The following is a 57,671-nucleotide window of genomic DNA, read 5'->3' on the forward strand; positions in this document are numbered from 1 at the left end:
GAAAGGTGTCGTTGAGCAGCGCCTCGGCTGCCGCAGACGGGGCGTTGGTCGCCTCGAACCTGTTCAGGGACAGTGCATTCATCGCACCGGCAGCGACTGCTGCGAGCACGAGGAAGAGGACGCCGGCCACTACGAGGGTGAGGCCGGGTCGAGTTGTGGCGAATCGGGTGGGCATCGCGGGTCCCCCTGCTACCGTGGATACGAGCGATTGCTCGTGATTTGCGAGAATACGAGCGAAAGCTCGTCTTGTCTACCGGAAAGCCTGGAGTTCACATGCCGAATACCTCGACGCCAACTACCTCTCCTGCACCCAAGCGTCAGGATCGCGGACTCAAGCGCATCGCTGCGATCCTCGACGGTGCGGAGGAGTTGTTCGGAGAAGTCGGGTTCGACGCAGCGACCACGAACGCTATCGCCAGCAAATCGGGCATGTCACCGGGTTCGCTGTACCAGTTCTTCAGAAACAAGGAAGACATCGCCGCAGCATTGGCGGAACGCTACGTCGTGGAGTTGACCGACGCCCAATCGGCCGCGGTCGATCCGCGACCGGACGGCTTCGTGGAATCTCTACCGCAGTTCATCGACCGGGCCGTCGACAATATGGTCGCCTTCAATGCGGCCAATCCGGCTTTCCTGCAACTGTTCTCGCGAGCAGATACCCAGCCTGCCCTGTATACCGCAGTCGTACCATTGCAGAGCGAACTCTCCCAGAGGGTCGCCCAGACCTTGGCCGCACTCGCACCGACCCTGTCCAGCGAACGCATCGACCTCCACGCGCTGGTGGCCTTGCAGATCACCCGCGGAATGATGCCCGTCATCGCCGCAGAAAAAACTAACAAGAAGGACCAGCTCGTGACCGAGCTCAAGGCGGCACTGATTCGTTACCTGTCCGAGGCACTCGCCTCACCCTGACGGAACAGAGACCCGCGCCGCCGCAGGCCGTGCGTACTCCCAGTCTGAAAAAAGCTGCAGCAGTAGCTGTTTTGACGTTTTTCAGTTGTGCTGCCAGCAATCACTGCTTTTCGTACACTATGGGATCCGCGCCGATCGATACTTCGATGCGTGGTGGAGCATTCGGTCGAGGCTCAACGCCCCGCGTCGTATGCTCGGTCAGCGATCGGCGACCTTAGGCGCGCACCCGGCGGCGGACCATGCGACCGGCGTGCATCGCCGCAACTTTGGTCCAATCAGGGTGTGCAATTAGCCGTCACAGCTGGACCGATGACCGCCGGACTCACGCAGGTTCCGGTGTTGCCGCGCCGGTCACCGCATGACCTGGGGGACGGTTCGCTGTTTTTCGTTCTTTGGGTGTGTCGATCAATGCGTTATGTGCAGCATCGCGTACCCAGCCTGTGATTCTGTCGAGGGTTTCGGATGGCAGGTGCCATCGTTGCCAATACAGGGGAATGGTGACGTTGTGGTCGGGGTCGAGGTGAACGAGTGTCCCGTCGGCGAGGTCGCGTGCGATTTGTCCTTCCGGTAGCACGCCCCACCCGAGTCCGAGTCGAGCTGCAGTCAGGAATTCGCGGTTCGATGGGAGGTAGTGGATCGGGGGCTCACGGTGCGCCTTGATCTTGCGTAGATAGGCGTGTTGCAGGTCGTCCTTTTTGTCGAATCGCAGCATCGGGAGGCGGCTGGGATCGCAACCGTCGGAGTCGGCGTCGCGAATGAGTGAGGGTGCGCACGCGGGCCAATAGACCATGGCTCCGAGCGGTTCGACCGTACAGCCAGGTGCTGCGGTGCGTGAGGTCGTCACGGCGGCCATGACCGCGCCTTGACGCAGTAGAGCGTCTGTATGGTCCTGATCTTCGATGTGGAGGTCCAGTAGTATCCGTCGGTCGACGGCTATCGCTTTCATCACCGGTTGGAACCACGTCGAGACCGAATCGGCATTGATAGCAAGTGAAAAGCGCAGCGGTGCAGCAGTATTCGTTGTCGTTGAGCCGCCGCGTAGCTCAGCGTCGGCGTCGACGGTGAGGACTTCGATCTGCCGCGCGAGTCGGAGCAGGGCTTGCCCGTTTCTGGTGGGTAGTACCGGCCTGGTTCGCTGTAGCAGCGCGGCCCCCGACGCTCGTTCGAGCGCGGTAATGCGTTGGCTGACTGCAGAAGACGAGATGTGCAACGCCGTTGCAGCTCCCTCGAACGACCCTGAATCGCAGATCGCGGCAAGTGTGGCGAGCTGATCGTGGTTGTACATCCACAAATACTAAACCTAGATCAGCGATACTTAGGAAACGTGCATCGATGCTGGAGCGGTCGTACCGTTCTTGCCGTGAACAACCCCGTTCTGGCCTATCTCCCCGTCGCTATCGTCTTCGGAATAATCCCAGGTCCTGACGTCATGTTGGCGGTCAAGCACTCGCTTACCGGCGGTGTGCGTCACGGCATCGCCGTAGCTTTGGGTGCGGCGACGGGGTCGATGGCCTGGGGCATCGCTGCGGCCGTGGGGTTGGCGTCCTTGCTCACCAGCGTCCCCGGGGCATTCGACGCGGTACGTATCGCAGGTGCCGCCTACCTGGTGTTTCTAGGAATTCAGAGTATCTGGCAGCGCAAGGGCAGCTTCACCGACGTCGATGCCGCGACTTACAACGCGCACCAGCCGAAGTGGTCGCGAGCGTTCATGACCGGTTTCGTCGCGGACCTGTTGAATCCGAAAATGGGTGCGTTCTACCTGGCGGTGCTGCCGCAGTTCATTCCGCGCGACGGGAACGTTTTCGTTTGGTCCATGCTGCTCATGTCGATCGAGTTCGTGGTGGCGCTGATATGTCTGTCCTCGTACGCACTTCTTGCCTCGTCCGCTCGCCGGTTCTTGGAGAAGGGCCGCTTGGGGGCGTGGCTCGAGCGTGGACTGGGTGTTGTTCTGGTGGGATTCGGCGTCCGGCTGGCCTTCGAGTAAACACCCCCGCCGTCCGAGCCCTTCTCCCTTCGCTCTTTCAACTACTCGACCCGAGCCCGACCTGACTTGATTGTGTAACGACGCCTTGGCCCGGGTCCGCGCCCCGGGCCGTCCAATCCCGCCAGGTCTTGGCTTTGCCGTGCCCTAACCCGAACTTTCCTGTACCGAAACCGAACCATCACGCACACAGAGGGGTACCGATCAATGAGCGAAAAGCTCTGGGGTGGAAGATTCTCCACCGATATCACCGACGATGTACTTCGCTACACAGAGACAGCATCGGTAGACAGCAGAATGCTCGAACACGACCTGTGGCAGAACATCGCTCATGTTCTGATGCTCGGTCGCGCGGGAATCAACACCGAACCCGACACCAAAGCGCTTCTCGCTGGGCTGCTCGACATGGAGAGCAGCCGAGCCGACGGTGGATTGCAGCTCGACGTCCGACAAGAAGATGTGCACCTCAACACCGAATTCATGCTCATCGAACGGATCGGACCCGTCGGCGGCCGCATGCACACCGCACGGTCCCGAAACGATCAGGTGCAGACCGACGCACGCATGGTCACCCGCGAGTGGCTGCTCGATGCCAGCGAAGAACTGCTCATGTTCGTGCAGGATCTGCTCGGGTGCCCCGAGTCGGAACGAGAAGCAGTTCTACCCGGCTACACGCATTCGCAGGCAGCGCAACCGATTTCGGTAGCATTTTGGAAGGCTGCGCACGCACAGGCCTTGCTGCGTGATGCCTCCCGACTGATGGATGCCTGGAAGCGCATCAACATCAATCCGCTCGGCGCGTGTGCGCTCGCCGGAACTACATTCGCCCTGGACCGCGATTACACCTCCCGGCTTCTCGGGTTCGATGCACCGATGGTCAATGCGCTCGATGCGACGTCGACGAGGGACTGGACAGTCGAAGTAGCGGGCGCAGCTGCCAGCGGTGCTGTGAATCTATCTCGCATGCAGGAAGAGATCGTCACCTGGAGCTCGAACGAATACGCTCTCGCCGAAGTGCACGATTCGTTCGCGACCGGTAGCTCGATCATGCCGCAGAAGAAGAATCCGGTGGTTGCAGAACTGGCGCGAGGGAAGTCCGGTCGCGCGGTGGGTGCGCTGGTGCAACTGCTGGTGATGGAGAAGTCGGTCGGTCTCGGGTACAGCTGCGACCTGCAGGAGGACAAACCGGTTTACTGGGGCGCCCTCGATACGTACCTCGACACCATTCGCCTGTGCCGACGCCAGAACCTGCACACCGCGTTCGACGGTGCTCGCGGCAGAGCCCTGTGCTGGGACAACTTCTCGACCGCGACAGAGATCGCCAACATCTTGGTCTCTCGGTTCGACGTTCCTTTCCGCACAGCCCACCGCATCACCGGTGACCTCGTCAACGCCGCCCTCGCAGCCGGTCACACCCTGCGCAACGTCGCGTTCACCACCACTTTCCTCCGCGAGGAACACGACATCGACATCAGTGAGGTCGACATGAAGCAGATATGCGATCCGCTCCACACACTGCGCAGCTACATCTCTGCCGGATCCACCGGACCGACGCGGGTCTCCGAACAGCAGGAGCAAGGCCTGGCCGACGTGACCGACAGACTCGCCGAAATCCGGCAAGCCAGAACCCGCCTCTGGGAGGCGAAGGCGGAATGCCTACGAGCAGCGCGATCCGTCGTCGGCGGCGTGAGCGTGCCCGAACTCGCGATGGAGGTCGGGGTATGAGCATCGTCCTGGCATATTCCGGCGGATTGGACACATCCGTTGCCGTGCACTGGCTCAAAGAGCGCTATCAGACCGAGGTCATCGCGTACTGCGCGAACCTCGGCCAAATCGAGGACCTCGAGGCCGTCTCGAAGCGCGCAACCGCGGCCGGCGCGTCGGAAGTTATCGTCGAAGACGTCCGAGACCTGTTCCTCCACGACTATGCAATCCCGGCTCTCGCCGCCGGCGCTGCATACGAGGGAAAATATCTTCTGGCTGCACCGTTGTCTCGACCGTTGATCGCCGAGCGGCTGGTCAGCATCGCTCGCGAACGCGGTGCATCCGCAGTCGCTCACGGTGCCACGGGCAAGGGAAACGATCAGGTCCGGTTCTACACCTCCGTGCGGGCGTTGGCTCCCGAGCTCGACATCCTCGCACCTGTCATCGATTGGGAAATGACCTCCCGCGGTAGCGAAATTGCCTACGCCGATCGTCACGGTATCGATGTGGGTGTCAGCAAGACGACGCCGTACAGCATCGACACCAATATCTGGGGCACCAGCATCGAGTGCGGGGATCTCGACCTCATCGACCACGCTCCACCGCCCGATGCATGGCAGATCACGACCGCGCCGGTGCAGGCACCGGATCGTCCAACAACGATCACGATCGAGTTCGAAGCAGGCATCCCCGTCGCTCTCGACGGCCGCAAGCTCGACCTGATCGACCTGGTCAGCGAACTCGGGGACACAGCGGCCGCGAACGGTATCGGGCGTACCGAAATTCTCGAGAGCCGCATCGTCGGATTCAAGAGCCGCGGAATCTACGAAGCACCCGCTGCAACAGTTCTTCTCGCTGCACGAACCGATCTCGAAGCACTCGTACTGGACCGAGAGACGCTCCACCACAAGCGGTCCATCGCCGACCAGTACGCAGAGTTGGTCTACTACGGCTACTGGTTCACCGATCTGCGTGCAGCACTCGATGCTTACTGCGCCCGTCTGGCTCACCGCGTGACGGGCACAGTGACCGTCGAGCTGTACAAGGGCTCCGCTCGATGCATCGGCCGGACGTCCCCGAAATACGGCCGATACAGCTCGGCTCTGGCCGATTACGAAGAGGCAGACACCTTTCTACACGAAGCAGGTGCCGGATTCGCGTACTGCTGGGCTCTCCCACTCACCGAAGGAGTTGTCACTCGATGAAAGACACCCGCTCTGTTCTGCTCATCTCCGACGGATCACGGTGGGGCGAACTCGCCCACGACTTTCTCCGCCGCAGATTCGCCGACGTCGACTGGTTTGCCTGGGACTACGGCGATCCAGTAACTCGATCGTTCGATCAGTGGCACGGGTGCGACCTGCTTCTGTCCTTCAAATCGGACTTCATCCTGTCCGAGGCCACACTCGATCGAGTGCGGGAACTGGCCGTGAACTTCCACCCGGCGACCCCGAACTACCGAGGGATCGGCGGATATCGCTACGCGATCGACGACAACCAGACGCAATTCGGGGCCACCTGCCACATCATCACCCCGAAGGTAGATGGCGGTCCGATCATCGCAGTCGACCGATTCGACATCGTCCCAGGCGAATCCGAGACGAGCTTGAGCGAACGCACCGCCGCCGCCGCACTGGCTCAATTCCATCGAATCGTCACCACAATATGCAACGGCACCGCTATCAGCGCCGATCACAGCGAACAATGGGGACAACGTCTCTACACACGCCGCGCCCTCGACGCAGACCGCCGAAAGCGTGGGGAGCTGGTCGAAGCGTGAGAACACTGCACTCACCCTCCGCCACCCACGAGCCCCACGATCGGCCCAGGTCGCCCGAAGCCCATGGCGGTACTGCAGTTCGCAACGGCCCCTTGGCGATCATCGAATTCGACGGTGAAGGACACAACACGTTCTCCACAGACAAGATGCGCGGCATCACCGAGTTGGTCTGGCAGCTAGGGGACACCCCGGATGTCGAGGGGCTGGTTCTGTACGGGGGAGACGGTCGATCCTTCGGTGTCGGCGGTGACTTCAACGAAGTCAAGGACTTCACGGGAGGCTCCGAGGTCAACCGATGGATCGACGCCTGCGTGGACATGTATCGAGCAGTTCTGTCGATCTCGAAACCGACCGTGGCAGTCATCGACAAATACTGCATCGGCATCGGTCTTCAGTTGGCACTGTGCGCCGACTGGCGCATCGGAACGTCGACGTCGGACCTCCGTATGCCCGAGCTCAAGTTGGGTATCTCCTGCATACTCGGAGCTCCGCTCCTGCAACGCCGAGTAGGGCCTGCCGTGGCGAATCGAATGATCATCGGGTGCGATCGATGGCTCGGTACCACCGCACTCTCCGACGGCCTCCTCGATGAACTCGTTGCAGCCCATAGTGACCCGCTCGCTGCAGGATGCACCCGAGCACAGGCACTGGCCGAGTACCAATCGGTGCCGTTTGCCCGCACCAAGGCGTTCGTCAACCACGATCTGCTGCTCGACATGGAACGAGCCCGTATTGCAGCAATAGCCGGCCACCGAGCGGGGTTCGCTGCAGGCGATGCGGCCCAACAGAAGATGCGCACAATTGTCGGAGACAACCCATGACCCCAACCGATCATGGGTGGGTCGTCTTTTCGCACAGCGGCCGCATCCGCCGTGTTGGCGGACATACCGGCCCCGTTCTGAACCGCAACGACGGAACAGTCATGATCACGACGCCGCTGCACGGCGAATGCCGAGTCTTTCTCTCCCGCACCGATGATGCACGGACATGGGCGGTGGGAGCGCAATTCGCGGCGACCGCCGCGAGTGTCGGTCACCGCGCAGGAACCACCACGGCACTTCGCCCCGGGACGACTCTGGTCTGCTCCGCCGACGGAGAGTTGTCGGTGCACCGCGCTGTCCCCCGATCGTCGCCGTCGGGCGGTGTCCCAGGGTGTTCGCTCGAACAGGCCATGGGGTGGCTCGACCATGGATTACGCACTGCAGCAACGGAAATCGCATCGTCGGGTCGTCCCATTCGCTTACTGCTCTCCGGTGGTGTCGACTCCGGACTCCTCGCCTCCTACTTGTGGAGGGCCGGTGCCGACGTCCGTGCACTGACCCTCCGCACACCCTGGGGTGACGAAATCGACGGTGCCTCTCGAACAGCGCGCCACGTCGGTCTGCCGCTCGACGTCATCGACGTCACCGCACAGGAATCGACAGCGGCGATCTACCCGTGCATGCAGCACACTCAATCCGATGATGCAGAAGTCATCACCGTGCATCTGCTGGTGACAGTGGCCTTCGAGTTGGCGCGAGCATGTGGTGCCGACCTCGTGACCGGACTCGGCAGCGATCTGCTCAACGCCGGAAGCGATTTCGGTATGGGCGCAGTCGCCGGCGATCTGAACGAACGTATCGACGACGCCAGCGCATCAGGAATGATGGTGACCGGCCAATTCACCCCAGGGCCGCGCATGTACCACCCGTACTGGAGTCCTGCTCTACTGCACCTTCAACAGAGTGTCCCCGCTCAGCTGAAGACCGTCGACGGCATCGAAAAGTACTACCTCCGCGAGCTCGCGGCCTACCAACTGCCCCGTGAGACTGCGTTCGGGAGAAAAGTCGCAATCCACCAAGGGGCGGGTTTGTCAGCAGGGTTGGACGGCGCGCTCGGAGAACAACTGGCTGCCGTCTGTGCCCAAATCCGGGCACAGACCCTCGATGAGGTCCCTCTGGGAAACCACGATGTTGCGGTCGGCGGTGAGCAGCGGTGACGGCCACCGATCCCGGAGATCTCGCGGCAGTGGCCACCCGGGATGGATTCGCTCTGGTCGGCGACGTCGACTTCGGCAGAAGCGACTTCGAGGTCTTCGTGCAGGGGCTCGGGACTCTCGCCACACATCGGTTCGGCACCGGAAGCGCAGGTCTGCTCGATCTCGACGCAAGCCCGCTACCGGACCGCGTCGTCACCGGGCGCAGTGCCCTGCCTCTGCACACCGACGGCACACTTGTCGGGACCTGTCCCAAATACATTGCGCTGTATTGCAATGCAGTCGATCAGCCCACAGGATCCGGACGCACAGAACTCTGTCTGCAATCGGATCTACTCGATGCAACACTCCCACCGGACCTGAGCACGGTGACCGACGTGGATTGGGAGTACTACGTCACCGACCAATCCCACTTTCCCGACGTCGCGCACCGCTGGCTGTCGATTCCACCTGCAGTGCGATCAGCAACGGGGACAACGCGGTTGAACGTGGCACTCCCGTTCACCGAGGAACGGACCACCCCCGCAGGATGGTCGGTCCGTCTGGCGGGCTCGACCGAAGAAGACAGCCGGGCCGTCTTCGCACGGCTCGACTCCTACCTGCGGGGCAGTACCAGCTTCTACTCGCACGACTGGGCCCCGGGTGATCTTCTCGTCCTCGACAACGAACAGGTTCTGCACTGGCGGACAACGATCGAACCGGGCAGCGTCAGACACTTGTTCCGAGGACAGATCAATGTCTGACGCGCGAGGGTTCCTCGCCGCACTGAACAGCATGCCCCAACAGGATCAGGACGCACTTCACCAGGGACGACGCCATACGACGTTCGGGGAGCTGTCGGCCGCGGCGATGGCATGGCGTGATGCACTGGCACCGGTGATCGACGAAGGCGACGTGGTCGTCGTCGATCATCACCCCGGGGCCGCAGACTTCGTTGCAGCACTACTGGGAACGATGGCCGCCGGCGGCGTGCACCTGGCGAGCCGGACGCGGCATCCAGCATGGGACCGACTGAGCGCACTGGGCCGCCGCTGGCACGCCATTACCGACCACGACATCGACCCCGACCTGCCCGAACTGGCCTCCGTGTTCGATGCAGCAACCCGAAAGCTCCGATACTGCAACCCAACGCGTCAATGCGACGTGACCGAGCACGACACCGTGCGAGGAAGAATCCTCGAAACATCCGGATCGAGTGGTGAGCCGAAATGGGTGTACTGGACCGAGGAATCGCTGTTCGCCGACCGCACCGACTGGTGCCAGCAGCTCGGTCTGACAGCCGACGATGTGATCATCAACATCCACCCCCTCGATTTCGCGCACGGGATGGACGTTCACGTTCTCGCGGGCTTGCTCTCGGGAGCACCCACGGTGCACCTCGACGCCGGTCTCCCGGCCTCTGCCCACGCGAGAGCGATTTGCGACTGGAACGGTACCTATATGAGCGCCCTTCCCTCGCACTACGACGCGATCGCAGCGTCACCGGCGGCATCGGAGCGAATGGGTGAACACCTGACCACCGCACTGACGGGCGGGGCTCTCCTGACGCCGACCACTGCGCGACTGATCCACCAGCGGTGCGGGGTCCACCTACGCAGGCTCTACGGGGCCACCGAGTGCGGCATCATGTGCGCAGATCTGCGGCCACAGTTGCAGAGCGCGGCCGAACTGCGGCCCCTACCCGGGGTGGAGATGCGAGTGCGCCCCATCCACGGAATCGACGCAGATACCTATCGAGTGGGCGAGCCCGAATTCCGCCGAGCGCACCGAGCCGAAGGCTACTGGGGACACCCGGACCGTACACAGAGCGCATTCACGGACGGCTGGTATCGAAGCGGGGACGCGGTGATGGTCCACGACAACGGTGCCATCAACGTCCTGGGCCGCATCGATGACGTATGGACAAACAACCACGGTCAACTCTGTTCGGCAGGCGTCCTGGTCGACGAGATCACCGCACTCGACGAGGTCGACGAGGTCGTCGTCTTCGCCCCAACGGCCACAGGAGCAGACACACCGACGACAGTACTGTGCCGCCTGGCACCCACCGGGGCAGACCTCGGACGAATCCACCTTCGCGTCACCGAAGTGATGAACAGCTGCGGTCTCATCGGAAAGATCACTCTGATGTCCGACTGGCCGAAAACGTCTGTCGGCAAGCCCGACCGGCGCGCATTGCTGGCATGGTGCAGAGCGTCCTGAGTTCGACATCACACGGATCAGAAAGGGCAGACATGAGCGCCGCGTCCCCACAAGGGTTTCACTGCTGGACAACCCATTTAGGACTGGCAGACGAAGGTAAAGACGACTTCTCCATGGTCATCTCCGACAGGCCGTGCACCTCGTCGGTCGTTTTCACGAAGTCACTGTTCGCGGGCCCCTGCGTCACCTTGAGCAAGACCTCGATCGAGCAGACCAGTCCGCGCGGGGTCCTCGTGTTGGCGAAGAACGCCAACGTCGCGACCGGCGCGGAAGGGCTCCGCAACGCCAGCGAGATACGCGCATCCGTCGCACGAACCGTAGGAATCGAACCCGATGCCCTGATAATGGCCTCCACCGGAGTCATCGGAGTGCAATATCCGATGGACACCATCCGCGCCGGACTCGACGGGCTCGGCCAGGGAACACCACTCGACGCGCACGCGGTGGCCCGAGCGATCATGACCACCGACACCCGCGCCAAGGTCTCCGAACGAGCCGTCGGCACCAGCACCATCGTTGGAATCGCGAAGGGCGTCGGGATGATAGAACCGGACATGGCGACCATGCTGTCGTTTGTCTTCACCGACGCCGACGTCCCCCAGGACACGCTCAACCGAATCTTTCGTGACGTTGTCGACCGCACCTACAACTCGGTCTCGATCGACACCGACACCTCCACCAGCGACACAGCGGCGGTCTTCGCCAATGGTGCCGCCGGCCCGGTACCCGATACCGAGTTCGAGCAGGCTCTCGAGGAAGTGTGCACGGATCTGGTGAAAATGATTGCCAGCGACGGCGAAGGTGCGACCAAGCTGATCGTCACTACGGTCTCGGGTGCATCGAGCGAGCGCCAAGCGCGCGTGGTCGGGAAGTCGATCATCAACTCTCCCTTGGTCAAGACGATGATCCACGGTGAAGACCCCAACTGGGGTCGAGTTCTCATGGCTATCGGAAAATGTAGCAACGAGGTGGACATAGAACCCGACAGAATCCGAGTCGCATTCGCGGACATCGATGTGTATCCGAGCTCGTCACTCGACCAGCACGACACCGTCGAGGTGGTTCGTGAACACCTTGCAACTGCCACCGTCGAGATCAACGTAGACCTCGGAATCGGCACCGACACCTGGAGAGTGTTCGGTTGCGACCTCACCGATGAATACATTCGAATAAACGCGGACTACACCACATAGAGATCACTCCAATCACTTCACCAACAGGCCGCAGTAACGTGGAGTGGGCATCCGGCCTCGACGCCTCGACCTGTCGAAGCCGTTACAGCACGTCGCCTGTGGCCGTTGATGTTGCCGGTTCTGCCGGACTCTGGACATGAGCAAATTAAAGACCGAACACGATTCGCGCCGGGGGGCGAAAATGGCTGCAACCGATAGAGAACCTTCAAAAAGGTTCCGAGACAATGCCCATAACGACCGCAATGCCACAACTCTGATCAAAACTTCCGACCACGCATCTAGCGAAGAGCGTAGTCACGAGCTGTACACCGTGTACGGAACCGCGTGTCACGCGCCTGAACGACAGTGTATGACACGACTCACTGCGCGAATAGTCGATGGGGACAGCTTAGCGTCGATTCGGTGCGGACCAGGAGAAATTACTCGTCGACAGGTTGATCTCGAAGCCGATCCACGATTCTCCGTGAGGATTCAATACGTCTTATCGGGCGAAGTAATTCTGTCGCAGAACGGCGTCCAAATATCGCTGAAGAGTGGAGGCATTGGCCTATACTATAGCGATTACAGTTATACAATGACTGTAACCCGTGCCAGCTGTTTAGCGGTAGTCACGTTACGGCAGAGGGTGGGCTCAAGAGAAGACTTCGACGCCGCCTCGGGTCGAGGTCTTCGCGTTGTGCCAAACGCTGAAGGTACGGGGAAAATACTCTCAGATACTTTACATTCTACTTCGAGAGAAATTGGAATGCTGAACACGTTCACGGCTCATAATGTCATCTCAGCCGTTCGATTACTGGCGTGGGAAGGAATGCACCCGCCCCATGGCCACGCACCGCCTGACCAGCAATCCGGCCTCGTAGCGACGGCGCGCTTGATGATCGAGAAGAATCTTTCTGATCCCACGCTCAATCCCGACCTACTCGCGCGCAAACTACATGTATCGGTTCGTCAGCTGCATCGCGCTTTCGAGCGAGAGGAGCGAACTCTGTCCGCTTATATAGCATATGAGCGCATTGAAAGGTGCGCTGCCGATTTGATCGACCCAAGCTTACAACAGATACCGATAGGCGACATCAGTGCGCGGTGGGGGCTTAGTGACCAGTCGAGACTTTCTCGGCTATTTCGCGAGTTGAAGGGTTGCTCGCCTTCGGAATTCAGAAGGTTTTACGCGGAACCCAGCTAATTCGAGAACACATCCACCGATCAATTCCGAGTGGTCAAGACCGGAACGAAGGTTCTCGTACCGGCGCGCCGCGTCGACGTGATCGAACTCGCTGGGCAACAAGTACACGACCGGGTGACGGATTCATCAAGACAAAATTCTTGACCTTGCTCGAGGTAGTGACGGTCCGGCTATCCGTCCACGGTAGCTACCACGCAACTCCGTCACGTCCGCGCGCACTCGCGCCGATCGGGGCATCGCCTTCACGGCATAAGACGATTGATCTGCGGGTTCTCGCGGTAGACGTGGCTGTAGTCGTTGTCGACTTTGGAGGGCCCGACTCCGAGGACTTGATCGTTGGCCGGTTGCGGCTTCCATGGTCTCCTCACGGCCGGCGCAGATGGGTGCCTACCTGCACTGGACCCCGTAGGGGACTTCGACCCCACTTGTCGCACGGTGCCAAAGTTTTGTCGCTTCGCGACGAAGAGCTGTGGAGGTATTTCCGCAATTAATTTCGATAAGTAGCGTCGAAGACATCATCAAGTCGCCGACCTTGCAGGTCGCAATGGTTCATTCGACATGTCGACTTGAGATACAGAAATGATGGGGAGAACCGAAGAAGGAGACTGTGATGATCTCGGCAGATCAATATGCGCGCGATAGCTATGAACGTGAGTTGAAAGCTCACTGGGACGCTAAAACAACCGATGACATCAATCTCCTACTGGGCGCTGATGATGATCTTTACCACCATCACTACGCGATTGGCGATTTCGACCGCTCTATTCTGGATTCCGTAGGTGAGGAGCGAGAGAACGCGATTTTGCGAGAGTTGCATCGAATGGAGAATGATCAAGTCGGACTGATCCTCGACGCCCTCGGTCCTTTGCCGCCCAACTCTCGCGGCATGGATGCCGGGTCAGGTCGCGGGGGAACATCTTTTCGTCTCGCTGGAGCGACGGAGAGCCGAATCGACGGCGTCAATTTTTGCGAACATCACGTCGCGTTCGCCGAGCAGATCGCACGCAAACGCGGTTGGGATAGCCGCGTTCAATTCCACCTCGGGAACATGCTGCAGGCACCATTTCCTGATCACACTTTCGATTTCGTGGTCTCAAACGAGACGACGATGTACGCCGACGCGTACGAAGCAATGGCCGAGTTCTCCCGCCTACTGCGACGGGGCGGTCGCTACGTAATGACCACCTGGTGCCGCAACGACGCAGTCGACCCACGCTCGGACGCGACAAGGCAGATCGATGAACATTACGTATGCCGAATGCACCGCCGAAGCACTTACTTCAAGGCCTTCGCGGCAAACGGCCTGATTCCGTACCGCGTGGCTCAGTACACACACGAAGCTATGCCGTACTGGGAGCTACGCAACAACAGCAAACTCCGCACCGGCGTTGAGGATGCGTTCCTCAGCGGCTACAGCGACGGTTCACTGAACTACCTAGTGATTGCGGCCGAACGCATCTGAGACATCCACCCGGAAACCACAAACTTGAAGGAGCCTGAAATGCCGAACCTCGACGTGGCAGTCCTCGGCCAGCATGACGTACAGCAGCGCCGCTACTGGGATGCCAAAAAATCCGACGATATCAACCTGCTGCTGGGCACTGAAGACGGCTTGTACCACCACCACTACGGAATCGGTGACTACGATCACTCTGTACTCGCTGCACCTGCGGAGCTGCGGGAGTCACTGATCCTGCGCGAACTTCACCGGATGGAGTCGCTGGAAATCAACCTTATCGTCGATGCATTAGGGGAGGTCTCACCGAGCTCTCGTGTCATGGACGCGGGATCGGGGCGAGGCGGAACGACCTTCACAATCGCTGATCGATTCGGCTGCCGGGTAGACGGGGTGAACTACTGCGCTCACCATGTCGAGTTCGCAGAGAAGTTGGCCCGTGAACGCGGGAGCTCGGACCGTGTGCAATTCCACTTCGCAAACATGGTTCAGGCCCCCTTCGAGGACAACACCTTCGATTACATCGTCTCCAACGAAACCACGATGTGTGTCGACCTAGGGGAGGCGTTCACCGAGTTCGCCCGGTTGCTGCGCCCCGGCGGCCGCTATGTCGCAGTCACCTGGTGCCGCAACGACGTAGTTGCTGAGCGTTCCGAGGCATCACGGTTGATCGACGAAGAATATCAGTGCGCTATGCACACCCGCAGTACTTATTTCCAAACTCTGGCAGCAAATGGTCTGGTGCCGTATCACGTTCAGCGATACACCGACGAAGCCATCCCGTACTGGGACCTGCGCAACCAGGCAGCGTTGCGCACAGGTGTCGAGGAACCATTCCTCCAGGGCTTCCGCGAACGCAGCATCGACTACTTGGTTATCGCGTGCGAGCGTCTGTAGCGGTGGCCTGAGATATCCGAGTTATCCACGCGCCAGCGATCCTCGGCATCGGCGCGCCACTTCGTCCTTCTACAAACAATCGAAGGGATTCCGGTATGGCCGGAACGGCTGATTTACCTTTAGAAATGCGACGCAACGGCCTGAACCCGACCGAAGAGCTCGCCCAGGTCCGTGACCGCGACGGTGTTATCCCAGTAGGAGAACTCTACGGGGCCCCGGCTTTTCTCGTCTGCCGTTACGAAGACGTCCGGCGAATCTTCGCAGACTCAAACCGGTTCAGCAACGCCCACACGCCAATGTTCGCAATACCCAGCGGCGGCGATGTGATTGAAGATGAACTAGCCGCCATGCGCGCCGGTAACCTCATCGGACTCGATCCCCCCGACCACACCCGCTTGCGTCATATCCTTGCTGCGGAGTTCTCAGTGCACCGGCTCAGTCGCCTGCAGCCGCGCATCGCAGAGATAGTGGACAGTGCATTGGATGGTCTCGAGCAAGCCGGGCAACCCGCCGACCTTATGGACCGTTACGCGCTACCAGTCTCTTTGCTCGTACTGTGTGAGCTGTTGGGAGTGCCCTATGCCGATCGCGACGAATTGCGAGATCGAACAGCACGCCTCCTGGATCTGTCGGCATCTGCAGAACAACGAGCGGTTGCCCAGCGAGAAGACCGTCGATACATGGCCACCCTGGTTACCCGTGCGCAGGAACAACCCGGTGACGACTTGTTGGGAATTCTGGCGCGCAAGATTGGCGACAACCTCAGCACCGACGAACTTATCAGCATCATCAGTCTGATCATGCTCGGTGGACACGAGACCACAGCAAGCATGATCGGCCTCAGTGTACTGGCCCTTTTGCATCACCCGGAACAAGCCGCCATGATGATCGAGGACCCGAACTGCGTCAATTCCGGAATTGAGGAATTATTGCGGTGGTTGTCGGTCGCCCATTCGCAGCCACCGCGCATGGCAGTAACCGAGGTGCAAATCGCCGGGGTGACCATTCCGGCAGGATCTTTCGTCATCCCGTCCCTATTGGCCGCTAATCGCGACAGCAATCTGACGGACAGACCCGACGACCTCGATATCACCAGGGGAGTAGCCGGTCACCTCGCCTTCGGGCATGGCGTCCATTTCTGTCTTGGGCATTCACTCGCTCGGATGACCCTGCGCACGGCCGTGCCGGCGGTACTGAGGCGCTTTCCCGACCTAGCCCTCTCACCCTCGCACGACGTTCGGCTCCGCTCCGCCAGCATTGTTCTCGGCCTCGAAGAACTACAGCTGACGTGGTGAGAAGCGAGCGGTCATGAAAGTCGTCGTGAACGAGCGGAGGTGTTTCGGCTCCGGTCAGTGCGTGCTCGTCGCGCCCGAGGTCTTCGAGCAGAGTAACGACGGCACAGTCACATTGCTCGTGGACAAACCTTCCCCAGACAACCATTCGCTGGTACGCGCGGCTGCACGTTCCTGCCCAGCTACTGCTATCCGCTTCGAAGAGAATGCGATGCGACAAGAGCCAACCGAATTCAGCTATGACGATCTGCCTGCTCTGATCTCCCGTATGCGGGGAGACGAAAGGCACTCGTTCTCATCCTCATCGACGATGGACGTGCTGTGGGTACTCTACGACGAAATCCTCAACGTATCCCCCGAGAGCCCCGACGACGACGACAGGGACCGCTTCTTGCTGTCCAAAGGTCACGGCCCGATGGCCTACTACGCGGTACTTGCGGCCAAAGGGTTCCTCCGACCAGAGCTCCTCGATACCTGGGCGACAAAGAACTCACCACTCGGCTTCGCGCCGGATCGAACCAAAATCTCGGGTGTAGAAATGTCGGGTGGCTCGCTCGGCCATGGCTTGCCGCTCGCAGTGGGCGTCGCGATGGGACTCCGTATACAAAATCGTCACGCACCGAGAGTCTTCGTGCTCATCGGCGATGGAGAGTTCGATGAGGGCAGCAACCACGAGGCGATGGCTTTTGCAGGACGCGCGCGCTTGAACCAACTGACGGTCATCGTCCTGGACAACGGCACGGCAAGTATGGGTTGGCCGCATGGAATCGATAAACGGTTCGACGGTGAGGGTTGGGACACAATCAACATCAACGGTGCTGACCATGAGGAGATCGCTGCGGCACTGAATCGAGATCACAACGACAGACCGCTCGCGGTGGTCGCCACCGTGACTCGGCAATCGGCCCGTTCGTCCATTCAGCAGAGATGAATCGCCATGAATTCCGCAGACACGCAAGAACCAAAGTCCTTCAACCACACTGACATGTGGACCGCATTCGGAACGACCATGTCTGGTGCATTGGAAACAGACCCCCGCGCCGTAGTTGTGCTGGCCGACATCGGAGCCCACCTCTTCAAAGCGGCCGCGATCGCAGATCCCAACCGCGTGATCAACGTAGGGATCAGGGAACAGCTGATGATGGGGGTAGCCGGCGGGCTCGCCATGTGTGGCATGCGACCCGTGGTACACACAGTCGCCGCCTTTCTCGTCGAGCGGCCTCTTGAACAAATAAAGCTGAACTTCGCCCAGCAAGATGTCGGCGCAGTCCTGGTCAGTTGGGGAGCCTCCTACGACTTGTCGGAGTTCGCCTTCTCCCATTTCACCCCGGGCGATATCACCGTCATCGATTCGATGCCCAACTGGACAGTTCACGTGCCAGGCCATCCACAGGAGGCCGCCGATCTTCTCCTCGAATCGCTACCAGGCGATGGACGGGTCTACCTACGGCTGTCGAGTCAGGTCAACCGTTACCCCCATGCGGTCCGAGGGACATCGTTCACACCTATCAAGTACGGCACCCGCGGAGTCGTCCTCGCAGTCGGGCCCTGTTTAGATGCGGTGCTGTCGGCAACCTCCATGCTCGACGTAACCATCCTCTACGCGGCGACGATTCGCCCCTTCGACGCCACGGGCCTGTGTGCCGCGGTGCAAGCCGTGAACCGTCCGAACGTCGTGTTGGTCGAGCCCTATCTGGCAGGCACCTCGGCGCACCAAGTCTCGTCCAGTCTCGTCAGCCATCCCCATCGGCTGCTCTCCCTGGGCGTTCGACGTGAGATGGAAGATCGCCACTACGGAACCCCCGACGACCACGACCACATTCACGGACTTGACGCCCGTTCCCTGAGTAATTCGATCAATTCCTTCCTCGGCTGAGCACGACCCGCGAGAGAAAGGAATCGGGATGAAGGAATCAACCATGGCACAGACGCAAGCAAGGTTTGATCGGGTGCGATGGGAACCCGGCGTATACGCAATCGTCGGTGCCACCGGAATTGGAAAGAGCGCCGAAGCGAGCAAGTTGGCATTGAGTCACTCGGCTCCGATTGTTGTTGCCGACCGTATCCAGTGTTACTCCGATCTCCTGGTCACCAGTGGTCGAGCGTTCGACGCGAAAGTGGAAGGGCTCAACCGCGTTTGGCTCGACAACCGGACCATACATCAGGGCAACTTCGATCCGGACGAGGCCTTTGACCGGCTGATAAAAGTACTGACCTCGTACGTTGATCGCGGCGAAGCGGTGGTAATGGAGGGCGGTTCGATATCGCTCATTCTTCGATTCGCGCAAACGATATCCAACCTACCGTTCCCAGCTGTCGTGAATGTTATGCCTATTCCTGATAGGCAACACTACTTTGCCCAGCAGTGCGCAAGGGCACGACAAATGTTACGGGGAGATTCAACGGGCAGGAATTTACTCACCGAACTGGCGGAAGCGTGGGTTCTAGGCGATCAGCACAACTTCATAGCCTCGGTTGCGGGTCTGGACTGTGTACTCGACTGGTGCGCCACGCATTCCGTAACACCAGAGGAGTTGGCCAACCGAGACCTCACCACGGAGGTGCTCGACGAACTGGCGGCATCAATGGGTGGCCGGTATGTCGAGCACGGCGTCCTTCAGCAGGAAATATTTTTAAGAACCTTCGGTGCCCCAGGTGTGACCGCCAGATGAGCGGGATCTGGCACACCGACGACGTGCACCTGACATCCGCCGGGGCTGATTTCGGAAACTGCATCCATGCGAAACCGTCCGTCGTTGTCGTGCCACGGACCGTGGCCGACGTGCAGGAAGCCCTGCGCTACACCGCGGCGCGGAACCTATCGCTCGCGGTGCGCGGATCCGGACACTCGACTTACGGGCAATGCCAGGCAGATGGCGGAGTCGTGCTGGACATGAAAAGGTTCAACACCGTCCACGACGTTCGATCGGGGCAGGCCACGATCGATGCGGGTGTGCGATGGAGCGACGTGGTCGCTGCCACGCTCAGCCGCCAGCAAACCCCTCCGGTACTCACCGACTATCTCGGGACCACCGTCGGCGGAACGCTTTCGGTCGGCGGCTTCGGGGGATCGAGTCACGGCTTTGGCTTGCAAACCGACAACGTGGACTCTCTTGCTGTAGTTACCGGATCGGGAGATTTTCGGGAATGCTCCGCCGTATCGAACAGTGAACTTTTCGACGCCGTGCGCGGCGGCCTCGGTCAATTCGGCGTAATCGTCAACGCGACAATCCGTCTGACCGCTGCTCACGAGTCGGTTCGACAGTACAAATTGCAGTATTCCAACCTCGGCGTATTCCTTGGCGACCAACTCCGCGCCATGTCCAACAGACTATTCGACCATGTACAAGGACGAATTCGTGTCGATGCCGACGGCCACTTACGTTATCGACTGGACCTAGCCAAGTACTTCACCCCACCACGAAGGCCAGACGACGATGCGCTGTTGTCATCGCTCCAATACGATTCGTGCGCCGAATACAACTCGGACGTAGATTATGGTGACTTTATCAACCGTATGGCGGATCAGGAGCTTGATCTTCGGCACACAGGTGAGTGGTTCTATCCACATCCATGGGCCAGCCTGCTGATCCCGGCAGACAAGATCGAGCAGTTCATCGAAACTACCAGCTCCTCATTGACGGATGACCTAGGAAACTCCGGGCTGATCATGGTTTACCCGATTCCAACAACACCGATCACCGCACCGTTCATTCCGATTCCTCACTGCGACACATTCTTCATGTTGGCCGTACTTCGAACAGCATCCCCAGGGGCCGAAGCCCGAATGATTGCCAGCAACCGCCTGCTCTATGAACAGGCTCGGGATGTAGGCGGGGTGGCCTACGCAGTCAATGCTGTCCCCATGTCACCGGGAGATTGGTGTACGCACTTCGGTTCGCGATGGCAGGCCATCGCACGGGCTAAGCGTCGCTTCGACCCATACAGGATCCTCGCCCCTGGATACAGAATGTCATTCGACTGATGAACCTTCGACCAATGCCCGCGACTACGGTCTCGGCACAGGCCCGCCCGACCCCCAAGAGCGTCACGGTCTTCTGCGGAGCTATGCCAGGGCGCGGGACCAAATATGGACAGCTCGCAGAGGGGATGGGGCGTGCGATTGCTAGATCGAAGCTGCGCCTCGTTTATGGTGGCGCCCGAGTCGGCCTCATGGGCACCCTCGCGAACGCGGCCTTGGACTCCGGCGGAACCGTCGTTGGCGTGATCCCTGAGAGCTTCACTGCGATACCCGAGGCTGCGCATCATGGACTGACAGAACTACACGTCGTCCATGACATGCACCAACGCAAAGCTCTCATGGCCGAACTCGGTGACGCATTCATTGCCCTCCCCGGCGGTGTCGGAACCGCAGAAGAGTTCTTCGAGGTCCTTACGTGGTCACACCTGGGGCTTCACAATAAACCCTGTGTACTGCTGAACGACAACGAGTATTACCGCCCCTTGCTCTCCTACATCGAGCACGCTGCCGTCGAAGGATTTATCACCCCCGCAACCCGGTCTCGCGTAATCGTCTGCAAAGACATCGAGGGGGCTATCGCGGCCATTCGCTCACCCTAATTAGTGGGACTTCTGCCTGGCCGGTAGATCTGCTCCGTCCTCGGTGCATTCTATATCGCTCACGTTCCACCCAGTTCGTCCGTATACGAAATTTGGAGGCACGTCGATGTCTGTACGAAAATTTCACCTAGGCTGGTTTGTCGGTTTCTTTGCTAACGATTTCACCGGCGACTTCTCGCCGCCTGAAGAGCCATGGGATGGCCGATTCTATGTCGAGATGGCGAAGTCGCTAGAGCGCGCAGGATTCGACTACATGATGTTCGAGGACACGGTGTCGGTACCCGATGCATACGGGCGATCCTTCGATGCGTACCTGAAACACGCCCTGTGGGTGCCGAAACACGACCCAGTGCCGTTGGCGTCGGTGATCGCGGCCGCGACCGACCGCATAGGCGTAATCGCTACGATGTCGACGGCCTTCTATCCCCCATACATGCTGGCACGCACTGTCTCTACGGTCGACCACATCGCTGGTGGGCGCTTTGGATGGAACATCGTCACCACCGGTCAAGATCAGGCCGCGCGCAACTTCGGCATGGATCGTCTGCTGCCGCACGACAAGCGCTACGAGGTAGCACATGAGTACGTCGACCTTGTCCGAGATCTATGGAATTCCTGGGATCGAGACAACATCGTCCGTGACCGCGAGTCAGGGACTTATGTTGCGCCCGGCACTGTTCGGGCAGTGAACCACACTGGGGAGCATTTCCGTTCGGCGGGTCCGCTCAACACGGTGCACCCACCCAATGGGCAACCAGTTTTCGTCCAAGCTGGCGGATCCCCCAAGGGCCGCGACTTCGCCGCGAAGTACGCCGACTCGATTGTTGCCAACGTCAACACCGTGGAGACGATGCGGGAGTTTCGTGACGATGTCCGTAACCGGGCGCAGGCACACGGTCGAGACCCTGACGACATCAAGGTTCTCTTCATCGCGATGCCAGTACTCGGTGCCACTATGGATGAGGCTCAGGCCGCGAATAAACGGAGAATGACCAGCGACCGGGCCATCGAAAACATTCTTTTGCAACTGTCTTTCGTCACCGACATCGACTTCTCTCAGTTTCCGCTCGACGAAGTACCTCCGCAAGACTTGACAACCAATGGCGAGCAGTCATCACTGGAGAGCTTCCTGCAGCACGGTAGCGGTAAAACTCTGCGCGAGCTGACCATTGATTACCTCGCTCCGTCTATCGAACTGGTGGGGACGCCTGATCACGTAGCGGAGCGCATGGGGGAGATCGTCGACGAGGTAGGCGGTGACGGATTCTTGATTTATACCGGGTCGAACTCGCTCACCCGCCGATTCATCGCTGAGATTACCGACGGCCTCGTGCCAGCTTTACAACGAATTGGGCGAACGCGGGTGGGATATTCGTCGGTGTATCTACGTGACAACCTTCGTGAGTTCTAGTTTTGGTGCTCGTTCGCGCCATCTCCCGAGGCCATCCCATGATCAGAAACGCTCCTGGTGGTGCCGGGCTCGTGATCATCGAGCTGCACGTCCCCTATCGAACAGCAATTTAAGTGACAGGAATTTGTGGTGACTGTGGATTACTCTATTCGGGGGCTCGCTCCCAGTGAGGCGCTCTACGTCGACTTGGGAGTTTTCATCGGGTATTCGGTGCGGGCTCGCGGCGATTTGAACATATCGGGGCTCTCGGCGGCATTTGCGACATTGCGACGCTCGTATCCTGTGTTGGCTGCGCACGTGGAGACGATCGATGGAGACCATATGATCGTCAAACCATCCGGTCCGCTGCCCGGCCTCAGCGTGCACACAGGGGATCCCGGTCAGCCGCTGAGCGGGGTGAACCTCAGTGCGGGCCGCGCCCTTTCCGGGCTACACGTCGTCGGCGATTCCGCCTGCGCGAGTGTGACTTTACTAACCCACCACTGCATAGCCGACGGTCGCCATTCTGTAGATTTGCTCAGCGATCTGTGGTCTTTCTACACCGACATTGTGGAAGGAAAGACCCCTGACGCGGTTGTTCATGGCTATCCCGAGTCGCTGGAAAAGCTGTTCTCCGAGAGAGGAATCGACACACCCGATGTCGGCAATGACGAACCATTAGAGTCGGCATTAAACAGGCCGCCGACGGCTGGCTATACCGAGCCACATCGTGCGATGACCCAACTGCGTTGTCGTTTGAGCAGGCGAGTCACGACCGGGCTCATCGACTTCGGACGTCACCATGGAGTTACGGTAAACGGCCTAGTATCTGCCGCTATCATGCGGACCGAGTCAGATCTGAGAAGTGTTCGGCTCGCCGACATCGCCTACCATTTTATTGTGGACCTCAGGCCTCACGTCACACCTGCAGTGGATTCCACCGCGGGAACAAATATTGTCGGCTTCCCCGTCTATCGGGCTACGGCCGAGTCCGTAGAAATCGTGGATCTGGCTCGCAGTTTAAATGAGGAATTGCACATCGATCTCGCCGCCGGCCACCTCCAAAGTGAAGCCCTGACAGCCGCGAAGATGGCAGTGCTGTTGCCTGAACCCAACGAGGTTCGTTGCACCAATGGAGGCACGGTTCCACCATTGCGATCGCCCGCAGGACTCAAACTCGAGGACTGCCGGCCCGCGCCAGCTGGGTTTTCCTTTCCTGTTTACATCGTCCATGGGTATGGCGGTCGACTGAACATCGAGTTTGCTTTGCCGCACGGAGCTTCCCGCTACGACATCGGCCGAGGCCGGGAACGGATCAGAACGCTCGAATCCCACCTTCGTTCCGTGGCGTGATTGACCAGGCACCGGTTCCGTGAGGCCGCGCCACGCAAGGTCAGCGGATCAACCGTTATTCAGACAGTCCCGGTCTCGCAGACGAGGCTCAGCGAAATTCCGCAACGCTTCGGAGATGCGTGGGGCGTTGAGATCGGTGATCGTGGCGAGGTAGACGTTGGCGCGGTGTCCGCGGTGAGCGAGGACGGACAGGAGTTGGAGACTGCGGTTGCAGGTGAGGCGGAGGGTGTCTACGACGCCTTCGAGGGAGTCGATGACGAGGTATGCGGGGGTGAAGTCGTGGGTTGTGGCTTGACCGTTGTCGATCAGAGTTTTGCGTTGGGTTGTGAATCGCCAAACGGAATCCATGATGTCGACAGGGTCCGGGTCGGTGTCCGCGGTGGTCGAGAACGTGGGGGTTCTGGACGGGCCAGTGATCATCCATACGTGCGGAGAGTGGCCGCTGAGGGTGTCGGCGAGGGTGTGTGCGAGGTGCGTCGACGCCGCGGGATCGGCGTTCAGGAGGAGATGACCGTCGCGCTGGGGGTGCCACGTTTTGGTACCCCCAGCGTCGTGCACGTCGATGCGGACAGCGATGTCGGTGTCGGGGTCGTCCAGCTCTGTCAGCATCGTGACGGTTCCTTGTGTTCGAGTAGGGAGGTGGGTCGGCTACGAAGCAATCTGTGCCGTGGGGTTGGTGATGCGGGTGCGGAAGAGGTTGGTGAGCTCGTCCGCTCCGGTTCGACCGTTGTCGGCCATCGGTTCGTTCGCGTAGGAGTTGTGCGAATCGGTGGCGAGCGAGGTGGCGTAGTTGAGCACCTCGTCGAGCACGCGGCCTGGGGTGAGATTATCGGCCAGCCGGTTCAAAAGGGGGAACTCGTCGAGGGGGAGTGCGCGGAGGGTCTTGCGGACCGCGTTGTTGACCTGGCCCACGAGTTTGCCGAGATCGGCCGGTAGAGCCACATAGTTCTGGGCCGCGGCGTTGGTGGAGATCCGCGCTGCGGTGGTGCCGATCGCGATGTACTCGTTGATAGGCAGCTTGGACACCACGGTCCCGATCATCGAACTGAATTGGCTCGCGAAGCTGATGACTTGGGGTGTGAGGGTCGCCAGCAGTGCCGGAACGGCGAACATGTCACCGCGGTGGATTGCATCGGTGAGCTGCGAGACGGTGGTGGCCATCGGGGCGATGTCTGCCCCGGGGATGGTCATTTCTGCGACCTTTGCGCTCAGTGTTGAGACGTTGCCGGCGAGGTCGAGTGCGAGCTGCGGCACGGTGAGCATGTTGCCTGTGGTCACTGCGGTGTTCAGTTTGCCGAGCGTGTCGGTCAGGGGTTGGCCGTCGAGACCGAGAAGCGTGGTGACGACTCCGGCGACCGAAGACGCGGGATCGGTGGCGTCGATCTTCGATCCGAGTTGCCCGATGAACTGTGTGGCGATGGCGTCGTCGGGGGTGTTGCAGTACGTGTCGTCGGGATCGCACACGCTGGCGGTGACGTTGTTGAGAGCTCCGAATCCCTTGGGTCGCGCACCGACGAAGCCGTTGCCGGTGGTCTTGGTTCCGAGTTGAACGCCGGCGGTCGGGCTCTGGCCGGGGTCGGCCATCAGGCCCACGGCAAAGATGCGATCGGCGCTCACCGGGCCCTCGCCGTTTCCGATCTTGCTGGCTAGATCTCCCGCGGCGTCGGCCCCTTGGGAGAAGCCGGTCAGCCCGAACTTGGTGCTCGGGCATTCGGCTGCCTTCTCGGAGATGTGTTGCGATGCGCGATCGATCGCTTCCTTCTTACTGGTTCCGTAGGTCTGGGCCTTGTCGTTCACGATCGTCGCGACGTAGGGAACTGTGTATGTCTGCAGTTCCTGGGATGAGAACTCGGAGTCGAGTGGGTCCACGACGTTGCGGAGCATTCCGACCGGCACATTCGGATCGGCCTGCTCGTTGGTTTCCGTGGTGCCGGGTATGGCCACCAAGATGTTGTCCGGGCATGCCGGAGCACCGGCTTGCGGATCGGCAATGGCGGAGGGAATGACGACGATGCTGGCAGCGACGGCGAGCCCGACTGCGCTGACAACGATCCTCTTGCGTGTACGAGATGCGGTCATGATGTGCGTCCTTTGTAGGTGAGAGCGGGGTTGGTGCAGGTGGACTTCAGCTCGCCAAGGCGGACTCATGGTGTGATCGGGTGTAGAAGAACGTCCGCTTTCCCGGCGAGGGAGTGTTGCCGGTGCGTGCTGCTACTCCGTCGCGGACTCGCGCGACAGCGCGGCTCAAGCGCTGTCGAAGGGCTGCCGGTGAGCAGTTCTCCTCGACGGCGAGCGATGCGAGATCGGCACCTTCGGTGACGAGATATGCACGGATCAGAAGTGAGTGCTCGTCGGCAGTGATGGTCTTGGACTGCACTGCCCATGCAAGAACCGAATGCAATTCCCGTGCCGATACCTCCCCCGGATTGCTGGTCGTGCGGTCATCGGATCCGTCGGCAACCCGGTGGAGCTGGTCGGGTTCGGCCGGCGTTTCCACCGCAGATTCGCAGGTCTTGGTGATCAGACCCAGCGTCCGAAGCGAGAGTGCCCCGGCAATCCCAGTGCCGCCGGGACGGTGCGAAGCGATCACCTCGTAGAACGCGGCGATGGTACGCGAGGCACGTTCTTCGCGGCTGTGATCGGTTCCGTCCAGCCGCGCGTAGCGATGGATTCGGACCAGCTTGGGGAGCATCAACCGGACCAAAACTGTGCCGGCGAGGGCGCTGCCTGCACTGTGCTCGGTGAGCAGAAGGGACAGGGTGGCGTCACTGTCCTGAGCGGCAAGCTCAGCGATGTCGGCCACGGAGCGAGCGGACGACCATGCGGGGTGTCGATCGGCCCACGTGCGGACTTCGCGGCCTGCGAGAGCGTCGACACAGAGATTGGTCCACTCGGCGTTGATCGTCGTAAACAGCGATGTGCTGTATCCGAGTGGGGTGGAGGAATGCGAGGAAGGCTGCGGCGAGGTCACTGGGGCGCTCCTGATAGAGGCAACTGAAGTTCGATCGCCTCTGACACAAACAGCGCCTTATATCCGCTGAGCTGCGGATTCTTACTCGAAAAGGCGGAGCTGTTATACCCGCCGGGTCCGGCGGAACCAGAAAACGGCAGCGCCCCGCGTTCGACATAGACCGCTGTGACCTGCGGTTACACGGCGACGGTGATAACAGCCCGACGAATCGCAGCGGGGCGGTGAAAAAAAGTTCGAGAAATTTCCGGTCGCCTCTGTCACAGACCCGCCCGCGAAGGGATCTACCTGTTCTCAGAAGCCCGTACACGGCGGGCTACCGACAGGAGGACCCCGGATGGACGACCACGATCCGTCGGCCGCATTGCTCTCGGACACCGCTCGCGTGCACTCGGTGTCCGAAGAGATCCGCGGCCTCGCGGCGCAACTCGGCGACAATCCGCTCAGCGCAGAGATCGCCAGCCGCGTCCGCGAGGTCGTGCTCGGTGAGCCGGCCGAGCAGGCGCGGGCAGCGCTCGAACGGATGATGGCGACCCGGGGTCGAGGCGCTCTGCGATTGGTCGACGAGGGCTTCGTACCCGCCACGGTCGAGCCGTCTCGGCACGAGGAGATCTCATGAAGATCCATCTCCGTAAGAAGGGCTCGAACAAGCCGACAGAAGCTGCGCCGGCCACCGAGCTTCATCAGTGGGCCGGCAAGCAAGCGGTCGCGACCAAGGCGATGAAGTGGGGTCTGTTCGCGGCGATCGGCTCCGGAGTGGTGGCACTGGTTCTCGTCTTGGCCGGCGTCGGGTCCACGACGCCGATCCAGAGCAAGGCAAACCCTCAGACGGTCATCGACACAGCCCGCGAAGCAGCAGCGACCGACCTCGCGCAGGACTTCGTGTTGACGTGGTTGCAATCCAAGCGAGGAGACGAGAAAGCCCTCGCGCGCTTCGTCCGCACCGACGGCATGTCGCTTCCGGCTCAGGCGAGCTATACCGCGTCCGAACCTCGAATCGCGAGCGTGAAAGCAATCGACCCGCCGGCGCGAAATCAGGGTCCCACAGGATCGACATCGCAAGGAGGACCGCTACAGGCGGCCGGCCAGAACTACGCGATCGTTGTGTCGGTCTCGGTGGTTCCGATCGGGGCAGACCCGGCGACGAAGCCGGAACGTCGATACTTCTCGGTCCCTGTCGTGTTCGTGGGAGACGACGCGCGGGCTGCAGCAGTCCCTGCTGCTGTGGCGGCCCCGGCAACCGGCGGTGACCTCACACTCGGCTACCGATTCCGAGTCGGCCTCGATCACTCGCTCACCCAGTCGATCAGCCAGTTCCTCTCGGCAATGGTTGCCGGTGCCGGAGAAATTTCTCGCTACACCTCACCCGGCACACCGATCCGTGCCGTCACCCCCGCGCCGTACACCAGTGTCCAGATCACCGACCTCGTCTCGGACACCGACTTCTCGGCGGGTGCGTCCGGATCCCCGGCAGATGGTGCGACGGTACGGGTGCTCGCCACCGCGACCGTCACAGCCACGGACCGAGCGCAGACCTCGACCGTGCAATACCCGCTGACAGCGATCGCCCGGGGTGGCCGGTGGGAAGTATCCGCGCTCGACCCGATGCCGTTGCTCGCGAACTCGACCGGACTCAGCGCAGCAACCCCAACCATTGCGGTGCCGACCTCGACTGGTGCCAGCACTACCTCCTCCGTTCCCGCAGCGCCCGTTCAACCGAACTGACGCTCTGCTCCCCCTATCCGAAAGGTACGAACAATGACCATTACCTCGATCCTGGCCGATCCGTCGTCGACCGTCGTCGCCGAAGGAATCATCGAATGGGCCAACAACAAAGGTGCGGAGGTGCAGGGCCTCATCCGCACTCTCGTGGGCGTCGGCGTCGCCGGGTTCATCGCCGCGATTGCTTTCAAAAGTCACTTCGCCATTGCCAAAACACTGGTGGCGATCGTGGTCGGCGGGGCACTGATCTGGGTGATGTGGAACATCACCGCCGTCAAAGACAGTGTCGGCGACGAGCTTCCCGGCTCCGCCTCGCCACAAAGCAGCGAGGTCGTCGTGGTGCCCGATCCGATCGCGGCGTTCATCTGACACTGCTCGGCCAACTCACGAACACCTCGATTCAACGACCCCCGCAGGAGTGTGACCGACCATGACCGAACAGCAGGCCTCCTCGCGGAGCGTGGTCAAGATGTTCACCAAAGCGCGCAATTTTCCGCAGCTGATCGGCAAAGCGCCAGACGGCCGAAAGATCCCCGGTGGCCCCTACACCCTGACCCAGTTCGTCGGCGCGGGTATTGCAGGCGGACTGCTGTGGCTGACCCAGTCGCTGTGGGCGCAGGGCAGTGTCATCACCAACGGTGTCATCTTCCTCGGTGTCACCGGCGGCACCCTGTGGGCGTTGGGGAGGCTGCCGCAGGGAGCACGGAATCCGATCTCAGTAGTCCGGGGTGTCGGGCGCGCGGCTACCGGGGCGATGTCACCGTCGAGGATCAATGGCGAGCCGATCCGGATCAAACGCCCTCACGCGGTACTGGGGTCGGTGATCATCCTCGACACCCCGCCAAGCCACGACGCTGCTATCAGTGAACCAGCAGTCATCAGAGCATCCAGCGATCGAGTAGAGAACGCCGCGGCACCGGTGGAGCTCGACGACAACGCAGCGCCGGCCGCACCAGCATTCAGACCTCTGACCCAACCGCGGCCGGAGCGAAAGATCGCACCAGCGCCAGCCCGGCCGCGATCGGACGGCGAACGCCAGCGCTCGCAGAGTCCAGCCCTGGCCGAAGCGTTCGGCGTCGCCAACCTGGCACCGGCGAGCAGCGTTCAGCAGCTGCTTGCCATGGCTGCAGCGGCCCCCACCCCGACCCGAGAGAAGGCGTAATGCAACAACCGAACCGGCTCGTCACCTCGAACTTGCGCTGGACCCGCTCCGGAGTCGTCTGGGCGGACTACGTCCTGACCGGAATCCCGTACGGGTACCGGCCGATCGAAGACCGACAGACCGCGCGGGCGATGCACAAGATGTTGCTGCGCGCTCTTCCTGGCGAATCTCTCCTGCTCAGTGTCGCGGTCAGTCTGGACCCAATGACCATCGTCGAGCGCATGGAACGGGGTGTCGATCTCGATCTCCATCCCGCGTGGGCAGACGAATGCGACGCCACGATCGACCGCCTGGAGGAGATCCGACCCGGCCAGCGAATCTACTGGCTGTCCATCCCCCTGGCCAACCACGGCTTCGGTGACACCGTCAAGGCCGCAACGTCCGCCGCATGGTCCTCGGTGGCCGATCTGCTGGGGATGCCGCCCTCGTCGATTCCCGTCGAGGAGAGAGAACGCCGCGCAGCTCAGGCCGCGCAGATCGCCGCGGCCATCCCTGCCTTCTACGATGCGACCCCCGCAACCCCCTCCCAGATGGTGTGGCTGCACCAACATGCTCTGCAGCGCGGCCTCGGCCTCGATACCGACATGCCCACCGCTCTAGATCATCCGGCAGGCACTGCTCGAGGATCCTTCACTGCCGCGCGGCTCGACGAAGGGGCTCAAAGCGATCGCCCCGAATCGGGCTGGCGGGCCAAGGCGCCGACCTTGTCGCGTGTGCTCAAAGTCGACCAGCCGTGGGAGGTAACGCCACCGCCGGCCAGCTATCAGTGCTTCCTGGTGCTCGCCGCCACTCCTTCGGGCGGCACGCTGTTTCCAGGCTCGGAGTACCTGACCCTCGCGGACAACCTGGGCGGCGTCGATGTCGACTGGGCAATTCGGTTCAAGAACTCCGCTGCATCGGAGGTTCTGAAGAAGAACCGCCGCGCCTTGGTGCAGATGAACGATCAATACACCCAGCGAGAAGACGAATTGAGCACCGGCAGCGTCCTCGACGACGCTGCCGTCGCCCTCGCGGAATACAACGCGCTTCTGGAGGCGGACGCAATGGAGATGGAAGTGCAATCCACCACCGTCTTCTGTGTCGCCGCCGCGGACGAAGAGACGGCCATCGCATATCAGCGCGAGCTGGCGAAGGAGTTCGAGGGTTCGACCTACAGGTTGCAGTCACCGATCGGATTCCAGGAGGAGCTGTTCTGGGCAATGACACCCGGCGTGCCGACGCCGGCGATCTGCAACGAGTTCGCGCAGATCACCACATCCGAACATTTCGCCGCGTACGTACCGGTCACCCGCAACGATCTCGGCGACGGAGACGGCCCGCTGATCGCACTCAACATTTCCTCGGCCCGCACTGGCGTCGTGCACCACGACATCGCCAAGAAAGCGTCACGTGACGTTTCGGGTTCGGTGGGAGTGTGTGGCAACTTGGGATCAGGCAAGTCCGGCTACTTGAAAACAACCGGTAACCAGGTCGTCGACCGCGGCGGCCAAGTCATCGTGGTCGACCGGACCCCTCTGGGCGAATACGCACTGTGGGCCGAAGCGATCACCGACGCGGTGGTCGTCGATACCGCAGCACCGGACGTCACGATGGACCCTCTTCGGCTGTTCTCGCCCGCACGAGGAGGGGAAGTTGCGGTGTCTATTCTGTTGCCGCTGTTGCAACTTCAGCCCGACGACCGTTTGGGGGTACTGCTGTCTCAAGTGCTCGAGCCGGAATACCGCGCTCGCTTCGGCAATTTCACTACCCCAGGCCTGGTTTCGCACCTCGAGAAGGACTGCACCCTCGACGGAGCTGCCGAGCTTGCCGGAAAGTTGAAGGTCTACGCGACCAAATCCTATGCAGCAGCGCTGTTTCGGCCGGACCTAGAGCCGTTCAATCCACGCGCAGGAGCCATCGTCTTCCGCACTCACACACTGGAATTGCCCTCGGAGCGAGAAGTGGAGAACGAGCATCTGTTCAAGCAGATGTCGCTCCAGAAGCGGGTAGGGCGAATGATGTACACCCTCATCGCGCAGATCGCCCGCGGCATTTGCTTCGCGGACCCCAACACCCTCGCGGTCTTCCTGCTCGACGAATGCCATCACCTGACGCGCTCGAGCGAAGGTGTCGAGATCATCATCGACTTCATTCGAGACGGCCGCAAACACGACGCCGCGGTGATGCTCGGATCGCACGACCCCGAAGCAGACTTCGGCTCCGAGACGCTGCGAGGGCTCATCCCCACCCGGCTCGTGTTCCGGCAGACGGATCGACGACTAGCGCAAAAATCGTTGAAGTGGCTCGGCGTCGGGGAAGACGATCTCGGACTGCTCAAAGAGCTGATGGAGAACACATCGCCCGTCGAAGGCAAAGACGGATACGTCGCACCGCATCGCCGCGGAGAGGGCTACATGCGCGATCCCGCCGGCAACGTCGGCCGCATCAAGGTCTTACTTCCGGCATCGGAAGCGAGATACCAAGCGGCGAGTACGACTCCGAAAGAATCGACTACCGAGCGCGCTGCGGAGTTGGCGACATGGTGATGTCGAAACGAGTTGTGCGCCGGCCAGGTTCGATTGGCGGCGGCGTCAAGATGGTTCTCGAGCTCGTGCTGTGGTCGTGGATCCCGCGGTCGTGGTGCAGTGTTCTCGCTCGCTTCCTCGGCCCTGTCTTCAAGTGGGTAGTGGCATCTCGAATCCGCCGCGCGATCGTCACAGGTGTCGCTGTCTGGCACATGATCGGTCTGCTGGCGATCGCCCTGGCGTCACCGGCTCATGCCGACCCGGGTGAAACCCTGCCCACCAACAGCACATTCAGCTGGATGGAAGTCCGTGACTCTCACGGAATTCTGGTCTGGGACTACTTCATGTCCATCGACGAAGGCTCGGTCGGGCACCCGATGTACACCGTGTTCTCCACCTTCATCATGCTCGAGTACGAGGTGTACCGCGGGGTGACCGGCTTCGCGATTTGGTTCGTCACCTACGCCTTGCGGTTCGAGTGGCTCGAATTGTTGACTGCGCCGTTCCGTTCGATCGGCGATGCCATGCAAACGGTCACCGATCAGTTCCAGCTCACGGGCCTTCTTCTCACCGCTGCTGCAGGCATCGGAGCGTGGTGGGTCATTCGCGGACGGTGGACGACGGGAGTGTACGAACTCCTGATGGCAGCAGCGATCGCCGCTGCGGCAGTGGGGATCCTGTCCAATCCAGTCGAACGGGTCGCAGGACAAGACGGCCTGATCATGCAGGCGCGCGACGCCGGCGTGCAGCTTGCGGCAGGCCTGGCCAACAAGGGAGACACGACGTCGAGTTCCGACGAACTCATCGACCAGATCTCGGAACAGATGGCCGACACGTTCATCAGGCAACCCACCCAACTGCTGAACTTCGGCCGAGTCATCGACGGCTCGCCCGACGGAGAACGTTGCACTCAAGCCTGGGACGCCGGCCACGAAAAAGCAGACGGCAACACACGAGACACCCTCAAAGACAACATCAAAGGCTGCGGCGGCGAAGGCGCAAAACAGATGAAGGACTTCGCCGATCACCCCGGACCGGGACAGGTCGGGTCCGGGGTCGCGATGCTACTGGCCGGTGTCATCCTGCTCGGATTCGCCACAATTCTGGCGTTCACCCTCATCCTCGCGGTACTCACCGCCCTCGCATCGGCCGTCAAGGGAATTGTGGTGACCGTCGTTGGAATTCTGCCCGGATCCGGCCGCGGAGCATTGTGGAAAACCCTCGCCGCGGTGCTGATGTCGATGGTCATCGTTATCTTCGCGGTGGTGTTCCTCGTCGGATACATGATCGTGATCGGACAGTTGTTCAGAGGAGACGGCGACTCTCCGCTGATGATGAAATTCATCCTGACCGACATCGTTCTGATCGCGGGCATCATTCTCTACCGCCGCGCAGTGAAAGGACTACGCAAAGCTTCCGACGCCCTCGCACGCAAGCTCGGAAGCAGACCAGGAGCCGCGCCCACCGCGATATCGACCAAGACACCGACCAGCCCCCTCGCCCAAGCTGCCTACGCCGGACAAGTGGCCCGCCAGGCCTATCAAGGTGGAAAGGGACTGGCCAAGACAGCCAGCCATGCAACGGCCCGAACCGCCAAGGCGAGTAAAGCTCTCGTCGACGGGACGGCAGCCGCCAGCAGCGCAGCCACACTGGGAACTGCTGCCGTGGTCTACTCGGCCGGGAAGATTGCAACCGCGGGCGTCAAGAAGGTCGTCGGTCGACGGAGCGACGCCAAAGCTACCCAGGCGGCCACCGACACCACCAATGCTTCCGAAACCCACCCCAGCCTTCGCAAACCGATCAACATCGACCTTCCCCCGACGCAGTCGGTCGTCGGCTCCGGTCACTCCCACACTCCGGTCTCCAGCCCCGTCGGAGACCGATCGGCGGTCCGCTCTCACGGCGACAAGACAACGAACGCACCCGGTATCAAGCGGCCGGTGGCCACCGCTCCCGCACTGTCGACTCCAGGAAACCGAGAAGTTCGGGCCAGCCGCGCCACGGTGACCGGCCCTGGAGGCGGACGATTCCGTGAGTACTCCACCGATGAGGGCTCGCCGCTTCTGCTTCCCGACCGGTCCACGCGGCCGTCGAGTGCTCCGCGTCGTGCCCGACCGACCGTCCAACCAGGTGCCACCACGAATCCGACGGAAATCCTCCATCGAGCTGCGTCAGGCGCACGGCGATGACCTTGGTGGCCCCGCCTGAGACAGCGGTGTCGCCGAACTCGAAAGCGCCACGTCGATGGTGGAAACTCGCCCTGGCGGTCGGTATCGCCGCTCTCGGTGTACTCGTCGTCATTCCATTGATGGTCGTCGTACTCGTCACATCGTCAGGTTCCAGCGGTTGTGCCCCCACGGTCTCGTCCGGTACCGGTGGTGATGATGCATCGCCGTTGACCCCGTCCGGTCCCATCGGCAAGCCGACCCGCGATGGCACGACCACGATGACGTCCCCCTTCGGGCAGCGGTGGGGCACGATGCACCAAGGCGTCGACTTCGCGGGCCCGATCGGCACCCCGATCTACGCAGCCCTCGACGGCACTGTGGTCAAAGCCGGACCCGCTCAAGGCTTCGGAATGTGGATCGTCCTCGACTCGATCGTCGACGGAAAACCGGTCTCCACCGTGTACGGGCACATGTATCCCAACGGCGTCCTCGTCAAGGAGGGACAACAGGTCAAGGTCGGCGACCACATCGCCGACATCGGCAACGCCGGCGGCTCCACCGGACCACATCTGCACTTCGAGTACTGGGAAGGCGGCCGTTTACAGGGCGGAACCGCTATCGACCCGATGAGCAAACTCGGTCAGGCGGGAAGCCCCCAATCGTCCGGCGCTGATTCACCGACCGGCGCCGGTACCGCTGTCGATTGTGGCTTCGGCACGGCCGGCGGAGATCTCCGAACCGGATCCGTGCCGCCGGAGTTCGAGCCGTGGATCCGCAAAGCAGGAGCCGTGTGCCCAGGCGTGGGTGCTCCCCTGATCGCATCCCAACTCTCCGCCGAGAACGGTTTCCGCTACGGCCCGTCCGCTCCGGTATCGAGCACCGGAGCGTTGGGGCCCGCACAATTCATGCCGGGAACCTGGGCAACGTGGGGCAAGGATTACGACGGAGACGGGCGAGCCGACCCGAACTCCATCGGAGATGCAGTGATCTCACAAGCCCACTTCATGTGCGCCATCAACGGAGATATCACCGCAGCCATCGCCGCGAGAAAAGTGAAGGGCGACCCAACTGCACTGACGATTGCCGCCTACAACGCGGGCCCCGCCGCGGTGCTCGCAGCCGGTGGAATGCCATCCGGCGGTGACTACACCACACAAACACAGCCCTATGTGGCGAAGATTCTGGCCGGCCAAGCGCAGTACACATCCGAAGGTTCCACAGGCCGGTTCGTGCCGACCGGAGCTGACGGAGACAATGTCGTCGAGGCTGCACGCCAGTACCTCGGAACCCCCTACGTCTGGGGCGGCGGAGATATCAACGGCCCCTCCCGAGGAGGATTCGACTGCTCAGGACTGACCAGTTTCGCCTACTTCGCGGGCAAGCACATCACCCTGCCCCGCACATCCGAGGCCCAATGGGGAGTGGGTTCGGAGATCCCGATCGATCAAGCGATGCCCGGTGATCTCGTCTTCGGATCATTCGAGGCGAACGGCCCTGGGCACGTCGGTATCTACATCGGCGGCGGTCAGATGATCCACGCCCCCACCACCGGAGACGTCGTCAAACAAGCTCCACTCATGGCTGGAATGAAAGCCCGGAGGATCTGATGTCCCTTGCCGGCCGACGTCTTATAGCCGTCCTCCTCGTCGTTGTAGCCGTGGTGACCATCGCCTGGTCCTGCAGCTCACCCGCCACCGATGAGCCGGAATCGGCACCGGAGACAACGAGCGCGCCAACCGCGCCGTCGCTACCCGAAATCAACACACAGCCAACCGAGACAACCGCTGTACCCGCTCCGATCAGCAGCGCCGCCACAGACGCGGAGACCGCAATCCGTCAAGCACTGACGACCGCCTTCACCTGGTACCCCAGCACCGACACGAGCTCGACCGACGCGTTTCTACGCGCCCGCCGATGGTTCACCGACAACCTCGCTGCAAAACTCTCCACCCCTGCAACGACCGAGCGAGGCCCCGGTGCCCAGTGGGAACAGTGGAAGAAAGAAGACGCCGAAATCACCGCAACCGTCTCGATCGGCTGCTCCGGATGCCCGGCAGATACCGCCGAGCGCATCTATCGAGTCGCGGAGATAACGCAATCGGCCGTCACCTCGGATGCCACGGTCCCCGTCGACTCCACCACGACCGTGTGGGTATCGGCAGTGCCGACCGCAGCCGGGTGGAGTGTGGACACTCTCGATTTCTGACCCTCGCCGCACATGACCCGGAGAGGGTCGCCGGCCACTGAACCGATCGCCCTGTACAGGCAACATGGAACGCACTATTTCCCGTGATCGGTGCCGCCGTTCATAGCCCTGTCGCGCTACGTGACAACCGGCTTCCGTCGGCCCTTAGCTCGCGGATCCGCGAGGAGGAGCCCCACCCCAGGCCGGTCGGGGTGGCTTGCGTATACCGAATCTCGTGGCAGTCACGCCGACGCTGGGGTTGGCGGATGGACGTTGCCCGAGGGTGCGTAAGAGAGGAATCGAACCGCATCCGATGAGCAGTTGATGAGGCGCCGATGCTGCCGCGAATTGGTGGTTATATGCCCCGGATGTGGGAAGGTCGCTGCAAGCCTTACTCGCTTCGCATCGCCGTTTGCAGCGTACCCCCCATGTCAAGGGGTGTCGAGCGCACATAGCTGTTCCCGCGACGGTCAGTCGCAATGTCAGTTCCCGCCCTATGTGGCGGATTCTCAGTGAATGTGGCGGCGTGGTGGCGGGGCTGTTGCTGTATCTGGCGGTGATGATGTGTCGGTGCTGAGTCAAGGCGAGCAGGTAGGTTGCACCGACGACGACGACGACGTCGAGGCGGTATTCGTCACCGAGACTGGTGTGGAAAAGCGAGTCTCATGGTGGCAGCTTCCTGAGATGATCGACGAGCTCGGGCGGTCGGTGCGCTCGTTCCCGTCCTATCGCGGGCAGCGGAACTATCCGGGCTGGTACTGGTCTTCGACATTGGCTCGCAGGATCGGGTTCGAGTCCTGGGTGGAGCGGGATCACCTGGTCGCCCTCGATTTCGACATCTCGGTCGTCGGGATCGTCTCTCAACCGTTTTGGTTGTCTTGGACACCGGAGGGCGGAAAACGGCGACGGCATGCTCCGGACTTCTTGGTGCGCTCGGCAGACGGCGCGGTGATGGTGCTCGATTCGCGGCCAGCGCAGTTGATCGGAAAGCGGGACCGTGAAGCCTTCGACTCGACGGGGCAGGCCTGCGCACGGTTGAACTGGCGTTATGCGGTGTGGGACCAACTCGACGGAGTGTTGGTGGCAAATCAGCGATGGTTGGCCGGGTACCGACATCCCCGCTGTATCGACGAAGCCGTTGCAGCGCGATTGCTGGCGGTGTTCAGCCACCCACGAGCCTTGATCGATGGAGCCGAGTTGGCGGGAGACCCCCTCGGCACTCTGCCGGTGCTCTATCACCTGATGTGGAAGCAAGCGCTTGTGGCGGATCTGGCGGTGGTCCTCTCGCACCGCGCGATCGTCAGGACGGCCCGTCACCTTGTCGATGTGGCGGAACTGGCGGAAGCGGCGGCAGGTGCTGGCCGGTGAACGAGCAGCATCGCGTCCTGCGGATCGGTGACCGGGTGATTTACCTCGGGCAGTGCCACACGGTCGTGGGATTTACTGGTGCGACCATCAGGTTGCTCGCCGATTCGGGTGAGAGCACGCTGGTCGGGCTGGGGTATCTGTTGTCAGCGGAGGACTTCGAGCTGATCGGTGCCGGCCAGGCTCCGGCTGTGGATCCGGTCGGGTTGCTCGACTCGCTACCCAAGGCCGTGATCGATGCCGCGAGGGAGTGGGAGCGGCACTTGATCGAAGTCGACACCGGGGTGGCTTCGGATTCACCGGCGGGTACGCCGCCACGCCCGCAGTACGATCCGGACACCCAGACCGTGGCGGCGCGTTGTCGAGCCAAGGCCGCCGAGTTGACGGCCACCGGCAACAAGACCAGCTTCCGCACAGTGGAGCGGATGCGAGCTCGCTATCGGGACCAGGGCTTGTGGGGTTTGGTCGATAGCCGCTCGGCGCGTGGACGCACTCTGACCGGCAATGTCGACGAGCGAGTGGTCGAAGCCGCACGAACGGTGATCTCCGCCCAAACCGGTACCTCGACGGGCACCCGTTCACGAGTGGTCCGCCGGATCCGCGATCTGCTCGACGACCAGCACGGTCCGGGGGTAGTTCAGATGCCCTCGCAGACGACGCTGTACCGGCTGCTGGACACCTTGTCCAAAGGTAGGCACACGTTCGGGACGGCTACGACTCGGCGTACGACAGCGCTCAAGCCCGACCGCGTCTACACCGCCACGACGGCGGCGCGGCCGGGTGAGCAGGTGCAGATGGATGCGACACCGCTCGATGTGATGGCGGTGATGGACGGCGGGGTGATCGGCCGCGCGGAGTTGGTGCTCTCGATCGACATCGCGACCCGCACGATCTGCTCCGGTGTGCTGCGTCCGGTCGGGGCGAAAGCGGTCGATGCGGCGCTGCTGCTGGCACGGACCACGGTCCCGGAGCCGATGCGTCCGGGGTGGGATGCCGCTCTGTCGATGGCCGCATCGCGGATCCCACACCAGCGTCTGGTGGCGTTGGACGCGCGGTTGGCGATGGCGGCCGCGAAACCGGTGATCGTGCCGGACACCGTGGTCATCGACCACGGCAGAGTGTTTCTCTCGGAGGTGTTCCTGCGGGCCGCGGACACTCTCGGGATCTCTGTGCAGCCGGCCCACCAGCACACTCCTACCGACAAGGCGATCGTCGAGCGCACGTTCGCCTCGATCAACACTCTGTTCTGTCAGCACGTCGCCGGGTACACCGGCCGCGATGTCACCCGCCGCGGCTCCGATGTCGCAGACCGCGCGATCTGGTCGCTGCCCGATCTTCAGGAGCTCTTCGACGAGTGGGTCATCTGCGGGTGGCAAACCCGCCCGCACGAGGGGCTGCGGCATCCGTTCAACCCCGACCAGGCAGCATCGCCGAACGACACCTATGCGGCGTTGGTCGCGGCCGCCGGCTATGTCCCGGTCGCGTTGACCGGTGAGGATTACATCGAATTACTGCCTGCGGAGTGGCGGGCGATCACCGACGCCGGTGTTCAGATCGACTACCGCACCTACAACAGCCCCGAGCTGCGGCTGTGGGCTGGGCAGAGTTCCGGAGTCATCAGTAAAGGTGGGCGGTGGGAGATCCACCACGACCCGTACGACGTGTCCCGGATTTGGGTCCGCAATCACCACGGCACGGGATGGATCACCGCCGGTTGGACGCATCACGGGGTGGTGAGCCAACCGTTCGCGGACTTCACCTGGCGGGCGTCCCGCAAGATCGCAGCCCAGCGTGGGGTCGATGACACCAACGAGATGGCTGTCGCGGTCATCCTCGCTGCGTTGTTGCGCCGCGCCGAGACAGGTCCGGGCTCCGATCGAGTTCTCGCACGCACCCACGCGACCCGCGAGATGACCAATCACCTCCCTCCCGAGCTGGCGACTCCAGTACCGGCAGCATTGCCAGCCGGGACACCAGACGACTCCGTCGTAGAGGAGGACAGCCACGTCGACGAGGCCGGCGATGTCGAGATCGTGGTTGCCGAGGTGGTGCCGTTCGGGATGTTCGATCCGTTCGCCGACGACGTACGAGGTGTGCGGTGAGTTCGACCTCGGCTGCACCTGTTGTGCGTCAACCTTTGTCGACCAAGCAGGGGTGGGCCTCGTTCACCGCTCAAACCCCACCCGAGCCGCCGCGGTTGCTGCCCGCCCAGGACTGGAAACGGCTCGACGGGCTCGAGCGTGAGTTCTACGACGAAGCCCGCCAGGAGTATCACTCTCAGCTGTTGTTGGTCGCCACCCCCGATATCCGCCGGATCATCCATCACGGTTCGAAGTTGGTGATCAACAACCGCGGTAAGCAACTGGGACGGCGTGGTTTGTTGGTCTCCGGTGCCAGCGGCACCGGGAAGTCGACTTCGATCACTCAGTTGGGCAGGAAGTTTCAGATCGACCTCGAACGCCGTTGGCCGGCCGATTCTGATCGCATCCCGGTCGTTTACATCGTGGTCCCGCCCGACGCGGGCCCGAAAGCGTTGGCGACCGAGATGGCGGCATTCCTGGGGTTGCCGACTCACCCGCACGACAGCTCCCAGCACCTTGCCCATGCGGCGGCGGAGGTGATGCGGCGGGTGGGTACCGGGATGGTTCTCGTCGACGAGATTCACCGTCTCGATCTCAACACCAGAAAGGGACAGGATGCCTCCGATCAGTTGAAATATTTCTTCGACACGGTCTCGGCGACGTTCGTCTACGCGGGCCTGGACCTCGAGGAATCGAACCTGTTCTCCGGGGTGCGCGGACGTCAGATCCTCGGCCGGTTCCTTCCGATCGAAACCGGGCCCTTCGGTTACCGCACCGACCGGGACAAGCAGGACTGGGTGTCGCTCGTTGCCACGATGGAGCAGACGCTGCGTCTGCACGAGCACACACCTGGAACGCTCATCGGGCACGCCGACTACCTGCACGCCCGTACCGGCGGCATGATCGGCAGCCTCGACCAACTCGTGTACGACGCCGCGAACGATGCCATCGGTGACGGTGTCGAGAAGATCACCAGAGCCCACCTCGATGCCGTGCTCCTCGACGGAGCCGCTACCGGCCAATACGAACCCAATCAGGTAAGCAAGGCGCACCGGTGACGCTGTGGCACCGACCCGTCCAGCCGCTGCCCGTCCAGGTTCGGCCAGTCCGCGGCGAGACCGTGGTCTCGTATCTGTTTCGGCTTGCCGATGCGAACGGATTCGCGCGGCCGACCGCGTTGTTGCGCACGGTCGGTGAGCCCGTCATCAGCAACGTCCGCGCCGGGATGCTCGAGCATCACGACCTCACCCTGAACACACTCGCCCTGGCCAGGTTGGAAACTTTGACCGGGCGCGCCGCCGCTCGACTGCGACTGGCACTACCCAGCGTGCAGACTCCCCGCGCGGATGTTCGCCTGTCCAGCGCCACGGTGCCGCTGATCAGCGTGTACAAGGATTCGGCTATTCGAGGGCACTGCCAGCGCTGCATTTCCCGGATCCCCGGTCATCCGAACATCCGAGTCCATCCCGGCGTAGCCGATTCGATCTGCCGTCGCCACCATCGCTGGGTCGAGACGACGCGCACACGTCCGGATCAGGTCGATCTCTCCTGCAATGTCGAGATCATCACCGCCCACCGGCGATTGGGCCGGTTGCTTCTCGCCGCCGACGACACATGGACGCGCCAACAGCTCTGGTGCACCGCTGAAATCGTCACACGGTGGCATCACCAGGATCGGCGCACCGGGCGGCCGGCGGGGTTCGACCATCTGCACGCCCGCTGGGACCGACGGGCTCGAACACTGCCGTCCGCGGATTCGACTACACCCCTGTTGGTGATGCCCGAAGCTGTCGCACTCGCCGACATCCTCTGCGATCTCCGGTGGCGTCGGCATCTCGCGATGGCTCACGGATTCGATTTGGTGTCGTTCTATCGGCTCGTTGCGCGGCGTCTCGGTCAGTCGAGAAAGTTCGGCGACCAGCTCGCTTACTCCTACCAGGGTGACCCACTCAAAGAGTGGGTTATGCGGCACCGCAACTTATTTCGTGATATCCGCGACCAGCATTGGAAGCGAGTCGACAGCCACTATCCCTACAACCCTCGCTTCGCCAACGCCATCCTGCCCGAGCTTCACCGCTTCAGATAAGACGGGTCAGCTCGGTCCTGCATCGTTCCGTGTGTCTCGGCGACCAAGCAATTTTTACCGTCCGCAACCGCGGACTGCTGGCGATGAGGGCCTGTATTTCCACATGTCCGTGCTACACATGTCGGATCCGCCGTGGGTCCGACACCCGCCCTCTGCTGAACCTGCGAGCGCGTCGTCAAGGCCTTGCTATGTGCGCAATACCATTCCAACCCCAATAGATCCGGTGCCGGGTAATGCGGGTGCCGTCGAGTTCCATGACCTCGACCAGGTCGAGTTGGTCCTCGCCGGGCGTCTCGCGTGGGTACTCCCAGATCAGGCGATGGCCGTCGAATTGATAGCTACCGGATCGGTGCAACGACGGTAGCTCGCTCTCATCGGGCCGCCGCCGCGTTGCTTCCCGCAGAAATCTGTCGAGCGCAGCCCTACCCTCGATCCGACCTGAACTCTGCTCGAACAACACTGGTACGAGCGGGCTTTCGAGGATTGCATCGTCTGCGTACAGCTGTGACAGGGCTGCTGCGTCGCGTTCGATGGTGCGTTTGTGCCACTCGCGGAAGACGTAGGAAGCTTGTTCGGGGGACGCGGGCATCGATCAATTCTCCCAATTCGAGGGTGATTGCACAGTCGGCTGGGCGGATTCGGCACCGAAGTGCGATGGCCGGTGTGCGGGCGTCAGGCTGCGACTGTGTTCGCGGGGGTCGGTGTGCGGTTCAGTGTCGCGAACGCGATCGCGCCCAGCCAGAGGACGACCGAAATTATCGCGCACAGCCGGAGACCGTGATCGAATTCGCTGGGTACTCGACCCGATCCGACCAAGGTTCCGAAGAGGGCGACGCCGACCGCGCCGGCCGCCTGGCGGGCTGTGTTGTTGATGCCGGACGCGATTCCGGACAGTTCGGGGGGCGCGGACTGCATCGCCATTGCGACCACTGAGGGCGTGAGCAGTCCCATGCCGAGCCCGAGGCCGGCCATACCGATCGCGAGCAGCAGGTAGGAGCTCGAGCTGGTCACGGTCGACAGGACGATGCACCCGGCCGTGCCGATGGCGAGACCGCTGACGATCGGAATGTAGGTTCCCACGCGGGCGGCCAAACGCCCGGTCAGTGGCGCGCACACCGCGAGCGGAACGAACAGTGGGAGCATTTCGATACCCGCGGCCAGCGGACTTCGATCTCGGACGGTCTGCAGATACAGCGACAACACGAACACCATCCCGATCCCCACCAAGTTCATCACCGCCGACACCACGGTCGCTGTCCGGAATTCGGCCCGCGTTCGCAGCGGTGCAGGAACGATCGGGTTCGACGAGGTCCGCTCGAGGCGGACCGCGAACACGATCGCGATCACCGCGAGTACTGCTGCTCCGATGCGCCACGGCGGGCTCGTCAGAATGGCGGCAGCAACGAGCGAAGTCAATGCGGCGGAGAGTGCCGCCATGTTGGTGATGTTGACCGGGGCGGACTCCCGGCCGGTCGACCGCGGAAGCAGACGGCCGCACCCGACGAGCGCGATAGCGATGATGGGAACGTTGATCCAGAAGATCGACCGCCATCCACCTTGCTCGGTGAGTATCCCGCCCAGCAGCGGGCCCGCGGGGAGAGCGAGGGCCGAGACGCCGGCCCAGATGCCGATCGCGCGGGCCTTGTCGGCCTTGTCGACGAATGTCTGGTTGACCACCGCAAGAGTGCTCGGCAACAGGATCGCCGCGGCGACGCCCTGCAGCACTCGTGCGATGACCAGCACGACCAGATTGGGCGCTGCACCCGCGAACAGTGACGTGATCAGGAATGCGATGAGACCGGTCAGGACCATCGCCCTGGTGCCGAAGCGGTCGGTCAGCGAACCTCCGAGGAGGAGCACTGCGGCCAGGGCGACGGTGTATCCGGCGACGATGGCCTGAAGTCCTGCGGTGTCGGAGTGCAGTTGGTCCCCGATGCTGACCAGAGCCACGTTGACCACGGTCACATCTAGCTGGACCAGGAACATTCCTACACACATCAGGGTTAGCAGTGCGCCTCGCGCCGATACGATTCGAGTCATATTCTCATCGTCTCGGACCGAAGCTTCGCTGACCGACGAACTTTCGAGGGACCGTTCTCAGGCGACGCGGACCGTCGCCGCGATCTCCACCGGGGCGTTCCACGGAAGGCCGGCCGCGCCGTACGCGAGGCGGCAGTGTCGACCCACCTCGGATCCGAACGCCTCGACCAGTAGCTTCGACGCCGGGTTGAACACGGCCGGGTAGTCGGTGAAGTCGGGAGCCGCGTTGACCAGCCCGTCCACACGCAACCATTTCTGCACCCGGTCGAGGTCCCCGATCGCGGCCTCCAACGTCGCGATCAAGTTCAACGTGGCAGCTGTCGCGAGGTCCTGCGCCTGACCCAAATCGATCTCTCCGCCCACCGTGCCGAACAGCGCAGTGACCGACCCGTCGAGGTCCGTGGGTAGGTGCCCGGACAGGTATGCGATGCCCTGGTCGACGACGACGAAGTCCGCAGGAATGTCGGCGTCGGGTGGTAGGGACCAGCACGCCGGCAACTCCACCCCCCGTTCGGCCAGTCGCTGCCGTACCCGAGACTCAGGCATAGCTGACGTCCCCGACCACACGACCCGTGCCGTGCCGTTCGATCGGTGGCCGGCCGAAGTACGTGCGCTCTTGCGGGTCCTGTTCCACCGTCCGGTAGCTGCGGTCGATCAGTGTCGGCAGCACCAGGTCGAACAGCCGCCACGACGCCTCGAAATGACGATCACGGATTTCGCGCTCGGTTTCGTCTCCGCGCAGCCGCAACAGCTGCTGGGCGACGATCGGGCCGTCGTCGAGTGCCTCGTTCATCCGGATCGCTGATACCCCGCCGTCGGTCTCGCGAGCTGCGGCCATCCAGTAGAACGGAGCCAGGCCGGCGTACTTCGGGAGCGGGCTCGGATGGAAGTTGATGGTGTCCACCCGAGGGATCTGCAGCACCGGGGTGCGGAGCAGCTTCTGGTAGTTGCCGACGAGGAAGAAGTCCGGTTCGAGCGCCTGTAGCTCGGTCAACACGTCGGGTGACTCGAGATCCCGTGGCCGCAGGACGCGGATTCCGTGCTTGGCACCCTCGTCGGCGAGGTCGACCTGCTCGTCGTCGTCGATGTAGTAGTCGCAGAGCCGGCCTTCTTCTCGTACGACCAATGCTGTCAGGTCGACATCGGGATGCTCGAGCAGCCGGTGGAACAGCGGAGCGCCGAACAGGGAGTTCGTTTCGGTGAACAGCACCACGCGTGTGTCGCTCATTTGGCCCACCACGCGCGATCGACCGTCTTCGCTGTCCAGGTCAGGGTGTCGAACAACGCGTAGCCGGGTTGCACTGGCAGGGGCGTGCGGCCGGGTAAGTCCATGATCTCCTGGGCCAGCCGCTCGACGAGGACACCTTCGGCGAGTGGTGGGCATGCGCCGAAGATCGGCATTTTCTGGTTCTGCACGAACCATTCGTCCAGAGTCTGCGCCGAGGGGAAGTTCTGGTACTCGGGCATGATTCGCTCCATCAGTCGGCGAGTGACGTCTGGGGTGAACTCGGCGTCCTCGTCGAGGTCGTAGACCTCTTCGATGGGCATCGAGTCTTTGGTGTAGGTGAAGATGATGGTCGAGTGCGCCACGGTCGGGATCTTGAACATGAACCGGCACCGATCGGACGCTCGGAATGCTCGATGCAGCGCGTAACGGTTCTTGATCTGGAAGAACTCCATCTGATCCATCACGTAGTCACAGCCGTCCATGAACTCGGCGGCGGACTCCGGTGTGATCCCCTCGGGATAGACGTCGATATTGACATCACCGGTGAGGTCGAAGATCTGCTCGGCAACGACCTCGGCCTTGTTCCGGCCGATGGTCTCCCTACTTGCGCCGAACTGGCGTTGGACGTTCGTCAGATCGAAATGATCCGGGTCGGCGAGCTTGAGATTGCACGCACCCATCCGGACGAGCCGCGCGGCTACTGCCCCGCCAATGCCACCGGTTCCCACGATCCCGATGACCGCATCACGGAGCTTGGTCTGACGCTCGCGCTGCTCGGCTGGTGTATCCCCCAGCCACCCGAGGTTCCGGTCGACCGTTCCCAGTAGAAGTCATCGTCGTAATCCCCCCGGAACGACAGCCGATGATCGAGAAGTTGCGATGAAAGCGTCATTGATCCCCTCCAGTATCTGGCGTGATGGACTTCACCAACCTGGATCACGGACAGTTCGCCGCCCGGCGAACAATCAGCAGGGTCACAATGGACGGATGGACCGAACATTTCCCGAGGCGCTCCCCGACATCGCGTCGGTCGCCGCGGTACTGGGCGACCCATCGCGGGCGGCGATGTGCGCCGCTCTGATGAACGGCCTGGCGTGGACGGCCACGGAGCTGACCACCTACACCGGGCTGGGCGCACCGACGGTGTCCAAGCATCTCGACAAACTCATCGCGGCAGGTGTCGTCGACGAGGTACGGCAAGGCCGACATCGCTACCTGCGCCTCGCCGGTGACGAAGTCGCCCACGTCATCGAAAGCTTGGGCGTCATCGCCCAAGGACCGGTCCCGTCGACACCGTCACTGCGGGTCTCCAAACGCAACGATCAGGTCCGGGCGGGGCGAACCTGCTACAAGCACCTCGCCGGCCAGTTCGGAGTCGGCCTGACCGAACAGCTCCATCGTCGCGGCCATCTCGGCCCCGATTGGCAGCTCACAGATGACGGCAACACCTTGCTCAGTTCGTGGGGAATGCGCGATGCCTCCACGCACCCGGCGATGCCCTGCATGGACTCCACCGAACGACGTTTCCATCTCGCCGGCGAACTCGGGAAACGACTGTGCACCTTGCTGTTCGACAACGGATGGGTTCACCGCATCGGGACATCACGCGCCGTGAAACTCTCGCCGCGTGGTCAGCAACAGCTCGCCAGCGCTGGGTTGACTCCGCTGATGGTGCCGGAGCAGACCGCGAATGCCGGATGAGACCATCGACTTTCGAGCCACCGCCATCCCTTCCGCCAGCTGACTGCAAATGTCGAACGGTCACCGGTCGTCTGCAGATAGGGCCGGGTCCCTAGGCCCTTGAACCTGTCCGATCGATGTACACGACTACCAGGATGTGACCGTGACCGAAACCAATTCAGCAGCCTCCAATCCTCACGTCGTGATCTACCAGAATCCGGACTTCGTGGGCGGATTGTTGCAGGAGCTCCTCAACGAGGGCCTACTCGTGTCCGGCGAGTCCGAGTCGACCCGAAAAGACAGCTCCGGGAACACACAGACCAAATCTGGGGGCGCAAACCTGGCAGCCAAGGCCGCCCTTCCGGTCGCTGGCGGACTCGAGGGATCGCTCGACGGCGCATTGGGTAAGACCAGCAACGAAGGAACTGAAACAGCGGCTACCGCACGACGCCAGTACTCCTACGATTTGGCCTATTACTTGCAGCTTCTCAAGCAGAGACTTGCCGGACAAATAATCGAGATAGATGCGAAAGAGGATGCTGACGGACTCATGGGCGGCGAGATCGTCGTCTTCACCGGACGATTCAGGGCCAACGAGATCAACGCGCTCCTCGACATCGCCACCCCCGATCTCGTTGCCGCGGCCACAAAATTCTTCGTGCGTCGTTCCGCGCGCCCACATGTCGATGATGACAATTTCGATATTGCGCAGCTGAAGTACGACTGGGAAGTTTCCGAGCAGGAGGCCACACGGCAGGCAGACCTTGCCTACGCGGCCACCCGCGCGGTACGTACTGATTTTCGCAGTGAGAACACACGTGAATTTTACTGTGACCTAGGAGAAGACCTCACCGCAGTCACGGTCTGTGACGCCGCACACTTCATCACCGATGATCAGGATCGCCTGCTGGACGGACGGTTCACTGTTCTGGGCAAAGTCATCACGCCGCTCGAAGAAGACGTACCCGTGTTCGGTAGGAACAAGATCCTCAAACGCCTGAACCCGGACTTCGTGGTATCCGTTTTCGACCAGCTCTTTGATTCCGTAGGCAGTTCGGTGCCTCACCAGCAACAGCTACGGAACCTGTTCGATGAAGGCACAGACACGCCGCCCATCGATCTCAAATTTTCAGCGAAGATCGAGGGACCATCGTTCACTGTGCTTCCGATCGCGATCTACATCTGAACCCCGACGTCGCAATGGGCGTGACCAGCAACGGATCGATTTGTCCCGGAGCCGATCTCGCTCAGCCCGACGTACTCCGTCACATGGGACGACAGACCACACGACGGACACGGGTCTGAGAAGACAATGCTCCGAGCCACGTCCCTTCTTGCCGTGTGTACGCCCCAGAGCGGACCATGAACTTCATGCCTGTCTCCGAACTCTTACGCCTCGGTACCGCACAACCGATAATTCGCTGGGGAACCGCTGTCCTTCACGCGCCAGCGCGACCGGTAACCGACTTCGGCACCGACTTACAAAACCTCCTCGGCGACATGTTCGCGACCAACGCTGCCGCCGACGGTGCAGGTCTCGCCGCCCAGCAGATCGGTATCGACCTCGCAGTGTTCGTGTACGACTGCTCCGACGAGATCGGGGCACGGCAGACCGGCGTCGTCTGCAACCCGGTCGTCGACCTTCCCGAAGCCAATGATCGACGGCTCGTCGACGACGGTGAAGGGTGCCTCTCCCTTCCCGGCGCATACGCAGACCTGGCACGACCCGCGTTCTCCACTTGCAGAGGACAGGACCAATACGGCGATCTGATCGAGATCACAGCAGGTGGCACCCTCGGCCGCTGCCTTCAACACGAGACCGACCACATCAACGGCATCGTCTTCGGCGACCGGCTCTCGACACGCAAACGCAAGCAGCTCTACCGCGACCATGAGCAAGTCTCCGATCAGTACCGAATCGAATGGCCAGCGGGTTAGCAACCGCGATCTCACTGGCGGCTGTGGCTGATCTGACGGGGTGAACTGTGGCGAGGGAACCGCCACATTCGATGAGAAGAATCATCGGCCGTTGCATCCCGCGAATGTGGCGGACCGCAGGTCAATCCAGTAAGCCTCGCCATATCGGATGACAACCCACACGCAACACGGAACGCGACTTGCCCGTCCCCAATCGCACCCTCACCGATAGAGCACTGGTGACCGATCGGTGCGCCACTGATGGGGCCATGAACGCATGCGCTGCAGCGCGAGATGAAAGGTTGTCGGAAAAAGATTCACCGCGGCTGTCACAGAAGTCGACGCACCTGGATCTACCTGTTCTCGAGAAGGCACGACGAGACAGGGAGTCCCCATGAGCGCACCGACACGACTACACGTAGCGAGGGCACGTTCGAGGAGCAGTCGATCTACGGCCGGCCCCCTGAGTCCTGTCATCGATCGAGGAGCGCTGCCGAACTTCGCTCGGATCGAGACCCTCAGGCTCGACGATCCCACCAACCGGATCGTGACCCTCGCAACCACCGACGAGGTCTGGTCGCTCGTCGTCGAGTGGAATTCGAGCAACCTGCTCGTCGACACCGAAGACGAACGATTGATCAGACTTGTCGATGCGGCTCTCCGCGCTGCGCACTGCCAGCCTCACGCCGCGTGCCGTTTCACCCTCGACTACAACCCGACCCATCTCAACAACGAAGTCGGCCGACGCAGCGTGGCCTTGACCGCAACGATGCGCCCAACTTCCGGTGACGGGATCCTGATCACGATCACCCGGGATGCATGATGTGCGCGCTACCCAACCCGACTCAGGCACCCCTCGACGGATACCGGTCGCTACGTGATGCACCCTCGCTCGACCCCCAGAACAATCCGTGGATCCGCAACTGTGTGCTCTACGTTGCCGGTGGAGTCGTGTCGGCAGCACTGGGCCCGATCCTGAACCTCGACACAGCGATCGCATGGGGTGGAGCAGCACTCGGCGTCGGCGCGGGCGCGGCCGTCAGCTACAACGGCTATCGCGCCACGATCCGAGCCGAAGAGACCGATCGTGCGATCGAGCAGCTCTGCCGGCTGACCGCGTCACCGCCGACCCGTGATGTCCTGACGGCGACTCGGTGGAGCGGCCAGTGGCCCGGCCGTCCGGGCAGAATCACCGTCCGCTACCAGTCGGCCGCGCTCCTTCTCGACGAACAGTGGGAGCCCCGCGTCGTCGAATTGCTCTCCCAGCAGAGCTGGGGCCGGTACCGGATCCAGAAGCACAACACACGCAAACGCCGTCTCGTTCTCGTCCCGGACACACGGTCCGTCTCCGAGACGCATGTCTCGCCCGAACTCGTCAAAGCCACGCGCACGATTCTCGCGCTGCTAGGGCCGACCGGAAAGATCACCAGACACGAGACGGACCCGAGCACCGGGGATCTTGTAGCTGTCGAAGCCACCCATGAGGTCGGACATCGACTCGAGTCCGAGGGCTATCGGGCCCGAGTACAACGAGTAGTGAGCGTCAATCTGCCCGGTCGGTGGCGTGCTCGCTGGAACCTCGAAACGGACTGGGTGCGTTTCGAGGTGCGCCCGACCTTTCCGAAGAAGCTCTACAACCCGGCCGGCCTCGGCGACGCGGAATCCACGACCGATCTCGGCGACCTCGCGCACTCCGACTACGACTCGGTCGCGATTTCGTACGGCGAGGACGAGGACGGCAACCCCATGGTGTGGCGGCCGGCGATCGACCCACACTTCATGCTCGTCGGTGCATCCGGAACCGGAAAGACCGTCACCGCACACACCCTGCTGACACAGCTCACCGCGCACGGTTGGCCGGTATGGGTCGTCGACGGAAAAGGGGTCGAGTTCTTGGGCTTCCAGGACTGGCCGAATGTACAGATCGTCGCCAGCCACATGGAGCACCAGGTCGCGGTCATCTATCGGTTCTGGAATCTCATGGAAACCCGGTACTCGCTGATCGTCAACGGAGAAGCTACCGAGGCCGACTTTGAGCCCGTCGTTCTGTTCATCGACGAGTACGCCGACTTCCGAGGCAACCTGCTCAACTGGTACTCGAGCATCAAAGGTAAGGGTGATCCCACCAAGCCGAAGACCCTCCAGGAAGTGGCGTCGATCGGACGAAAAGGCCGCACAGCGAAGTGCCACATGGTGCTGGGAACGCAGCGACCCGATGCCGAGTACTTCGGCGGCGACATGCGAGACAACTTTCGCCAGCGCGTATCGATGGGCCGTCTGAGTCCGCAGGGCGCGTTGATGATGTGGGAATCGGCAACCACTGGAGTCGGTATCCCGCGCGGATGTCGTGGGCGGGCGACCAGTGTCAACGACCACAACCAAGCGGTCGAAATTCAGACCTACTTCACTCCCGACCCCCGCAAGACTGAGCCCGGGGCCGACGACGCAGCGGTGCTGGACCGCCTGCGTCCTCTCGAAGTGCGGCACGAGCGGTTGGTGATCCTCGACCCGGATCCCGGCGGCACCGTGGACGGCGACGAAGAGATCCGTTTCCATCACGTCTCCGGCGCGCCCTGGGCGCGCGCGTCGGACCATCCCAATCTCGATCCCGTCGCCAGGCGAAAGACGCGCGCGGACAGTGATTCAGCTCGTCGCGCATCGTCGCCGATGGCAATGCTCAATCTCGACACCCCCACCGTTCGCCAGCCCAAGCCCGACGCGCAGACGCCGAAAGAAAAAGCCGTGTCCGGCGTCCCGGGCTCTCCGATGCACAAGGACCGCCCGCACCTGCAGGTGGTCCCCGACGCCGGTACCGACGTCGACGACTGGGAGGGCTACGGCGAATCCGAAGACACTGCTCCGGTCGACCTCGTTGCCGGCGACCTAGTTCTCCTCGACGAGGACGCCGGGATCTGGGTCGTCGTCGACAACGAACCCGACATCTACGGAGACGAGTCGGGTGACGACATGGTCGGGCTGACCTGGCGTGGCGACGGCGACGACGAGGGGGTGCTCGACATTCCTCTCGACGCGACTGTTCAAGTTCGTCGCCCCCTTGCCCTCGCCACCTGAATCACTCTGCGACACACACGATCAGAAGAGGAACAACCACATGTCCCAACACGGCAACAACAGCAAAGCCCTCTCCGACGACGATCAGATGGCGCTGATCTGGATCGCCCCACTCGCAGCCACCATGGCTCTCGGATCCGCAGGCCTGTGGTGGTCGACGGCAATCGCCTGGCTGGTCGAGCACTCCATTCTGATCGCCAGCGAGGCATCCCCGATGGTGCAGATCCCAGCATCGGACGGTGCCGGGCTCGACGGTCGACGACTGATCATCGCTCTCGCCGTCGTCGTCGCCCTCGGTGCCGTCGCGATCAGCGCCGGCCGCTCGGCCTACTCAGCCCGACAGGCTCGACTGCACCGAGGAGACCGGGGATGAGAACGAAAGCCACCAGTGGTCGCCGCGCAGAACTACGCGCGATCGCGAGCAGAGAATCGTTCACGATGCCGCTCGGTCAGTGTGTCCGAGACAGCAACTGGGCCGCCCGCGAAACGGCGGTCGCAGAGCTGCTGCAGTCACGGATCCCACGTCTCGAACGGCGCCGGAAAGCAACCGTCGCTGCAGCGCATCTCCTCGAATCGTGCGAGACCTGCCCGCTCGCGGCCTTCGTCGCATGCCGCACAAGAGCCGAGGCAGATAGCTATACCGGCGTCGCGGCAGGCGGACTGTACGACCGAGGAACTCTCATCACCGAAGAAAAACGACCCGACGGTCTGGACGCGATGCACTCCCGCGAGGTAGTGTCCCCAACATCTGATGTGCGGTCTGACCAACCGCATCAACTGAAAAGGGATGCACCATGACTGACGTCGACGTGGTTTCGCGTACGCAAAACAATCTTTCCCCCGCACTGTGTGATGCAGTGCCCGATAGCAATACAATGAATCCTGACCGGAATACCGGTTCATGGAGTCGCTCGACGACGTCGAGGGGTGGTTCCTTCGGCCCGACGAGCGACGGCAGTGACGCTGCGCGTGCGCGACGTCGCTCCACTCCCGCGGCGGGATCTAACAGAACATCCCGCCGCGGGAGTGCCTCGTCGGTACCCTCCGGACCCGCCCGCCGCCACCTGCTGTCGTTGCGGCTCGGCGGTATGCCCGACCAAATGATCCTCGATCTCACGAAGCTCAGCCTCAGTGATGTGGAGACAGTCGCCAACCACAAATGCTTCGAGACCACCGCAAGCATCTCGAAAGCTATTCTCGACGTCACCTTCCACCCCACCCGGGGACGGGCGATGACCTTAGGTGTCGGAGCTCAGCGACGGATCCGGGCCCTCGTCGCGATGGGCTACTCGGTGCAAGCGCTGTCCGAACTGACCGGGCTGTCGGTGCCCAAGCTTTCGACGTTGCCATCGGATCAAGTTGTCCCCAGTGAACTCTGGTCCGTCATCAACGACGTCTACGACCAGATCTCCATGACACCCGGCCCCGACGAGCAGGTCCGGAATGCAGCCCGTGAGCAGGGATGGGCGACGCCTCTTGCTTGGGACGATGACGAAATCGACGACCCCCGAGCACGTCCACATTCGCCCCGAGGCATCCGCGGCGTGGACGAGGCGGCCGTCTACCGTCGCCTGTGCGGCGAATGGAGACTGCCGCTCACTCTTGCAGAGCAAGCCGAGATCGTAGGAATTTCGCTCCGTCGGCGGTGGTCAACCGAGCACCTGGCCGACGTACTCGGAATCGATCTCGACTCAGCGGTGAAAAAGAAGGTCCGCTACCGTGCCCGGATGGCCGTGCACGCCGCTCGCTCCGATGGTGAACGAGAAGCCGATGTTGCGTAGCGACTACGTCAGAAGTGTCGTGGTCGCTCTGGCGGCAGGCGTCCTATGGGCCTTGATCGAGGCGTCGTCGGCATCCTGGGCCAGCACTCAGGCATCAACTGCTGCGACTGTCGGCCGCGTCTCGATTGTCGCGATAGCAGTGATCGTCGGGGTAGCTCTGTCGGCCGCGCTGCGGACCACCGTCATCGCGGTGTGTGCACGGGTCGAGATCTCCGTCGACGAGGCGGCGCTGGGGACGAAAATTCCCGTCATCGTCTCCGGTGTCGTGTGGGGCGTCATCTCCGCTTTCGTCAGTACTCCGACGAGTGCGCCGCCGGCGGCAATGCTGTTCTTGGCTCTGGTAGTGCCCTGGATTGCGTGGATCGACCAACGCGTGCAACGGATTCCGACTGCTCTTGCGTATCTGGCCGCCAGCGGAACTGCAGCAATGATCTTGCTCACCGGTGTCGTTCACGGCACCTGGGGCGCGGTCGGTCGCGCCCTTCTGGCCGGCCTGGCCGCCGGCATATTGTTCTTCGCGCTTGCAGTGCTTCTGCGCGGCGGAATCGGTATCGGCGATGCGCGACTGGTGGTCTCGCTCGCGATGGTCCTAGGCTACGTCGGCTGGACATCCCTCGGTGCGGCGCTGGTGTTCTCGATCCTGACGGCTTTCGTCGGAGTGATAGTCGTGCGGGTCCTTCGAGCGATCAGATCCGAGCCTGCACGGTCGCATATCGCGCTGGGCCCGTACCTCGCACTCGGCACCGCGCTCACTCTCGTCGCATCCTGATCCGCCTGCGCGCAGTTGCGTCCTGCTTTTTCTTCCCTCCCCGAACTCGACAGCTCCCGAAGAGGTGATTGCCATCATGGCGAAGACACATCAGACCGCATGGACAGCCATTGCCGCAGCCGTGATGGTCGCTGTGGCGGCCGCGGCTGCCGTGGTGATCACGACGGATCACCACGAGGCCGACACTGCGCCACCACCACCCCAGGTCTTCCACGACGTCATCACCGTTGCGAGCCTTCTCGACGCCCTGCCCGTCGTCGACGATATCGACAGCACGGCCAGGTGGCCCGACGGTCAGCGCTTGGCGGAACTTCTCGTGCGGCCGCCAGGCAGCGATCACGGATGCGACACCAGGAACATCGCATTGGCAGCGGAGCTCGAGGCCGTCACATTCGCTGCCGGAACGGACAATTGCGTTGTGGCACAGGGCGTGTTGAATGATCCATACACCGGTGTCACCGTCGAATTCGATGCAGCATCTGAGAAAGATGCTGCAGCAAGCGATTACGTCTACCCGCTGGACGCGGCGTGGGCGTTGGGTGCTGCTGCATGGGCACCCGAACAGCAGCAACGCTTTGTCAGCGACGTACAGACCAACATCATCGTCGCCAGCGCGCAGGCAGTTGAACATCGAGCCCAACGTGGGCTTTCTCAGTGGCATCCGAGCAACGACGACCTCGCATGTGCATTTGCGGCGAAATATCTTCGTGTGGCGCAGACATACGCCTTGCCCATCACCCGCGGTGATGCTGTCGCGGCCACGCAACTCTGCGGTCTCGGCAACACCGCGGTGACAACTGCGGGCGAGACCGAACCGGCGAACTGACCACACGATCGGCCACACAAATCTCCTCCCCAAGAGGAAATGAAAGTCCCTCGCACACAACATGAAAGAAGGAATCTCATGCCCAAGACCGCCGACCAGGCCGATGCAACCACCCGCGAGATCCTCGGCCCGCAGTTCACCGCAATGCGCAACCTTGTCGAAGCAGCCGAGAACAGCCGGCAGAAGGCCGAAGCAGTCGCCAAAGCGCAGGCCGAACATGTCGACTCGACCGCCGAATTCATCGTGGCCTACGACGCCGCCAAAGCTGCAGGCTTCACCACCGCCCAACTGAAGAAGGGCGGCTACGTCCGGCCATCACTGAAGGGAGTCGCAAAACCGGCCACCAGCAAGAAAGAACCCACGCAGACCCCGCCGGCAGAAACCGCCGCCACCGGCGGCGAACCCCACGGGCACGACAGTGGGCAGCAGAACCATGCCGCACCGGCGTCGGAGGAACACCGGAGTGATCACCACAACGAGCACGGCGAGCACGACGCCATGGCGAGCTGACATGACATCCCGTCGACAACCAGAGGGGGCTGTGCGATGAGCACCGACCGAACCGACGCGATCACCCATATCGAGCTGGCCTGCGACGTCTGCGCGCTGGAACCCAGGGACGGGGGAGCGGGACCGCGGGGCGCATGGTGGGCGGTGGCCATGAAAGATTGCTGCGCCGGCGGACAGCTCATGGCCCACCTCGCGTGCGACGAGCACTTCTTCGATCTGATTTCACAGAAGCTGCCCGGCGTATGCACGAGTTGTGGCCACCTGAGCCGGACCCTGTCCGACGTCGTCGATGTCGCATGGACGATAGGAACCGGAACCGACCTGCCCGGCCGGCCGGGACGATGACCCAAGCTGTCGCACTGCTCGGTGGAGGCGTCCGCCGAGCGTGCACTTGCTGCAGCGCTGTCGAATACTTCGGCGGCGCTGCAGGTCGAGTCGGTACCGCCGCCCCCCGCGGGGCCGCAGTACCGACTCTGTATCCGGGACCGCAAGACCCCCTCCGGGTGAGGTCCGATGTCCTCCGCGCGCCGTAGTCGTAACCGCGTCACCCCAGACGGGGGCGCGTTCGACCCCGATCGAGGATCCAGCGGAGAGCTGGAGAAGAAGCAAGGGGTGGTGCTCCCGCACGCATCCTTCGCCGACCGAGCCGCGAATCGCGAGCATGCCCGCGGCCTCGATACCGACATCGAAGGACTGCCCGGTCTGACACGCGCGCGCCGCGACCTCGAACGCGCCTTCCCCCGCAACACCGCCGCGCCGATCACGAACGAACGAAAAAGACGTTCGCTGCCGGCCGCGATCGAACTCCGTCGAAGCCTCAGCGCCCGCCAGCGCAATGCGCGATCAGCCACCAAAAGGACTGTCGAGCAGAGCGTTCCCCGAGCCCAGCACCGTGCGATGAGCACACTGATCGGAGATCCAGAAAATTGGAAACGCACCAACGACGCATTGTCCGATGTCAACGGTGATGCAGTTCGGCTCGACGACGACCAGCGCCGCCACATCCAGAGAGTCGACCGCGCAATCCAGCGATACGAGCGTGAGTCCGGACGTGGACACCTGGTCTACACCGTTGTGAGCTTGCCCCACGCCGTCATCCATCCATCCGAGCTACCCGAGACCCTCTCACCCGGCTCGGTCATAGCTTTCGACCGCTTCACCGGCGCCCGCCACTCGATCCACGAACTCGACGCACACAGCCATCCGACGGACGCCGTATTCGAGATCCAAACAACACGAGGGCTGTACCTCGGAGCATCGGACAAGGGCGACGACACGAGCCACCTCCTCCCACGGGGCACCCGCTACCGAGTCGTCAACTCGCACTTCGTCCCCTACGAGCGACCAGGTCAGAGGGTCAGGGAAAGGCTCGTCGTGCAACTCGAAGACATCGACACGGACTGACCATCAGCGAAAGGAACAAACAGACATGCCCACCGAAAAGGCCTCACCGCCACCACACCGACGAGAACGCCGCGCACCATGGCAATTTCATCCAGACATCATGCCGCGCGCCGACTTTCGCGCCGTCCAAGCCGAAGACCCCCAGACCGGACCCATCGACGGAGCCATCGACACCGGCGAAGAATCGGAATAGAGACGGTCACTTGTCATGGGCCCTGCGCGATCGGATGCTCTCGTCGAGCCACTCCGCACCATGATGACGGCCACAAAACGTGATACGCGCCCAAAACAAACCTCATCGGTT

Annotated in this window: 56 protein-coding genes (1 of these 56 only partly in view); 46 read left to right on the plus strand and 10 right to left on the minus strand. The window is 62.1% G+C overall.

The window, feature by feature from the left end; all coding sequences use genetic code 11:
* Window positions 1-175, minus strand: partial view of an MMPL family transporter gene (locus tag CH305_RS27195; RefSeq protein WP_052069823.1) — the 5' portion only. Its footprint begins 2,027 nt before the window's first position; 175 of the gene's 2,202 nt are visible here — the first part of the coding sequence; its start codon is at window positions 173-175; its stop codon lies off the left edge, out of view.
* Between the two features lie 98 nt (window positions 176-273).
* Between CH305_RS27195 and CH305_RS27200 the strand changes: the two genes are divergently transcribed.
* Window positions 274-912 (plus strand): TetR/AcrR family transcriptional regulator, encoded by a 639-nt coding sequence (locus CH305_RS27200; protein WP_015586117.1) that lies wholly within the window; start codon window positions 274-276, stop codon window positions 910-912.
* A gap of 322 nt (window positions 913-1,234) precedes the next feature.
* Here the strand turns inward: CH305_RS27200 and CH305_RS27205 are convergent, their stop codons facing one another.
* On the minus strand, window positions 1,235-2,197 hold the full coding sequence (locus CH305_RS27205) for a LysR family transcriptional regulator ArgP (RefSeq protein WP_015586118.1): 963 nt from the start codon (window positions 2,195-2,197) through the stop codon (window positions 1,235-1,237).
* A 75-nt stretch (window positions 2,198-2,272) separates the two neighbouring features.
* Between CH305_RS27205 and CH305_RS27210 the strand changes: the two genes are divergently transcribed.
* The 20 genes from CH305_RS27210 (at window position 2,273) to CH305_RS27305 (ending at window position 23,899) form a co-directional block, all read left to right on the plus strand.
* Window positions 2,273-2,896, plus strand: coding sequence for a LysE family translocator (locus tag CH305_RS27210; RefSeq protein ID WP_032364998.1), 624 nt, complete (start codon window positions 2,273-2,275; stop codon window positions 2,894-2,896).
* Between the two features lie 204 nt (window positions 2,897-3,100).
* Window positions 3,101-4,618, plus strand: a complete 1,518-nt coding sequence (gene argH / locus CH305_RS27215; RefSeq protein ID WP_052047792.1) for an argininosuccinate lyase — start codon at window positions 3,101-3,103, stop codon at window positions 4,616-4,618.
* A complete protein-coding gene (locus CH305_RS27220; RefSeq protein ID WP_015586121.1) occupies window positions 4,615-5,802 on the plus strand; it encodes an argininosuccinate synthase in 1,188 nt (395 codons plus the stop codon). Before argH ends, CH305_RS27220 begins: the two co-directional genes overlap by 4 nt.
* The gene (locus tag CH305_RS27225) at window positions 5,799-6,377 is read left to right on the plus strand and encodes a formyltransferase family protein (RefSeq protein WP_032364999.1); all 579 of its coding nucleotides are present in this window, start codon (window positions 5,799-5,801) and stop codon (window positions 6,375-6,377) included. The genes CH305_RS27220 and CH305_RS27225 overlap by 4 nt, the downstream gene beginning before the upstream one ends.
* Complete coding sequence (locus tag CH305_RS27230; protein ID WP_052047791.1) at window positions 6,374-7,198, plus strand: enoyl-CoA hydratase/isomerase family protein; 825 nt, start codon at window positions 6,374-6,376, stop codon at window positions 7,196-7,198. The genes CH305_RS27225 and CH305_RS27230 overlap by 4 nt, the downstream gene beginning before the upstream one ends.
* Window positions 7,199-7,299: 101 nt before the next feature.
* A complete protein-coding gene (locus CH305_RS27235; RefSeq protein ID WP_033188359.1) occupies window positions 7,300-8,355 on the plus strand; it encodes an asparagine synthase C-terminal domain-containing protein in 1,056 nt (351 codons plus the stop codon).
* A complete protein-coding gene (locus tag CH305_RS27240; protein WP_094705650.1) occupies window positions 8,352-9,095 on the plus strand; it encodes a TauD/TfdA family dioxygenase in 744 nt (247 codons plus the stop codon). Before CH305_RS27235 ends, CH305_RS27240 begins: the two co-directional genes overlap by 4 nt.
* Window positions 9,088-10,554 carry a class I adenylate-forming enzyme family protein gene (locus CH305_RS27245; RefSeq protein WP_032365002.1) on the plus strand — a complete coding sequence of 489 codons (1,467 nt, stop codon included), beginning with the start codon at window positions 9,088-9,090 and terminating at the stop codon, window positions 10,552-10,554. The genes CH305_RS27240 and CH305_RS27245 overlap by 8 nt, the downstream gene beginning before the upstream one ends.
* Before the next feature lie 32 nt (window positions 10,555-10,586).
* Complete coding sequence (gene argJ, locus CH305_RS27250) at window positions 10,587-11,747, plus strand: bifunctional glutamate N-acetyltransferase/amino-acid acetyltransferase ArgJ (RefSeq protein ID WP_032365003.1); 1,161 nt, start codon at window positions 10,587-10,589, stop codon at window positions 11,745-11,747.
* Between the two features lie 874 nt (window positions 11,748-12,621).
* Window positions 12,622-12,930 carry a helix-turn-helix transcriptional regulator gene (locus CH305_RS29780; protein WP_368665489.1) on the plus strand — a complete coding sequence of 103 codons (309 nt, stop codon included), beginning with the start codon at window positions 12,622-12,624 and terminating at the stop codon, window positions 12,928-12,930.
* Window positions 12,931-13,540: 610 nt separating this feature from the next.
* Window positions 13,541-14,392 carry a cyclopropane-fatty-acyl-phospholipid synthase family protein gene (locus CH305_RS27260; protein WP_015586129.1) on the plus strand — a complete coding sequence of 284 codons (852 nt, stop codon included), beginning with the start codon at window positions 13,541-13,543 and terminating at the stop codon, window positions 14,390-14,392.
* Between the two features lie 39 nt (window positions 14,393-14,431).
* Window positions 14,432-15,283, plus strand: a complete 852-nt coding sequence (locus CH305_RS27265) for a cyclopropane-fatty-acyl-phospholipid synthase family protein (RefSeq protein WP_032365004.1) — start codon at window positions 14,432-14,434, stop codon at window positions 15,281-15,283.
* 95 nt (window positions 15,284-15,378) lie between these two features.
* Complete coding sequence (locus CH305_RS27270; RefSeq protein ID WP_015586131.1) at window positions 15,379-16,578, plus strand: cytochrome P450; 1,200 nt, start codon at window positions 15,379-15,381, stop codon at window positions 16,576-16,578.
* Window positions 16,579-16,591: 13 nt separating this feature from the next.
* Window positions 16,592-17,506 (plus strand): 4Fe-4S domain-containing protein, encoded by a 915-nt coding sequence (locus tag CH305_RS27275; protein ID WP_080730063.1) that lies wholly within the window; start codon window positions 16,592-16,594, stop codon window positions 17,504-17,506.
* 54 nt (window positions 17,507-17,560) lie between these two features.
* Complete coding sequence (locus CH305_RS27280) at window positions 17,561-18,451, plus strand: transketolase family protein (RefSeq protein WP_052047801.1); 891 nt, start codon at window positions 17,561-17,563, stop codon at window positions 18,449-18,451.
* Between the two features lie 28 nt (window positions 18,452-18,479).
* Entirely contained in the window at window positions 18,480-19,247 is a 768-nt protein-coding gene (gene fas4, locus CH305_RS27285) for an adenylate dimethylallyltransferase Fas4 (RefSeq protein ID WP_015586134.1), read from the plus strand.
* Window positions 19,244-20,560, plus strand: a complete 1,317-nt coding sequence (locus CH305_RS27290; RefSeq protein ID WP_032365005.1) for an FAD-binding protein — start codon at window positions 19,244-19,246, stop codon at window positions 20,558-20,560. The genes fas4 and CH305_RS27290 overlap by 4 nt, the downstream gene beginning before the upstream one ends.
* A 14-nt stretch (window positions 20,561-20,574) precedes the next feature.
* Entirely contained in the window at window positions 20,575-21,156 is a 582-nt protein-coding gene (locus tag CH305_RS27295; protein WP_202902193.1) for a TIGR00730 family Rossman fold protein, read from the plus strand.
* A gap of 106 nt (window positions 21,157-21,262) precedes the next feature.
* On the plus strand, window positions 21,263-22,567 hold the full coding sequence (locus CH305_RS27300) for an NtaA/DmoA family FMN-dependent monooxygenase (RefSeq protein ID WP_015586137.1): 1,305 nt from the start codon (window positions 21,263-21,265) through the stop codon (window positions 22,565-22,567).
* Between the two features lie 129 nt (window positions 22,568-22,696).
* A complete protein-coding gene (locus CH305_RS27305; protein WP_032365006.1) occupies window positions 22,697-23,899 on the plus strand; it encodes a hypothetical protein in 1,203 nt (400 codons plus the stop codon).
* A 48-nt stretch (window positions 23,900-23,947) separates the two neighbouring features.
* Here the strand turns inward: CH305_RS27305 and CH305_RS27310 are convergent, their stop codons facing one another.
* Genes CH305_RS27310 through CH305_RS27320 form a run of 3 tightly spaced genes read right to left on the minus strand, consistent with a single transcriptional unit; the run spans window position 23,948 to window position 26,870 of the window.
* Window positions 23,948-24,508, minus strand: a complete 561-nt coding sequence (locus tag CH305_RS27310) for a hypothetical protein (protein ID WP_015586139.1) — start codon at window positions 24,506-24,508, stop codon at window positions 23,948-23,950.
* 39 nt (window positions 24,509-24,547) lie between these two features.
* Window positions 24,548-25,978, minus strand: coding sequence for a cutinase family protein (locus CH305_RS27315; RefSeq protein ID WP_015586140.1), 1,431 nt, complete (start codon window positions 25,976-25,978; stop codon window positions 24,548-24,550).
* Between the two features lie 46 nt (window positions 25,979-26,024).
* Window positions 26,025-26,870 (minus strand): hypothetical protein, encoded by an 846-nt coding sequence (locus tag CH305_RS27320; RefSeq protein WP_015586141.1) that lies wholly within the window; start codon window positions 26,868-26,870, stop codon window positions 26,025-26,027.
* 334 nt (window positions 26,871-27,204) lie between these two features.
* Between CH305_RS27320 and CH305_RS27325 the strand changes: the two genes are divergently transcribed.
* The 12 genes from CH305_RS27325 (at window position 27,205) to CH305_RS27380 (ending at window position 42,140) form a co-directional block, all read left to right on the plus strand.
* Window positions 27,205-27,486, plus strand: coding sequence for a hypothetical protein (locus CH305_RS27325; protein ID WP_015586142.1), 282 nt, complete (start codon window positions 27,205-27,207; stop codon window positions 27,484-27,486).
* Window positions 27,483-28,592 carry a conjugal transfer protein gene (locus CH305_RS27330; protein WP_015586143.1) on the plus strand — a complete coding sequence of 370 codons (1,110 nt, stop codon included), beginning with the start codon at window positions 27,483-27,485 and terminating at the stop codon, window positions 28,590-28,592. The genes CH305_RS27325 and CH305_RS27330 overlap by 4 nt, the downstream gene beginning before the upstream one ends.
* Before the next feature lie 33 nt (window positions 28,593-28,625).
* Entirely contained in the window at window positions 28,626-28,958 is a 333-nt protein-coding gene (locus CH305_RS27335; RefSeq protein ID WP_015586144.1) for a hypothetical protein, read from the plus strand.
* A 61-nt stretch (window positions 28,959-29,019) separates the two neighbouring features.
* Window positions 29,020-29,751: a hypothetical protein gene (locus tag CH305_RS27340; protein ID WP_015586145.1), complete on the plus strand. Its 732-nt coding sequence runs from the start codon at window positions 29,020-29,022 to the stop codon at window positions 29,749-29,751.
* Window positions 29,751-32,276: an ATP-binding protein gene (locus CH305_RS27345; protein WP_015586146.1), complete on the plus strand. Its 2,526-nt coding sequence runs from the start codon at window positions 29,751-29,753 to the stop codon at window positions 32,274-32,276. The genes CH305_RS27340 and CH305_RS27345 overlap by 1 nt, the downstream gene beginning before the upstream one ends.
* The gene (locus tag CH305_RS27350) at window positions 32,270-34,444 is read left to right on the plus strand and encodes a hypothetical protein (RefSeq protein ID WP_052049377.1); all 2,175 of its coding nucleotides are present in this window, start codon (window positions 32,270-32,272) and stop codon (window positions 34,442-34,444) included. The genes CH305_RS27345 and CH305_RS27350 overlap by 7 nt, the downstream gene beginning before the upstream one ends.
* A 119-nt stretch (window positions 34,445-34,563) precedes the next feature.
* Window positions 34,564-36,030 (plus strand): peptidoglycan DD-metalloendopeptidase family protein, encoded by a 1,467-nt coding sequence (locus CH305_RS27355; protein WP_072692242.1) that lies wholly within the window; start codon window positions 34,564-34,566, stop codon window positions 36,028-36,030.
* On the plus strand, window positions 36,030-36,629 hold the full coding sequence (locus tag CH305_RS29620; RefSeq protein ID WP_015586149.1) for a hypothetical protein: 600 nt from the start codon (window positions 36,030-36,032) through the stop codon (window positions 36,627-36,629). The genes CH305_RS27355 and CH305_RS29620 overlap by 1 nt, the downstream gene beginning before the upstream one ends.
* 543 nt (window positions 36,630-37,172) lie before the next feature.
* Window positions 37,173-37,976, plus strand: a complete 804-nt coding sequence (locus tag CH305_RS27365) for a TnsA-like heteromeric transposase endonuclease subunit (protein WP_256984006.1) — start codon at window positions 37,173-37,175, stop codon at window positions 37,974-37,976.
* On the plus strand, window positions 37,973-40,075 hold the full coding sequence (locus CH305_RS27370) for a Mu transposase C-terminal domain-containing protein (RefSeq protein WP_217901072.1): 2,103 nt from the start codon (window positions 37,973-37,975) through the stop codon (window positions 40,073-40,075). Before CH305_RS27365 ends, CH305_RS27370 begins: the two co-directional genes overlap by 4 nt.
* Complete coding sequence (locus tag CH305_RS27375) at window positions 40,072-41,112, plus strand: TniB family NTP-binding protein (RefSeq protein WP_094657307.1); 1,041 nt, start codon at window positions 40,072-40,074, stop codon at window positions 41,110-41,112. Before CH305_RS27370 ends, CH305_RS27375 begins: the two co-directional genes overlap by 4 nt.
* Window positions 41,109-42,140, plus strand: coding sequence for a TniQ family protein (locus tag CH305_RS27380; RefSeq protein WP_176458853.1), 1,032 nt, complete (start codon window positions 41,109-41,111; stop codon window positions 42,138-42,140). The genes CH305_RS27375 and CH305_RS27380 overlap by 4 nt, the downstream gene beginning before the upstream one ends.
* A gap of 175 nt (window positions 42,141-42,315) precedes the next feature.
* Here CH305_RS27380 and CH305_RS27385 read toward each other — a convergent pair whose 3' ends face one another.
* From CH305_RS27385 to CH305_RS27405, 5 genes are all read right to left on the minus strand, one after another.
* The gene (locus CH305_RS27385; RefSeq protein ID WP_094657309.1) at window positions 42,316-42,729 is read right to left on the minus strand and encodes a nuclear transport factor 2 family protein; all 414 of its coding nucleotides are present in this window, start codon (window positions 42,727-42,729) and stop codon (window positions 42,316-42,318) included.
* 83 nt (window positions 42,730-42,812) lie between these two features.
* The gene (locus tag CH305_RS27390; RefSeq protein ID WP_094657310.1) at window positions 42,813-44,180 is read right to left on the minus strand and encodes an MFS transporter; all 1,368 of its coding nucleotides are present in this window, start codon (window positions 44,178-44,180) and stop codon (window positions 42,813-42,815) included.
* Window positions 44,181-44,237: 57 nt separating this feature from the next.
* Complete coding sequence (locus CH305_RS27395) at window positions 44,238-44,726, minus strand: RidA family protein (RefSeq protein WP_094657311.1); 489 nt, start codon at window positions 44,724-44,726, stop codon at window positions 44,238-44,240.
* Entirely contained in the window at window positions 44,719-45,408 is a 690-nt protein-coding gene (locus CH305_RS27400; RefSeq protein WP_094657312.1) for a methionyl-tRNA formyltransferase, read from the minus strand. The genes CH305_RS27395 and CH305_RS27400 overlap by 8 nt, the downstream gene beginning before the upstream one ends.
* Window positions 45,405-46,136 carry a ThiF family adenylyltransferase gene (locus CH305_RS27405; protein ID WP_255183023.1) on the minus strand — a complete coding sequence of 244 codons (732 nt, stop codon included), beginning with the start codon at window positions 46,134-46,136 and terminating at the stop codon, window positions 45,405-45,407. Before CH305_RS27405 ends, CH305_RS27400 begins: the two co-directional genes overlap by 4 nt.
* Before the next feature lie 259 nt (window positions 46,137-46,395).
* On the opposite strand from CH305_RS27405, the gene CH305_RS27410 reads away from it, so the two are divergent.
* The 13 genes from CH305_RS27410 (at window position 46,396) to CH305_RS29235 (ending at window position 57,560) form a co-directional block, all read left to right on the plus strand.
* On the plus strand, window positions 46,396-47,109 hold the full coding sequence (locus CH305_RS27410) for a helix-turn-helix transcriptional regulator (protein WP_094657313.1): 714 nt from the start codon (window positions 46,396-46,398) through the stop codon (window positions 47,107-47,109).
* A gap of 142 nt (window positions 47,110-47,251) precedes the next feature.
* Window positions 47,252-48,274 carry a hypothetical protein gene (locus CH305_RS27415; RefSeq protein WP_141215465.1) on the plus strand — a complete coding sequence of 341 codons (1,023 nt, stop codon included), beginning with the start codon at window positions 47,252-47,254 and terminating at the stop codon, window positions 48,272-48,274.
* A 185-nt stretch (window positions 48,275-48,459) separates the two neighbouring features.
* Window positions 48,460-49,026, plus strand: a complete 567-nt coding sequence (gene def, locus CH305_RS27420) for a peptide deformylase (protein ID WP_094657317.1) — start codon at window positions 48,460-48,462, stop codon at window positions 49,024-49,026.
* A gap of 373 nt (window positions 49,027-49,399) precedes the next feature.
* Window positions 49,400-49,828 carry a hypothetical protein gene (locus CH305_RS27425; RefSeq protein ID WP_015586151.1) on the plus strand — a complete coding sequence of 143 codons (429 nt, stop codon included), beginning with the start codon at window positions 49,400-49,402 and terminating at the stop codon, window positions 49,826-49,828.
* Window positions 49,828-52,077 (plus strand): FtsK/SpoIIIE domain-containing protein, encoded by a 2,250-nt coding sequence (locus tag CH305_RS27430; RefSeq protein ID WP_052049378.1) that lies wholly within the window; start codon window positions 49,828-49,830, stop codon window positions 52,075-52,077. The genes CH305_RS27425 and CH305_RS27430 overlap by 1 nt, the downstream gene beginning before the upstream one ends.
* 40 nt (window positions 52,078-52,117) lie before the next feature.
* Window positions 52,118-52,450: a hypothetical protein gene (locus CH305_RS27435; RefSeq protein WP_015586153.1), complete on the plus strand. Its 333-nt coding sequence runs from the start codon at window positions 52,118-52,120 to the stop codon at window positions 52,448-52,450.
* 715 nt (window positions 52,451-53,165) lie between these two features.
* On the plus strand, window positions 53,166-53,858 hold the full coding sequence (locus tag CH305_RS27445) for a hypothetical protein (RefSeq protein ID WP_052047787.1): 693 nt from the start codon (window positions 53,166-53,168) through the stop codon (window positions 53,856-53,858).
* Window positions 53,848-54,627 carry a hypothetical protein gene (locus CH305_RS27450; protein ID WP_015586156.1) on the plus strand — a complete coding sequence of 260 codons (780 nt, stop codon included), beginning with the start codon at window positions 53,848-53,850 and terminating at the stop codon, window positions 54,625-54,627. Before CH305_RS27445 ends, CH305_RS27450 begins: the two co-directional genes overlap by 11 nt.
* Window positions 54,628-54,703: 76 nt before the next feature.
* Window positions 54,704-55,453, plus strand: a complete 750-nt coding sequence (locus tag CH305_RS27455) for a hypothetical protein (RefSeq protein WP_015586157.1) — start codon at window positions 54,704-54,706, stop codon at window positions 55,451-55,453.
* A gap of 78 nt (window positions 55,454-55,531) precedes the next feature.
* A complete protein-coding gene (locus CH305_RS27460; RefSeq protein ID WP_015586158.1) occupies window positions 55,532-55,963 on the plus strand; it encodes a hypothetical protein in 432 nt (143 codons plus the stop codon).
* A gap of 36 nt (window positions 55,964-55,999) precedes the next feature.
* Window positions 56,000-56,308: a hypothetical protein gene (locus tag CH305_RS27465; RefSeq protein WP_015586159.1), complete on the plus strand. Its 309-nt coding sequence runs from the start codon at window positions 56,000-56,002 to the stop codon at window positions 56,306-56,308.
* A gap of 168 nt (window positions 56,309-56,476) precedes the next feature.
* Window positions 56,477-57,367 (plus strand): hypothetical protein, encoded by an 891-nt coding sequence (locus CH305_RS27470; protein WP_015586160.1) that lies wholly within the window; start codon window positions 56,477-56,479, stop codon window positions 57,365-57,367.
* 25 nt (window positions 57,368-57,392) lie between these two features.
* A complete protein-coding gene (locus CH305_RS29235; RefSeq protein WP_155289036.1) occupies window positions 57,393-57,560 on the plus strand; it encodes a hypothetical protein in 168 nt (55 codons plus the stop codon).
* Window positions 57,561-57,671: the final 111 nt, after the last annotated feature.

Source organism: Rhodococcus sp. 15-649-2-2, assembly GCF_002258645.1.
Lineage (GTDB): Bacteria > Actinomycetota > Actinomycetes > Mycobacteriales > Mycobacteriaceae > Rhodococcoides.

Excerpts from the sequence above, each read along its gene's own strand:
- CH305_RS27200 (WP_015586117.1), top strand. The coding sequence starts at position 274 with ATGCCGAATACCTCGACGCCAACTACCTCTCCTGCACCCAAGCGTCAG.
- CH305_RS27205 (WP_015586118.1), bottom strand. The coding sequence starts at position 2,197 with ATGTACAACCACGATCAGCTCGCCACACTTGCCGCGATCTGCGATTCA.
- argH (WP_052047792.1), top strand. The coding sequence starts at position 3,101 with ATGAGCGAAAAGCTCTGGGGTGGAAGATTCTCCACCGATATCACCGAC.
- CH305_RS27220 (WP_015586121.1), top strand. The coding sequence starts at position 4,615 with ATGAGCATCGTCCTGGCATATTCCGGCGGATTGGACACATCCGTTGCC.
- CH305_RS27225 (WP_032364999.1), top strand. The coding sequence starts at position 5,799 with ATGAAAGACACCCGCTCTGTTCTGCTCATCTCCGACGGATCACGGTGG.
- CH305_RS27235 (WP_033188359.1), top strand. The coding sequence starts at position 7,300 with ATGATCACGACGCCGCTGCACGGCGAATGCCGAGTCTTTCTCTCCCGC.
- CH305_RS27245 (WP_032365002.1), top strand. The coding sequence starts at position 9,088 with ATGTCTGACGCGCGAGGGTTCCTCGCCGCACTGAACAGCATGCCCCAA.
- argJ (WP_032365003.1), top strand. The coding sequence starts at position 10,587 with ATGAGCGCCGCGTCCCCACAAGGGTTTCACTGCTGGACAACCCATTTA.
- CH305_RS29780 (WP_368665489.1), top strand. The coding sequence starts at position 12,622 with ATGATCGAGAAGAATCTTTCTGATCCCACGCTCAATCCCGACCTACTC.
- CH305_RS27260 (WP_015586129.1), top strand. The coding sequence starts at position 13,541 with ATGATCTCGGCAGATCAATATGCGCGCGATAGCTATGAACGTGAGTTG.
- CH305_RS27265 (WP_032365004.1), top strand. The coding sequence starts at position 14,432 with ATGCCGAACCTCGACGTGGCAGTCCTCGGCCAGCATGACGTACAGCAG.
- CH305_RS27270 (WP_015586131.1), top strand. The coding sequence starts at position 15,379 with ATGGCCGGAACGGCTGATTTACCTTTAGAAATGCGACGCAACGGCCTG.
- CH305_RS27275 (WP_080730063.1), top strand. The coding sequence starts at position 16,592 with ATGAAAGTCGTCGTGAACGAGCGGAGGTGTTTCGGCTCCGGTCAGTGC.
- CH305_RS27280 (WP_052047801.1), top strand. The coding sequence starts at position 17,561 with ATGTGGACCGCATTCGGAACGACCATGTCTGGTGCATTGGAAACAGAC.
- fas4 (WP_015586134.1), top strand. The coding sequence starts at position 18,480 with ATGAAGGAATCAACCATGGCACAGACGCAAGCAAGGTTTGATCGGGTG.
- CH305_RS27290 (WP_032365005.1), top strand. The coding sequence starts at position 19,244 with ATGAGCGGGATCTGGCACACCGACGACGTGCACCTGACATCCGCCGGG.
- CH305_RS27295 (WP_202902193.1), top strand. The coding sequence starts at position 20,575 with ATGCCCGCGACTACGGTCTCGGCACAGGCCCGCCCGACCCCCAAGAGC.
- CH305_RS27300 (WP_015586137.1), top strand. The coding sequence starts at position 21,263 with ATGTCTGTACGAAAATTTCACCTAGGCTGGTTTGTCGGTTTCTTTGCT.
- CH305_RS27310 (WP_015586139.1), bottom strand. The coding sequence starts at position 24,508 with ATGCTGACAGAGCTGGACGACCCCGACACCGACATCGCTGTCCGCATC.
- CH305_RS27315 (WP_015586140.1), bottom strand. The coding sequence starts at position 25,978 with ATGACCGCATCTCGTACACGCAAGAGGATCGTTGTCAGCGCAGTCGGG.
- CH305_RS27325 (WP_015586142.1), top strand. The coding sequence starts at position 27,205 with ATGGACGACCACGATCCGTCGGCCGCATTGCTCTCGGACACCGCTCGC.
- CH305_RS27330 (WP_015586143.1), top strand. The coding sequence starts at position 27,483 with ATGAAGATCCATCTCCGTAAGAAGGGCTCGAACAAGCCGACAGAAGCT.
- CH305_RS27335 (WP_015586144.1), top strand. The coding sequence starts at position 28,626 with ATGACCATTACCTCGATCCTGGCCGATCCGTCGTCGACCGTCGTCGCC.
- CH305_RS27340 (WP_015586145.1), top strand. The coding sequence starts at position 29,020 with ATGACCGAACAGCAGGCCTCCTCGCGGAGCGTGGTCAAGATGTTCACC.
- CH305_RS27345 (WP_015586146.1), top strand. The coding sequence starts at position 29,751 with ATGCAACAACCGAACCGGCTCGTCACCTCGAACTTGCGCTGGACCCGC.
- CH305_RS27350 (WP_052049377.1), top strand. The coding sequence starts at position 32,270 with ATGGTGATGTCGAAACGAGTTGTGCGCCGGCCAGGTTCGATTGGCGGC.
- CH305_RS27355 (WP_072692242.1), top strand. The coding sequence starts at position 34,564 with ATGGTCGTCGTACTCGTCACATCGTCAGGTTCCAGCGGTTGTGCCCCC.
- CH305_RS29620 (WP_015586149.1), top strand. The coding sequence starts at position 36,030 with ATGTCCCTTGCCGGCCGACGTCTTATAGCCGTCCTCCTCGTCGTTGTA.
- CH305_RS27385 (WP_094657309.1), bottom strand. The coding sequence starts at position 42,729 with ATGCCCGCGTCCCCCGAACAAGCTTCCTACGTCTTCCGCGAGTGGCAC.
- CH305_RS27390 (WP_094657310.1), bottom strand. The coding sequence starts at position 44,180 with ATGACTCGAATCGTATCGGCGCGAGGCGCACTGCTAACCCTGATGTGT.
- CH305_RS27395 (WP_094657311.1), bottom strand. The coding sequence starts at position 44,726 with ATGCCTGAGTCTCGGGTACGGCAGCGACTGGCCGAACGGGGGGTGGAG.
- CH305_RS27400 (WP_094657312.1), bottom strand. The coding sequence starts at position 45,408 with ATGAGCGACACACGCGTGGTGCTGTTCACCGAAACGAACTCCCTGTTC.
- CH305_RS27410 (WP_094657313.1), top strand. The coding sequence starts at position 46,396 with ATGGACCGAACATTTCCCGAGGCGCTCCCCGACATCGCGTCGGTCGCC.
- def (WP_094657317.1), top strand. The coding sequence starts at position 48,460 with ATGCCTGTCTCCGAACTCTTACGCCTCGGTACCGCACAACCGATAATT.
- CH305_RS27425 (WP_015586151.1), top strand. The coding sequence starts at position 49,400 with ATGAGCGCACCGACACGACTACACGTAGCGAGGGCACGTTCGAGGAGC.
- CH305_RS27430 (WP_052049378.1), top strand. The coding sequence starts at position 49,828 with ATGTGCGCGCTACCCAACCCGACTCAGGCACCCCTCGACGGATACCGG.
- CH305_RS27435 (WP_015586153.1), top strand. The coding sequence starts at position 52,118 with ATGTCCCAACACGGCAACAACAGCAAAGCCCTCTCCGACGACGATCAG.
- CH305_RS27445 (WP_052047787.1), top strand. The coding sequence starts at position 53,166 with ATGCCCGACCAAATGATCCTCGATCTCACGAAGCTCAGCCTCAGTGAT.
- CH305_RS27450 (WP_015586156.1), top strand. The coding sequence starts at position 53,848 with ATGTTGCGTAGCGACTACGTCAGAAGTGTCGTGGTCGCTCTGGCGGCA.
- CH305_RS27455 (WP_015586157.1), top strand. The coding sequence starts at position 54,704 with ATGGCGAAGACACATCAGACCGCATGGACAGCCATTGCCGCAGCCGTG.
- CH305_RS27460 (WP_015586158.1), top strand. The coding sequence starts at position 55,532 with ATGCCCAAGACCGCCGACCAGGCCGATGCAACCACCCGCGAGATCCTC.
- CH305_RS27465 (WP_015586159.1), top strand. The coding sequence starts at position 56,000 with ATGAGCACCGACCGAACCGACGCGATCACCCATATCGAGCTGGCCTGC.
- CH305_RS27470 (WP_015586160.1), top strand. The coding sequence starts at position 56,477 with ATGTCCTCCGCGCGCCGTAGTCGTAACCGCGTCACCCCAGACGGGGGC.
- CH305_RS29235 (WP_155289036.1), top strand. The coding sequence starts at position 57,393 with ATGCCCACCGAAAAGGCCTCACCGCCACCACACCGACGAGAACGCCGC.